The sequence below is a fragment of the Streptococcus suis genome (assembly GCF_002960425.1).
Lineage (GTDB): Bacteria > Bacillota > Bacilli > Lactobacillales > Streptococcaceae > Streptococcus > Streptococcus suis_S.
Genome location: NZ_POIZ01000032.1, coordinates 1 through 57,671 on the forward strand (window position 1 = coordinate 1; position 57,671 = coordinate 57,671).

A 57,671-nucleotide genomic window follows, 5' to 3' on the forward strand; every position below is an offset into this window, starting at 1 on the left:
TGAAAATTTTAAAAAACGCATTTTGATTGCTTTGAACATAAAGAAAGAGAGAACGAATTTCGTCCTCTCTAGGTGTTAGCTTTTCATCTACCCACTACAGTTGACAAAGAGCCAAAAAAAGCCCGATTTGACGGGCTTTTCAAGGTGGTTCTAATCCACCCTGAGGGAATCGAACCCCCATCTCAAGAACCGGAATCTTACGTGATATCCATTACACTAAGGGTGGAAAGGAAAAACTTGCGCAAGGCAAGTTTTTATTGGAATTACAATTCAATGTCACCGAAAAGGTCAGCCATTGAGAAACCAGATTGAGTTTCTGGCAATTCGTAATCACGTTTTTCTTCACGTTTTTGACGACGTGGACGTGGAGCACGTTTTTCAGCTTTTTCTTCGCCTTCAGCAGCTGCTGGACGCTCTTCCAAAGCTTTGATAGAAAGTGATACACGCTCATCAGCTGCGTTCACTTCAAGAACTTTAACAGTTACTTCTTGACCTACTGACAAAGCATCTTTTGGATTTTCAACACGTTTGTGTGAAATTTGTGAGATGTGTACCAAACCATCGATACCTGGCAATACTTCAACGAAAGCACCGAAGTCAGTCAAGCGTTTTACTTTACCTTCAATCACATCGCCAGCTGCCAATTTTTGCTCAACGCCATCCCATGGACCAGGCTGTGTAGCTTTCAATGACAATGATACGCGACCTTCTACTTCGTCGATTGCAAGAACTTTAACTTCAACTTCTTCACCAACTGTTACAGCTGACTTAGGAGATACGTTACGCTCATGTGACAATTCAGTCAAGTGTACCAAACCATCTACACCACCAAGGTCAATGAAGGCACCGAAGCTAGTGATACGTGCAACTTTACCAGTTACAACTTCACCAACTGCCAATTTACCGAATACTTCAGCACGTGCTGCTACAGCTTCTGCTTCAACAACTTCACGACGTGACAAGATGAAACGGTTCTCAGCTGGATCAACTTCTTTGATCTTAGCATCGAATTCTTGACCAACGAAACGCTCAGTGTTGCGAGTGAAACGGCTATCGATCATTGAAGCTGGGATGAAACCACGAATACCTTCAAATTCAACAGCAAGACCACCTTTAACAGCGCGAGTTACTTTAACAGTAACAACTTCTTCTTCACGACCAACAAGTTTGTCCCATGCCTTACGTGCTTCCAAACGTTTTTTAGATACGAGATATGTAACAGTGTCTGTATCTTTACCAACAACTTGGCGAAGTACAAGCAACTCAAGTGTTTCACCAACTTTAACAAGGTCGTTGATGTCAGCATCACGGTCGTTTGTCAACTCACGAAGAGTTAGTACGCCTTCTACACCAGTACCTGAAATAGCTACATTCGCTTGACCAGCATCAACTGTCAATACTTCTGCAGTTACCACATCACCAGGTGTAACTTCACTTACACTGTTCAACAAATCTTCAAATTCGTTCATTATAAAAAAACCTCCGACAATCAGGTCTTTCGACCCAACATAAAATATATTTTATTTAAGGCACACGCAAGGACAACAACAATTAGACATCTTTGACGAACTAGATTAAATCTAGTACCTTTACTGGGGTAGCTGGATTCGAACCAACGCATGAGGGAGTCAAAGTCCCTTGCCTTACCGCTTGGCGATACCCCAAAAAGAGATACAATTCATTTATTTACTAATCACAAGAAATTGAACTCGAGATTAATTTCTTAGGAAAATAGATAGCCTTCCTTGAGTGTAAACACTCAGCGTCAGCCTCCTAATTTTCTACAGAAATTTCTGGTAAACCAGAGCATCTCTCGTATCTTAAATGAACTCAGGCTAAACGCTGTGTAAAAAAGATAAGTCGCCTAGCAAATCAGGATTTGCTGTCAACTTCCTATTTTTACTGTGCGTTTGACGCCCTTAGTATCTTAGACATGGAAAGAGAGGGATTCGAACCCCCGAACCCGAAGGAGCGGATTTACAGTCCGCCGCGTTTAGCCTCTTCGCTATCTTTCCACAGCACCAACAGTCACTATTCTATCATAAAATAGTGACTATTTCAAGCTTTTTAGTGACTTAAATTATAATTTTCTATGATATTTCCGACTGCTTTTTCTAATTTTTTATAAAAGCTTTCGGTGTTTCCATTTTTTACAACCGCAAAATGATTATCAGCCAATTCTGCAATCTCTCCGATGACCTTTTTACCAATCACCAAACGGTAGCCAGGAAATTCTTCCTTGTTTACCAAGACTTTGCTATCTTCAATTTGAATTTCAATTTTTTTATCTTTTTTACTCATTTTCAAACCTCACTTTTATTATTCTACAAAAAAATAGAAGAGCTTGCAAGTGCAAGCCCTTCATGCAGATTGAAATGATACAACATCAATCTCTTCTGAAAATATCCCTAGAATAGACTTTATTTTCAACATCCTGCAAACATTCTTCAAAGCGGTTAGCAATAATGACAGTTGATTGCTGTTTAAAGCTTTCAATGTCATTCACCACTTTCCACCCATCAAAAACAGAGTGTTCAGGAAGAGTTGGCTCATAAATGATTAAATCTACTCCTTTGCTCCGCAAACGCTTCATCACTCCCTGGATGGAACTTTGTCTAAAATTATCCGAGTTTGTTTTCATCGTCAGACGGTAAACACCAATAGTTACTGGTTGGTCACTGTCATTGCCATGAATTTTCTCTGCAAATTTTATAACTTGTTCTGCAATAAAATCTTTTCGGGTCCTATTGGCTTCAACAATAGCTGAAATCATGTTTTGTGGAACTTGCTGATAATTTGCGAGTAACTGTTTGGTATCTTTCGGTAAACAATAGCCACCGTAACCAAAAGATGGATTGTTGTAATGCTCGCCAATCCGAGAATCTAACCCTACGCCTTTAATAATATCTTCTGCCTTTAGGTTATTCAATTCAGCATAGGTATCCAGCTCATTGAAATATGAAACTCGTAAGGCTAAATAGGTATTCGAAAATAGTTTAACCGCTTCTGCTTCTGTAGCCCCCATTATCAGTACTGGGGCCTCTTCTTTCTCAGCAGCCTGACTCAATAAGTTAGCAAATGTTTGCGCAGCTTCCTTATTTTTGTTGGAATCTGTCGTTTCTGTGGAAACAATGATACGTGACGGATAAAGATTATCATAGAGGGCCTTCGATTCTCTTAAAAATTCCGGGCTAAATATGATGTTCTCGGTTTGGTATTTTTGACGCACACTCAATGTAAAACCTACTGGAACAGTTGACTTCACAATCATGAGGGCATTGGGATTTACTGCCAAGACATCTTTGATAACACTTTCAACATAGCTTGTATCGAAATAATTTGTCTTATCGTCATAGTTGGTTGGCGTTGCAATAACTACAAAATCAGCTGCTTTATAGGCAAATTTAGTATCTGTTGTTGCTTCAAGATTTAATTTTTTCTCTTTTAGAAATCGTTCGATGTAATCGTCTTGAATCGGAGATTTTTTTGCACGAATTTGCTCAACTCGTTCTTCTAGGATATCAACAGCGTAAACCTTGTTTTCTTGTGCAAGTAAAACTGCAATGGACATCCCTACATAGCCTAGACCAACAACTGCGATGGTAGGCACTACCTTTATTTGTTCTAATTCATTCTCAATAAGATTATTATCCCCATTAGAAAATTTTTGCATAGTTCTTTCCTCTTTATTAAATTTCTACATAAACTGTTTATCATTGTTACACTTATCAAAAAGCTTAGCTAAGTATTCTAATGGTTTTGGAAAGTTCTTCTATTTTTATTTCCTTAATATTCTCTTTTGATTGCCCTTGGGAACTTGTCTTATCAAGTAAAGTAACAAAAGTTTTTAATAGCAACTTAATATCAAGCAGAATTGAATATTGTTTAATATAAAGCAAATCGAACTTTAATTTACTTTGAAAATCTGACGTGTACTTACCATAGACTTGAGCATATCCTGTAATTCCTGCACGTACATTATGTCGCAATGAATAGTAACCATTTTGTTTTACAAATTGTTCTACAAAGTATGGTCTTTCAGGACGGGGGCCAACCATGGACATATCACCTTTTAAAACGTTAATTAACTGCGGTAACTCATCAATTCGTGTTCTACGAATAAACTCTCCGACTCGAGTCACGCGATTGTCATTGGCTTGGGCTAATACCGGACCAGAACTTCGCTCAGCATCTGCTTTCATTGAACGAAATTTTAAAATCGAAAAGACTCGATTTCCCTTTGTTACCCTATCCTGACGATAAAAGATTGGACCCGGACTTTCTAATTTGATAAGAATAGCAGTTAGGATGAAAATGGGACTTGATAGACACAATAATAAAGTTGCCGTCAGAAAATCTAGAACACGCTTGATAGCTGCTTGACCAACTGACAGATAATAAGGTGTAACTTGAATCATACTCTCGTCAGAAATATTTATCATATGTGAGTTGATAACAATTGAATTTTCAACATTTGTCGTTAGATAGAGAATTTTGTTGTGGGAAATCAAGAATTCATAAATCGCTAATCTTGTTTTACTGTCAATATATCCTGCAATATAGACCACATCAATCTCATCTACTACTTCCTTAATAGATTCCAAATAGTGGTCAAATACCAAATGAGTTACTTTATGCAGGGTTTCACTAGAATCTTGAAAATTTTTCAAGGTTGCTAAAACAGCTGATTTTTGTCCTAGAATGAGAAGTCTTTTTCTTTTAAAAGCAGTCTCGTAAATTCGAAAGATAAAAATATGTATTACGCTAGACAAAAGCGTTCCAAGAACAAGACAAATTAAGAACGTCACTAATGAAAAGCGAAATACATCCAGAAAAAGAAAACCAACTATTGATAAACCTATCAAAAAGAAAGTTTGCACAAAAAAGGAGTTGAGGATATTTCCCTTTATTGTTCGATTATAGTACACATGTGTATCAAAAGACTTATTTAGTACAATATAGAAAATAATTACCCAGGGAAGAGAAAGCAGAAAGTAATTTATATCTGTCTCATTTATTTCCACTGACTGATGCGTAAATGTTGTCATGCAAATAACCATAACAACAAAAATAGATTCAATGATTGTAGCAAATTTTGACCACGCTTCATTTCTTATATACAAAACCACTACCCCCCCCCCTTATTTATTTTGGTATATAATTTACTAGGTGATGTATAGACGTTAATCTATATTCTACACAGTTTTCTTAAAATAAACAAAAATCTGATTCGTGAAAGCGCATTCTGATTTATTCTTTAAATTCCGATTTAGAAAATTCCTCCGCACCTTGAAACATGTAACGAATATTATCAAGCAAAGAAACTTCAGGTAACATTTGCTTCCGCTTGCGAATCGCAAATTGGGCAATCAACAACCAATACCAATAATTAGTCATCCGCTTGTAGATTGCTCCACGCTTCCGACAGTTTTCCGGTGTATGTGATCTATCCCAATGTGACTCTCTTTCGCGTAAAGAAGCAATTTTTACGGGATAACTATAAAGTTTCATTCCTTTTCTCAGTGCGTCAAACAAGAGAATATTCTCTTCACCCGATCCGTATTTCGCTCCTATCCCAAAGCGTTCATCAAATGCAAGTCCTACTCTCTCTAAGCTAGACTTTTTAAAACTGATTTGGACAGATGATGTGCGCATAGCATCGAGATAATGCATTCTACCTTTGGGAATACTAGTCCTTGCAACAGCATGGTTTTCAAGGTCAACATAGAAAACAATGATGTCTGCATCTGGAAACTCCTTGTAAGCATTCTCGACAATTTCCTTATAATCGTCGACGAAAATCATATCATCATCAGCAATCTGACAGATATCCTCACTCTGGGCATAGGAAATCGCTTCATTTCGACTGGCACTCAAACCAAGTCGCTCACTGTGAACAATCGTGGCTTGCTGACTTTGTTCAATGACTGTTCCTTCTCTACCCGTACTTGATTGATTGATAACGATGGTATCAACCGTCATCAAATTCATTTCTTCAATCAATTTAGGTACATTTTCAGTGTTTAATGTCGCAACAAGTACAACCATGATTCTCCTTATATCCTTCTTTTAATCGCGTTAATAGCGTAGCTACAAAATGGTGGAATGGTTTGCCACAAAGACAGACCTTCTACATTTCTAAATAAATTCCAAGTCCGTTTAATAGCCGCCAATTTGTTAGCTGACAGAGATGCAGAAGTCCTTCTGTAAATAGAAAGAGCCTCATCAATACTATAGGCATAGTCCGTCACTTTCAATATTTTCCACCAGGTAGCAGTATCTTGTCCCCTCCGAACATCTGGCATTTCGATAGCTTTCTTATCAAGCTGTTCCAAATCCAACATAACTGTCGATGTAAAAATCGTATGATTGCCCAGAGCTTGTTTGTAAGAAATTTTCCCTGGAACATGGAGAGGCGCCCTTACTGCTATTCCACTCTCATCTGCAAATTGATAGGAAGTGAAGGTAAAGGCATGACCATGATTCAAGGCGAAAGCCACTTGCCTTTCCAGTTTCGTCGGAATCCACAGATCATCGGCATCTAAAAAACAAATAAATCGTCCAGTCGCTGCCGCAACCCCCTTATTCCTTGCAATCGCAACTCCTGAATTAACTTCATTCTCAAGCAAGGAGATGCGCTTATCCTTCGCCATCATTTGTCTAACAATCGATACCGAGGCATCCGTTGAAACATCATCTACAAGGATAATTTCAAAATGTTGATAAGTCTGTTCAAGGACAGATTGAACGGTTTCTTCAATAAACTGTGAGGCATTATAAACTGGAATAATGACACTTACCAGTGGAGTATCATTTACGTGGTTCGTCATAAATCATGTATCCTTTATCAAAAATTAATATCAAATTCAGCATTCAAGCTAGTTATAAAAACATTCACGTGCTTTCTGAAAATCAATCAAACTAATTGACGAGATTTGAAAAAAAGTCTATCCTGTTGTAATATTAAACATAGTAACACAAAAGGAAATTTTTATGAAACCATTTATCTCGGTCGTTGTTCCTAACTTCAATCGCCAACAGTTAATCCAAAGAGCCATCGAAAGCGTCAATCAACAAAATTATTCAAATGTAGAAATCATCGTTGTTGATGACAAATCAACGGACCAGTCCGTTTCGGTCATTCAAGACTTACAAAAACAACAGGACAATCTTACACTCTTTGTCGTAGATAAAAATAGTGGTGCCAATGCTTGTCGAAGCTTAGGGGTAGAACAAGCTAAAGGAGAATACCTCGCCTTCCTTGATTCAGACGACTACTTTCTCCCAACAAAACTTGAAAAACAAGTTAGTATTTTGCAAGAACGACCTGAAGTTGGCTTTGTTGTAACTGGCTTTGGTGCCAAGGGAGTTCACACCCTTCCTGAAGGAATCATTCCACTGAAAGAAACAATTAAGCAAAATAACTTAGGTGGTTTCTCTACCCTAATGGTAAGAAAGGCTCTTTTTCAGCAGGTCGGCGGTTTAGACTCACAACTTCTCAGTTGTCAAGACTGGGATTTATTCCTAAAACTTCTCCAAGTCAGTCAAGGCTACAAATTGGCAGAAGATTTGGTTGCCTATGAGGTGCAAGAAGACAGTATCTCTAAAAACTCTACTAAGGTCATACAGGGTTACCAAATCGTATCCCAAAAAGCACGCGCCATCAACCAAACATTACAGGTACTTCCTGAAAAGGATTTGCTGGCCTATCAAGAGTATTACCTTGCTATGCGCTACTTTAAACTAGGTCAGATTGTCGAAACTAGACACCATTTATGGAAGTCCCTTCAGATCAAACCTAGATTTGTTCCATTTCTGTATTGGTCTTGCTCCCTCTTAGGCTATTCAGCACTCAAAAAACTATTACAAGCGAAACAGAGAGTTATTTCCAAATAATACTAGTCAAAGATATTAGTGAAACTATTCTATCAAAATCCATTTCTTTTATCAAAAAAACGTATTAGAATATTTCTCCTTTGTTAGAAAGCTGCAACCTCTATGAATACAAAATCACTAAAAATAAATGGACTAATATCCCTGCTCAATAAATGTATCTCCATTATCTGCAGTCTTATCTTACCAAGATTATTTATCACTGCTTATGGTTCAGAAATTAACGGGTTGATGTCCAGTATTTCTCAGTACCTAAACCTAATCAGCCTTCTGGATTTAGGAATGGCTACCGTTATTCAAGCAAGTTTATATAAACCGATATTAGACGGTGATTTCAACCAATTATCAACCGTTTACTATAAATCCAGAGTTTTTTTTAATCGGATTGGGTTAGCCTTGTTGGTCTATATTGGTTGCCTGTGCCTGATTCTACCTCATACATTAACCGGCAATGTTTCCAGCATTCAAGTTATCGGGCTAGTTCTCATTTTATCCCTATCCCACCTTCTGCAATTCTTTGTGGGCATTACCAGTCAAATTATATTAGGTTCCGACCAACGAGCTTATATCAAGGAACTGCTACAAGGAACGGCTAACATCATTAACTTAGCCCTATCTGTTTTCTTAATTAGCAGTGGTCACAGTATCTACCTTGTGAAATTTGTTTCTTCTCTCGTGTTCATCCTTCCACCCATCTGCATTAGTTTCTATGTTCATAAACACTACAAAATCTCCAAGAAGAATATTGATAAAGACTACAAAATCCAACAACAGTGGTATGGTATTGGCCAGCATATCGCCTATACCATCCAAGAAAGTACAGATGTGGTCATTCTCTCCCTCTTTGCCAGTCTTTCTCAGGTTTCTGTTTACGCTGTTTATAATACCGTTTTTCAGGGGATAAAGACTTTTCTAAACGCAGCAACCAGCGGTCTACGACCTTTTCTGGGGCGCGCACTGCATCTAGAAGATAAAACTGTTTTACATGATCAGTTTAAGAAAATTGAATGGACAATCCATACCGCTGCCACCATATTGTTAAGCACTACCTTCCAATTGATTACACCATTTGTCATCCTATATACCCAACACATAACGGATACCAATTATAACCAGCCCTTGTTTGGTTATCTGATGACCTTGGCTATCTTTATCTACGCCCTGCGCTTGCCCTATCGTACACTGGTTTTTTCAGCAGGAAGCTTTAAGGAAACACAAGTTGGAACCTATTCGGAAGCCTTCCTTAATCTAGCTATCTCTATTGGTCTAGTCTTTCATTGGCAACTTATTGGAGTAGCTATCGGAACTAGTATATCACTATTATTTAGTTTGTTTTACTATATTTGGTACTGTTATCGTCATATTCTACAGACACAGTCAGAACATCTGAAATGGCAACTATTGGTTGATACGCTAACTGTATTGACTTCCTGTCTGATTTTCCTTCCATTGACGAATTGGATTACTAATTTTATGAGCTGGGGACTGTTTGGTCTATGTAGTGTCCTCGTTACTAGCGGAATTTCCTATCTTCTCAATCGCTTTGTCCTTCAAAAAAATATTCTCTCAATCATCAAGTAATCATAAAAACTCTATTGCTCCCATAGCTACGAATAGCTGCGAACAATAGAGTTTTTGATTATGCAACTTCATTATATCTGCCTTCTAATTTTTCCTGACCATTGATAGCGTAAACAAGAGCTAACAAGATGACAAAACTATCTCCTTCATACATACTTCCAGTTAAAAAATATTTTAAGAAGAAGGCTGAAACTGCAAAAACAATTACTTTTTTATTACTCATATCGGCGGACAAGAATGTTTTTACAACAAAGTATACGAATGCAAATAGAATCATCGTCCCCATAAACCAACCAAACGATAAATAGGTTTCTAATATAAAATTATGAACATAAATATTATTCGGCATGAGAGTACGGTCAAAAAACATGCCGTTTATTTCTCCGCCCATCTGTTTTAAGTAAGCGATGGCAATATCCATCATTTCATTCCTACCTGTGCTCACTCCAATACTCCCTTGCTCCAAACGATTGAGAATATAAGAGTTCTCAATGTTAAGAGCAGGCAAAAATTTTCTCGCCACCGAAAAAATGCCAATAAAAAGCCCCAACCATAGCAAAAAACGTCCTAGCCTTTTCAGCGATAGATTACTGATAATCTTTTTTTCAAAGGCTACAAGGATAAAATAAGCCACAGCTCCGATTACCAGCCAGATCAAAGGACCTCGAGCACCATATATAACCCCTTCTAGTAACATAACCAAGGCAACTCCCGCCTTCAGCAATGTTGGTTGGCGGAGGAAGCTAAAAGTGAATAGCATCCAAATAGGTAAGAGTTGATAAGAAAAGGTCATATAGTTGGTCTGATTCTGAAAGAAATACTTCGCAATAAATGAGCTGACTATGATAAAGTAATTCGTATATTCAATCAATTTACTAGAGAATAGCAAACGAAAATCACTTATTCTAGATAAAATAAGCACTGCATATGGTAAATAGTAGATGTAAATCATCACCATAACTGTACCAGTATAAACTGACTTAACTGATGGAGCACTGGTCAAATACAAAACGAAGTATAAAATATAGATGAAATAGAGTGCCGTTAATCTTTTCAGTGAAAAACCAAATTTAACCAGTAAGATAATTGCAAATAGATAGACTAGACCGTATCCGATATAAATACTTCTTCCTGTCAGGAGGTCGATGTTTAGCCGTTGAAAAATAATATTCATCATCATACTGAGGGGATAAATAGCCATCGAAAAATAGAAAAAATATACTCCCCATTTGTTAAATTGTGTATTATCCATACAAACATACCTTCCCTGACATTCTCGGGAAATATCTATAAAACTCTTTCATTTCATTCCTATCCTTTCTGGAAAAATAGCAATGCTCTGCGCATACTTTTCAAGCTAAAAATTTCTAACACAGTATTATATCATCTGATTCAGAAAAATGAAAATATTGGAAACAGCCATTTAAAAAAGCAAAACTTTTTCTCACGATATGTTATAATGAGAAAAAAAGAGAGGAAGAATGTTTTGCCAAAAGTATCTATTATTATTCCTGTTTATAATACAGAGCAATACATTGGTGAATGTATTGAATCTATTTTAAAACAAACTTTAACTGATATTGAATTGATATTAGTTGACGATTGCTCGACAGATAATTCTTTAACGATGCTCAAAAGCTATGCCAACAATGACCCAAGAATTACCCTTGTTGAATCATCTGTAAATACTGGTGTTGGTGAGGCAAGGAATAAAGGAATCGAGCTAGCCACAGGTGAATACATAGCTTTTGTTGACTCGGACGACTTTGTCAAGGAGGATATGTTTGAAAAACTCTATGCACAGGCAATCAAGGACCAGGCAGACCTAGTTTTATGCGACACTGGCACCTTCTCCTCTGACGGTAGGGAAAAATCTGTTTGGTATAAGGCAATTTATGGCAAAGCAGAACTCAAGGACATCTTCCACAATACCCAACCAACTGCAAGGATAGTTTCTAGGGAATTGATTGAACGAATTCAGTTCCGATTTTTAGATGGGATGGGCGAAGGTATTTACTTCGAGCTGATGGTCCATGCACGCCATATCACTACTGTTCCAGAAAAACTGTATATCTATCGATCTAGAGAAGGCTCTCTTAGCACCACTCCAAATCCGCAAAACAATTGGAAATCCATGGAAAATAATCGCATTATGGGAGAAAGAAACCCTGCCTATAAAGATTATTTTACATTTAAAATGATTGAAGATTTGCTACAAATGATAGCTAATGCAGTAAAAGCTAAAGATAAAACTGCCTATCAAGAAGCTAGATATGAGCTAGCTAAACTTAATTACAGGAAGAATCCTTATTTATCAACTTTTTACAAGTCAGAACTACCACTCCACCGCTATTTTATAAAAGTCTATGTATTACCAACAAGCTATGCCATTGGGCGCTTTCTAACCTCTATTTTAAGTAAATAATTTGTCAAAAGAGCTGAGTTTCACACTCAACTCTTTTTATGTGTAATAAACTGTTATTCAACATCATTGGACTGATTAGAAAAATCAGTTCCGCTACCATAATAATAGTAGGATTCTTTCTGTTCCTTAGGTACATCATTCATCACATAGCCTAGCAATTTTGCTTCAACATTCTTTAAATTTCTTAAACTCTTTTCTAGCTCAGCCTTTAATACATAGCCTTGACGCACAACTAAAATCATTCCATCTACTTTTCTAGAAATAATCTGGGCATCTGTCACACTAGTGACAGGTGGCAAATCGTAGATGATAAAATCAAAATCATTAGCGAATGATATCATCAAGTTAGTCATATTTTCTGATTGCAACAGCTCTGATGGGTTCGGTGGAATGGGACCAGAGGGTAAAACATATAAATCCAAATCTTCAAGATAGTGTAAAAACTTGGTATAGTTTTCATCATGATCAATGACTAAATCAGTCAAACCACGCATATTGGATACATTAAAAGTTCGATGAACAGTAGGTTTCCGCAAATCTGCATCAACAATCAGTACTTTCTTACCGGCCATTGCTAGACTGTGAGCTAAATTGGCAGATACAGTTGATTTCCCTTCGCCAGGTATGGAGGAGGTCACTCCGATAGATTTAATTTTACCGTTCAACTGTGCATACTCTAAGTTGGTCCGAAGAACCCTAATCTGCTCTGCATTCAAACTAGTTGGCTGAGTTGCTGAATAAAGCGGAGACCCTTGCAATTGTTGCTTATTTAATTCTTTTTGTTTCTTTTTTCTTCCAAAAAACATTCGAAGACTCACTTTCTAGTATTACAAATTAGATTGATATTTTGCGTTACTAATCTCTTTTGAAGTCATATCGTATAATTCAGTCAAGAGTGTCAGATTATTATCTTGTAACAAGGCATCATTTTTTACTGTTCGATCGAAAAGATTTCTAGAAAGAATAAATCCAATTGAAAGGAATACACCTGCTAACACACCTGAAATAATATTTTTAACGATATTCGGCGATACCTTATTGCTATTGTAAGAAGCAGGTGAGAGGACAACCACTTTACCAAATCCTTTGCTATAGATTTCTTGTAAGGTTTGACTGAAGACTGTTGTTATTTCTTCAAGAACAACTTGCGCCTCTTTGGCATCATCCATCCGAAGCTTGACAACAAAGGCTTGAGAATTTTCTGATTGTACAAAACTTAAGCGAGCTCTCAAATCCGTAGCCGAATACTTTCCACCAAAAGTTTCCGATACTTTTCCAAGGACGGGAACACCATACAGAATATCGCGATAAGTCGGAATCATTTCCAAATTTGTTCGGATAGAGTTGGCTGCTTGAACATAAGTATTGCCACTGCCAATATCAATTGGATCCTGGGCAACTAACAGTTGAGCACTCGAATCATATTGGGGCTTCACTGCAAAATTCGCATACAGTCCCATAACAAGACCACCCAATGTAGCACAAATTGCTATCAGAATAATATTCTTTTTAAATAGTTTGAGTAGGTCGAAAATATTCATCAAATCATCTGATTTTCTATCCATACTTCTTTTACCTTTCTAAATACAGGAAATAAATCAATATTCATTCCATTATATCAAAATTGTTCGTAATTAGTTGCCTAAAGCTCTCTAATATCAATAATTTTTACCTGCTTACATGATACTATGAAGACTGATTTTATAAAATGGAAAACTCCTATCCAATTCTAACTGGATAGGAGAAAGAATATTTATTCTACTTCGACAATCCATCCTTCTGGCGCTTCAATATCACCAAACTGGATGCCCGTTAATTCTTCGTAAAGTTTTCTGGTCACTGGTCCTACTTCTGTTTCGCTATGGAAAACATGGAGTTTGTCTGCGATTTGGACACCACCGATTGGCGAGATAACGGCTGCCGTTCCGCAGGCACCTGCTTCGACAAACTGGTCTAATTCTTCGACAAGAACTTCACGCTCAACAGCCTTCATCCCCAGACGATGCTCTGCCAAATACAGAAGAGAATACTTGGTAATAGACGGCAAGATGGACGGTGAAATCGGTGTGACAAATTCGTTAGCAGCTGTAATCCCAAAGAAGTTTGCAGACCCTACTTCTTCAATCTTGGTGTGGGTAGCTGGGTCCAGGTAAATCACATCTGAGAAGCCCTGCTTTTTAGCATATTGACCCGGTAAGAGCGAAGCTGCGTAGTTACCACCGACCTTGGCTGCCCCTGTACCATTTGGCGCCGCACGGTCATACTTGTCTTGGATGAGGAAGTTGGTCGGGGCTAGACCGCCCTTGAAATAGTTACCAACTGGCATGGCAAAAACGGTGAAAATGTACTCTTCCGCTGGTTTTACACCGATGATGTCGCCGACACCAATCAGGAGCGGACGGAGATAAAGGGTACCACCAGTTCCATAGGGAGGAACGTAGTCTGCGTTGGCTTTGACCACCTCTTTACAGGCTTTGATGAAAAGGTCCGTCGGTACAGGTTCCATGAGCAAGCGGTCAGCTGTTCGTTGCAGGCGCTCAGCGTTTTGGTCTGGACGGAAAAGTTGAAGTTTACCATCCTTAGTACGATAAGCTTTTAATCCTTCAAAAGCCTGTTGCCCGTAGTGGAGGGCTGGTGAGCTTTCTGAAATGTGCAGGTTCGCATCTTCTGTCAACTGCCCCTCAGACCACTGACCATCTTTGAAATGCGCGATAAAACGGAAAGGTAGCTTCATATAGGCAAAACCAAGGTTTTCCCAGTCAATGTTCACTGTCATAGGTATTCTCCAAATTCATTTTTTACTATTTTACTATTTTTGAGGGTGTTTTTCAATTAAAAATTCAGAAAATTTTGTGAATATAAAAAACCCGCCGGAGCGAGTTCTCTATGCTATTGAATCCAAGCAGCCAACACTTCCTCATCAGAAATGGTATCCGAAATGAAGCTGCCGTTGCTGGTACGTTAGTATTAAATCTTGATTTATAGATTATTATTGCTCAGTATCATCCAATCCATAGGTAATTAGATTAAAATGACTGTCATACAAATAGAGAACCATTCCTTCAGGGAGGGCATCTAAATTGACAAATCTACCTACTACATCTGTATTATTTGCTCCATTTTCCAATTCTTCCGTTGTGAAGTCAGTATCAATCACAAAACCTATTTGATTAAAGATACTGTTTTCTTCGTCTTGTTTTCCAACATACCCCTCTGAAAAAAGGTTTCTAAATAGATTCACCAGCTCTTCTCTGTCATTTTCATCAATTTTATAAGTTAAATAACCTGATTCTTTATCTAGTTCAAGAGTCACTAACTCATGTATTCTAGATACATTTTGATAGGCTGTGTTATCAAAGGAATCCAAATCAAGTGTTACATAGGGCCATAAATTTAAATCCTTTTTCCTTATTGTTTTATTATCTAACGCAATAATCTTATAGGGTTCTTTCACCAAATTAGTCTGGATCCACTCATTATTGAAAACTTCAGCTCCAATACGCCATAAAGGATGTGAAATCACATCATCAAACACAAATTTGCGGGCATTTTCGAAGGCTACTCCATCGTGAGCATATGGGTCTGGTAAATCAATGGTACTTTCCGGCGTCCAAGAAGCCTCTCCAACATCAAAAATAGGATTTTTAGCTAATTCTTCGCCAATGACAACCTCATAGCTGGTCATCGAAGTTCCTTGTAGTAATCCTGCCGGAATATGTTCATATATTTGTAAAGAAGGTTTAGCATGGAAAAACGATTCAAAAGCGTCAATATAGATTCCTTCCTCGGAAACTGAACGCTCTTTTCCAGCTAAAAACTCCAACATACTCTCTGGAGATGCACAAGCAGACAAACTAGGGAGCATACAACAAAAGATAATTATTATCAGGTATTTACGGATTTTTTTCATTCTATTCTTCTCCTCATATATTCCATATCAGTATAACAAAAAAGACTGTCTAAAGACAATCTTTTACCTTATTTATTTTATCCAGGTAGACAACACTTCTTCATCGGAAATGGTATCCGAAATGAAGCTGCCGTTGCTGGTGCGTTCAGACAGGTTAAGCTGCGTCACATCAACCTCATAGAGTTTGCCCGTTTTGGACTGCACATGAAGCACTTGACTGGTCGTTTCATCTTCATTTGTCGTACTAAAGAGGTCAAAATCCCCCTGGTCTGTCAAGACTGGACCAGCCGCAAAGACACGGTGAGGCTTAGCCTTGAGTTCGCGAAGCACCTGCAAACCACGCTTGGCACGGCTGGTCACAGGGATTTCCTCCGCCGCCATCCGCTTCAAACTACCACGCTGGGTCAGGAGATAGACGGAGCTGGTATTGCTGATAAAGGCCGCAGCCACCACATCCCCATCCTTGAGGTTGACCGCCTTGACACCAGCTGCCTTAGCACCGATGATTGGCACTTCTTCGATGTTAAATCGCAGAGCGTAGCCCTTTTCTGTGATGAGCATGATGTCATCCAAGACTACAGGCGATACAGTAATGACCACATCATCCGCATCTTTGAGCTTGGCATACTTGGTTGACTTGGACTTGTAAGTCCGCCATGGTGTAAACTCCTTCCGCTCCACACGTTTGATTTGACCGTATTTAGTCACCGCGAAATACGTTCCCTCGTCAAAATTCTCAACCAGTTCAGCGAAGATAACCTCTTCATTGGTATCAAAGTTCATTAGGGTCTGGCTCAGGTGTTCACCAATATCTTTCCAACGAATATCTGTCAGTTCATGGACAGGTCGGTAGATAACATTTCCAAGATTGGTAAAGAGCAAAAGGTGCTGAGTTGTCTTGGCATTCTGTAAGAAAATCAGCTGGTCATCCTCTCGTTTGCCCATTTCTTCAAGGGTTGAGGCATTGAAAGAACGAGGACTGGTCCGTTTGATGTAACCTGCCTTGGTCACGCTGACAAAGGTTTCTTCTTCAACAATCAAGCTAGCGGTGTCAATCTCAATCGCTTCTGCCTGATCTTGTAATTCACTCAAACGAGGATTGCCAAACTGCTTCTTAACCTCACGCAGTTCCTTCTTCATGAGATTGAACATGGTCCGCTCGTCACCGATAATGGCTGCCAAGGTCTGAATCTGCTCGCGTAGGGCTGCTTCTTCATTTTCCAAGGTTACAATGTCGGTATTGGTCAAGCGGTAGAGTTGCAAGGTCACGATTGCTTCTGCCTGTTCCTCGCTGAAATCATAGCTGACTTTCAAGTTTTCCTTGGCATCAGCCTTGTTTTCAGAGGCACGGATAAGGGCAATAACCTCATCCAAAATAGAAATAACACGGATTAAGCCTTCTACGATATGGAGGCGTTTTTCTGCTTTTTCCTTGTCAAACTTAGACCGAGCAATGATAATCTCACGTCGGTGGGCGATGTAGCTGGATAAAATCTTCTGCAAGCCGACCTGACGCGGTGTGAAGTTATCAATGGCCACCATGTTGAAGTTGTAATTGATTTGCAGGTCGGTGTATTTGTAGAGATAGTTGAGAATGGTTTGCTCATCGCTGTCTTTTTTCAGCTCAATGGCAATCCGCAGACCTGCACGGTCTGACTCATCACGCACCTCAGCAATACCAGGCACCTTGTTGTTGACACGGACATCATCAATCTTCTTGACCAGAACAGCCTTGTTGACCTCGTAAGGAATCTCAGTAATGACAATCTGTTTCTTACCAGCCTTGAGCTGTTCGATTTCACAACGGCTACGAACTACGACACGACCCTTACCAGTTTCATAGGCTTTCTTGATTTCGTCAGCCCCTTGGATAATGGCACCTGTTGGGAAGTCTGGTCCAGGCAAGAACTCCATCAACTTTTCTAATTTAGCTGTCGGATGATCAATCATGTAGACAACGGCATCGATGACCTCCGCCAGATTATGCGGCGGGATGTCAGTCGCGTACCCAGCTGAAATTCCTGTCGCTCCATTGACCAAGAGATTAGGGAAGGCAGCTGGTAGCACAGTGGGTTCTTTTTCCGTATCGTCAAAGTTCCAGGCAAATGGTACCGTCTTTTTCTCGATGTCGGCCAGGAGATAGCCTGCCATTTCCGAGAGTCGTGCCTCGGTGTAACGCATGGCTGCTGGCGGATCACCGTCCATGGAACCGTTGTTCCCGTGCATCTCCACCAAAATCTCGCGGTTCTTCCAGTCCTGACTCATGCGGACCATGGCATCATAAATAGAGTAATCACCGTGCGGGTGGAAATTCCCCATGATATTTCCGACTGACTTAGCAGACTTACGGTAGCCCTTGTCAAAGGTGTTGCCGTCCTTATTCATGGAATAAAGAATCCGACGTTGCACGGGCTTGAGACCGTCACGAATGTCCGGCAAAGCCCGCTCCTGAATAATGTATTTGGAGTAGCGACCAAAACGCTCTCCCATGATGTCCTCAAGGGACATGTTTTGAATGTTAGACATAAATTCTCCTAAGCAGGTTCTCGTTTATTAACAATTTTTATAAATTTCTCTGTACTCAAAATTTTCTCCCTATACTTGCGACCACCGAAATAGTAGCATTTCTTCAATTCCTCATAGCTAACCTGACTTTTTTGTTTTATCAATTGCTCTTCAAATATCCTCTGAGCTTCTGACTGATATTTATCAATAAAGTATTTTGTAAGAAAATCACAAAGAGTGCATAACAACGTAATAGAAAAAAGACTTAAACTAATAATCTTATTATTTGGAATAGGGTCCTCGTCAACAAAGAAAGCAACAATACTTAGAGTAGATAAAATCATAGCAGGGAGAACATTTACTTCTTCCAAAACATACGGAGGAATTGTGACTATACTCAGATAAATAAAAACTAGAGATATAATTAGCATCAATATTATAAATAAAAATGAAAATAAAACATTGTTTGAAAAATCAGCAAAATCAATTCCGAATATTTCCAGTGTAAATATTGATAAAAATATTGGTAAAATAGACAGATGAGGGAGTAAAGAAAATTTCCTAACATAGGTATTTTCTCTAAATAATTTATCTAATAAATTTTGAAATATGAATAAAACAACTCTAAAAAGAAAATGATAACTACCAACAATAATAAAAGTAAATAGAAAAATAATTATTGATATGAAAATAGTAGAAAAGAAGCCTGCAGTAGACGAAAAAGTTATTTTACTAAATAATAATATTAATCCTCCTCCAAAAAAGCAAAGTACAAATGATAATTTTGCATCCAATTTTTGACGTAAATAAAAATCTTTATCATCTGATTTTACTTTTAATTCAGACATACTTTCAAGTTTATTGATTAGGTCGCTCTCATCCCATATATTTAAAAATGTAATTCCACTAAAGTATTTAAAAACTTTTTTTAAAAACGAAAAAATCCACAATTCAAACTTAGTCATGATTCTCCTAATCCTTTGTCTGTTTGTTCAGGTTATTTATCCAATCAAACATACTCTAGGCACACTCTAATAACTCTGTTATATTAAACTTATTGCAATGCGAACTCCATTTTATTTTTATAACATAATTTTGCGGTACATATTGTCATTCTATGAAATTGTCTTATCAGTAATAGCTACTAACATACCGTGGTTCGCTACTGTCTGACAACGTTCTTCCACTTTTCTTAACTTTATTATTAATTTCTGAATAAATTTCTTTTAAGCTGTCCATGCTTTCAGTACTTAGTAACTTATCAAGACAATTTTCGACTTCATGATATAACGTAAAATCACATGCCAATGGATGATATCTTGGAACAACTAGGAAATTGTAATTTTTTAAATAACGAACCCTATATTCCACATCACCACTAATTTCACACAATAAACCACTTTCTAAATATTTTCTTTCATTACCAATGGTATGCTCGTAATAACATCCTTCTGAATATCTAAATTCAAGTGCGATTGTATCAGAACTATGCTTGTCAGAATCACCTGTAATAATTGGCAGAGAGTCACCATCAACCTGTATCAAAAGAAAACGTTGCCAGTACGCAAGTGGATTAAAGGCCACAACTTTATCAATTAGAATCTCAAAAGTGCGACCAGAGTCACTTTTCAGAAGGAGTTTCCCATTATCATCAAATGTCATTTTGAAGATGTCTTCGTAACTAGACCCCCTCACCTTCCTAAGTGGGGAGCACCTGGAATAATTAATATTCTCAAAAAAATGTTCCAGCCGATTTTGGATAATTTTTTTATCCGTATATATTGTAAAGTCTCTCGTTACTTCAAAAAATGTCATATCAAACTTTTCACTAAAGAAACTTGAGGAGGCTAAATGTGTTTTTTTATTAAGTATATTCTCTGTTTCCAAAGATAGAGCATCAATGTCTAATTCACTTTCTCCAACCTTCTCTGCCATACTCTCATTCTCTTTAGCCACAACTTGACCATTAGTCAAATTATTTTGTTTATTACTTCTCAATTCTTCTTCATCTTGTTTTGTAAGTAGCATATCTAATTTAGCATCCATTGATTCCAAAAATATTTTTTGGGCAGAAACCATAGATTTTGTATTTCCAGATAATTCTACAATTGTATTTTTTAGTTGATTTGCGAATTGATCCATCAATGAAAAACAAAGATCACTATTCATTTCATAATCTAATTTTTTTAAGTTAGTCTTAAATTGTGGGTAGTTCTCATAACTACTGGTCCTCAAATAATAAATTTTAAATAATTCCCCTACAACATCCTGATCCTTCCAAAATTTTTCAATTTGCTCAAAGTCAGGATTTTCTTTATGACGCGACAATAGTTCTTTTTTAAAAACTTCAATGAATTTCTCTAATGCTTTTTTTTCTTTTTTATCTTTAATATCAAAATTATCAAGCAAACTACCAATAGAAAAATCAGCAATTTTTCCAAAAAGATAACTTGCAATTCCCAATTCCACCATATCATTTACCCCACAAACTTCCTTTTATACTTGATATGACTAGCAATATTGCCTTCGACATCTTTCTCGTCCCACAGTTGCAATTCCCATGGGTAATAGAAATTATTCTTATTTTTGAAATAGATATGAATGCCGACATAGTCGTCCTTATCTCGCAGGTACCAGTTTTTCAGTCCATATTTTTCCTGCCAGTCATCCAGACGCTCCATGACCTCCGCGATTTCCTCAGAAGTCAAAATCATACGAGCACCGAAAATATCATTGAGAATGGAGTTGACAGGATATCCCTCATTTCTCTCCTTAAAACGATCAATCTTATCCAAAATCGACTCCGATGTTTTAACACGATAAAAATAGGCAATATCCTTGACATCTGCACGCATCAAGTAATCGTTAATGGACTCGTGTAAGTTGAGTCGATAAGTCAGAATAGGTTGAGTTGGCACCTTGGCAAAGGTATGCTTGAGATTGACTTTTTCAACCTTACCTGTTTCAAAATAATCCTTTGAATACTCCAGATGAATACGGTTAATTTCACTTATTAATCGTTCAACTTTCTCTAACATCTTCTTTCTCCTCGTAAAATAGCAGAGCTACTTTTCCACCTTCCACTGACTTGCTTGCCAGTTTCTGAAATCATCCACATCAGACTTAACTAATTTGAGGCAGGCATTAAGGACAAAGGCATCATCCAACAAACCAGGTCCGAATAGGAAATCAGGCAGAGCATCCAGTGGGCTAAAAAAGTAGATTAAGGCACCGATTGTAGCTAAAATAGCTCCTTTTGGTAAGGCTGTATATTCTCGCTTAACATAGCTTCTAACCATGGAAATCATTCCTGGAATGGCTGAAAACTTGTCCCCGCCAAATGGAAGTCGTGCCAATTTCTTCTCTATATTTTGCAGAAAATGTTCCAATTTCCCTTGATCAGACAACAAGGCCTCTGCCCGTTCTCTAGTCTTGGAGGATTTCCAAGTTTCAAGCGCCTGGTCAAACTTTTCTTCTAATTCCTGTTTGTTTTTAAATGGCTTGCGCTTTCGAGCCCATTCAGTCAGCTGTTTTTGAAAACGGTCAGTTAATTTTACTCTTAGTGGCATAAAACACCTCACATAGTTTGCTTGTGCTAGAATTACAAATCCTCTGTCCGATAGAGGTTGTAACCCTCATAGAAATAAGAATGGTCGATACCTTTGAAATAAGTAGCCTGACCAAGATCGTCAGTCAAAGAATGTAGCAAGAGGTATTTGAGTTCACCTGTTGACACATGGCTTCTAATCATGGCATTGAAATACTCGTCTTTATCAATGTTATTCCAATCAATGACCTTGCCCAAACTAGCCCGAAACATACAATCCAACCAGATACGCATACTGCGTCCATTTCCTTCTCGGAATGGATGTGCAATGTTCATATCCGCATATTTTTCAACGATTTCGTCAAAGTTTTCATGAGGTAGCTTGTCAATATAGGCCAAAGACTGCTCCAGAAAAATCCGGGGAGCGAATTGAAAATTATCCTTGGCAATGTTGACATCACGAATTTTCCCTGCAAAGTCGTAAATATCCTCGAATAAAGCCTGATGAATGTGTGCCAAACCTGCAAAAGTCCCAACTTCTATCTGGAATAACTGACCAGTTTCGAAGAGTTGAGCTGCTTTTTTCTTGCTGATTTGCTCTTCAAGACGGGCTAATTCAGCCGAATTTTCAATCCCCAATTTATTTTCTAACACCATACTACACCTCAATTTTTCTTGAAAAGTTTACAATCTCAAATAAATTCCTAATGAAAAACATTTTTGAATATTAATCATTCTAAAATTTACTCTTTATCATGTAAATTCTCAATAGCTGTTCCAAGTATTGTAGAACTAAATGATTCAATAAAATCTTTTAGCCTACTAATAGAAACTTTAAAATCACAAATGTATTGAGGGGACATAATATCCTTATGATAAACTCTTCCATGAGTGATCTCTTTTTCTGTTAGTTCAATTGCTGACTTATAGACCAATTTTATATTAGTTAATTCAAATCGTATATTCTTATTTAGGATGTTATTATATTCTTTTTCTGTTTGTTTTAGTTCACAAAATGCAATTATTGTAGCTAAATCGTTCAAACTCTCATCATTTAAAAAGTCAATTGTCTTATTTTTCCTATCCAATCTATCAAGTGCTACAGTTGCATTATATAAACTTTTTCGATAGTACAAATCAACTCTCACTTGCTGAATAGTCTGATTCGTTTTTTCCTCCATGTTTCTAACTGATGTTAAAAGATTGAAGTTAATCCACAACGACAGAATTGCTATTAATCCAGACAAAATACCAATAAAGTTAGTAATAGACTCAACAGTATTTTTACTATCATTGTTTTGTGAAAGATAAGTCAAAATACCTGATACTAAAACAGCAATAAACAATATTATTGATATAATTTCTTTATTTTTCAAATCTCTCACCTTAAAACACAGTATTCTCTTCCAAGGTAAACTTGACATTGTCCTCAATCCACTTGCGGCGTGGCTCGACCTTGTCGCCCATGAGGACGGATACACGGCGTTCAGCACGGGCTAGATCTTCAATGGTGACACGGATAAGGGTACGGGTTTCGGGGTTCATGGTTGTTTCCCAGAGCTGATCGGCATTCATCTCACCAAGACCCTTGTAGCGTTGGAGGATAAAGCCCTTGCCAAAATCCTTGCGGAGATCTTCTAATTCTCCGTCAGACCAGGCATAAGCAATCTTTTCTGTCTTGCCCTTGCCTTTTGACATCTTGTAGAGGGGTGGAAGGGCGATGTAAATCCGTCCTGCTTCTACCAATGGTCGCATGTAGCGATAGAAGAAAGTCAGCAAGAGGGTCTGAATGTGAGCACCGTCCGTATCCGCATCGGTCATGATAATAATCTTGTCATAGTTGACATCTTCAATAGTAAAATCTGACCCAACACCTGCACCAATGGTGTAAATCATGGTGTTGATTTCTTCGTTTTTGAGGATGTCCGCCATTTTAGCCTTGGCGGTGTTGATCACCTTGCCTCGCAAAGGTAGAATGGCTTGGAACTTGCGGTCACGGCCCTGTTTGGCAGAGCCTCCGGCTGAATCTCCCTCGACCAGATAAAGTTCGTTTTTGGCTGGATTTTTAGACTGGGCTGGGGTTAATTTTCCTGATAGGAGGCCCTTGTCCTTCTTATTTTTCTTACCGTTTCGGGATTCGTCACGCGCCTTACGCGCAGCCTCGCGGGCGTCACGCGCCTTGATGGCTTTACGAACTAGATTTGAAGCTAATTCCCCATTTTCCAAAAGGAAGAAGGTTAGCTTGTCCGACACAATGCCGTCCACCACAGGACGAGCAAGTGGGCTTCCCAGCTTGTCCTTGGTCTGCCCTTCGAACTGCAAATGCTCTTCTGGTACAAGGATAGAAAGAACCGCAGACAGCCCCTCGCGGTAGTCAGAGCCTTCCAAATTCTTGTCCTTTTCCTTGAGCAAGTTGGTCTTACGAGCATAGTCGTTCATGGCCTTGGTAATGGCCAGTTTGAGACCTGTTTCGTGGGTACCGCCGTCCTTGGTCCGAACGTTGTTAACGAAAGACAGGATATTGTCTGAATAGCCGTCGTTGTACTGCATGGCCACTTGGACTTGGAAACCTGCTTCTTCTCCTTCAAAATAGAGGACTGGTGTCAGGGTTTCCTTATCTTCGTTGAGGTAGGATACAAAGTCCTGCACGCCATTTTCATAGTGATACTCTTCCTGCTCACCAGTCCGCTCATCTGTCAAGGTCATGGTGACTTGTTTGAGCAAGAAGGCTGATTCTTTCAGACGTTCGGCAATGGTGTTGAACTTGAAATCGGTCGTTGAGAAGATGCTATCGTCAGGCATAAAGGTAACTTTTGTACCTGTTTTTGATTTTGGAGCGGTACCAATCTTCTCTAAAGTCGTAACTGGTTTTCCGCCCTGCTCAAACCGTTGCTTGTAAACAGCACCGTCACGGGTAATCTCAACTTCCAACCAGCTGGACAGGGCATTGACCACCGAAGAACCAACCCCGTGGAGACCACCTGAAGTTTTGTAGCCACCTTGACCGAACTTACCACCTGCGTGGAGAACGGTGAAGATAACTTCGACTGTTGGCTTGCCTGTTGCGTGCATACCGACAGGCATTCCGCGTCCACGGTCGGAAACAGACAGGCTACCATCCTTGTTAATAGTCACGTCAATCCGATCACCGAAACCAGACAGGGCTTCATCGACAGCGTTGTCAACAATCTCCCAGACCATGTGGTGCAAGCCATTTCCGTCTGTTGAGCCGATGTACATACCAGGGCGTTTGCGAACGGCATCCAGCCCTTCCAGTACCTGAATGGCATCGTCATTATAGTTATTTATGTTAATCTCTTTCTTAGCCAAAACTGACCTCCATACTTGTCATCCTTACTATATTACAAGTTTTTCAGCATTTTTGCAAAATTTTTCTGCTGACTTTCGGCTGGGACAGGTAAGAAAACGCATTTGAGGAGAATTCAAAGGAAATTGTGCTATAATGGAAGCATGATAGTCAATCTTATTTTATTATTTATTGCATATTTATTGGGTTCTATTCCGTCAGGGCTTTGGATTGGTCAAGCTTTTTTCAAGATCAACATTCGTGAACATGGTTCGGGAAATACTGGAACAACCAACACATTCCGTATTTTAGGTCCAAAGGCTGGTACGATTGTATTTGTAATTGATTTTCTAAAAGGAACTGTAGCAGCCTTGCTTCCGGTCATCTTTCATACTCAAGGGATTTCTCCAATTGTCTTTGGCTTAGTAGCCGTATTGGGGCATACATTTCCTATCTTTGCTCAATTCAAAGGTGGAAAGGCTGTTGCCACATCTGCTGGTATGTTGTTAGGTGTCGCACCTGCTTTCTGTCTCTATCTGGTTGTCATCTTTGCTACTTCACTCTTTTTGACATCAATGGTGTCTTGCTCAAGTGTATTAGCATCAGCTTTAGCAATCTTAGGAGCTCTGCTATTTCCAGCAGTGAAATTTATCCTACCTAGCTATGACTGGCTCTTTACCATTATCATCGTCTTTTTGGGGCTCTTTGTCATCGTTCGGCACAAGGAAAATATCCAACGAATTTTGAAAAAAGAAGAAAATCTAGTCCCATTCGGACTCAATCTAACCAAACAGAAAAAGCGAGTTTAACCACTCGCTTTTAATTTGTATTGACTTCTACCACTTCAATCCTTTCCCCACCAAGCAAAATCAAATGGCAGTCTACACGATCTATCTTGTAGGCTTTTTTCAATGCCTCGGCATAGAGTTGCATTTGAGCTTGGTAACGTTGGCTGACTTGGCTTGGTTGGTCATACTTGTCAGTCTTGTAATCAAAGAGGACAATATGATCAGCATATAGTAGGTAGCCATCAATAATCCCACGAAGGACAAATTGTTCCTGAGATACAGGATCAGTCTGCAAACTTGCAAATGGAGCTTCTCGATGAAGTTTGTCCGTATTAGCTAGAATTTCTCTTCCTAAGTCTGTATCAAAGAAATCTAAAATCATCTGAACATTGATTTTGTCTTTAACCGCTTGCTCAGCATGAACAGCTTCTAGGGCTTCTCTTACCGTATCTTCTGTCACCAACCAAGATAGATCCAAACGTTGCATGAGTTCGTGAACAGCAGAACCGACTTGGGCTCCAGTGATTTTTGGTTTCTTGGAGAAATCTGGCAGGTTGAAGGTCCGTGTTGGCTGGTATTTTTCCATAACTTCCATGCCTTCTTGTTCCAAGATTGGTTCATAAAGTTTTTTGATCTGACTTGGAGTGCGTAAACTTGGTAATTCAATAGCAGCCTTATAGCGTTCGTTCAACTCTTGAACAGAAGACAATTGGTCCAAGGCCTGGGCAATATCTTCTGATTGACGAATATCTTTAAGGCTGGCGTCTTCAAGCTTATTCTTCAATGTCAGTTTACCAATCTTCTCCTCTGTCAAATCCTCATCCGTTACAAAGACTTTCTTGAAGTGCAAGTCTTCTCCTGAGAAGGCCTCATCAATGGCTAGAATCCAGTCTTGGAAGGTCGCCATACTTTCACGAGTTGATTGGGCAAGGACGCCATCTTCCTTCTTACCATCGTATTTTTCAGCTAACTTGTCAGCATTGCCCTTTCCAACCAGATACAGCTTCTTCTCTGCACGCGTTAGTGCAACATAAAGCAACCGCATTTGTTCTGAAAGATTTGCGATTTTTAGCTCTTGGAGATTCTTTTGATAAGGCAGGGTGTTCATTAAGACTCGCACCTGAGGCAATGGGCTAGTTACCTTATCTTTCATATCCGCTAAATATTGGATACCCAGACCATTTTTTCGGCTGATAATGACTGACTGGTAATGGTCTTCCAAGTTAAATCGCTTATCGATGTTCATGAGGAAGACATACTTGAACTCCAAACCTTTTGACTTGTGGATAGTCATAAGCTGTACAGCATTTTGCGGTAGAAACTCTTGTACATCTGCCAAATCCTTATCATTTGCTAAGGCACGGTCAATCATGGCGATGAACCGGGACAAGCCCTTGTAACCTGTTTTTTCAAACTGGTTGGCACGCAGACCTAGTGCATAGAGATTGGCCTGACGCTTGCTGCCATTTGGAAGAGCACCAACATAGTCATAGTAGAATTTTTCATTGAAAATCTTCCAAATCAGGTCATAAATAGAATGCAGTTTGGCATAGGCACGCCAGTTTTCCAAAATAGACAAGAAATCCTTGATTTTCTTTTTCAACTCTCCTGACATCAGTTCAGGATGTTGCCCACTTGCTTGCTGGGCTATTTCCATTTTCTGGTAAAAAAAACCTGTCCCATCCTGCAAGGAAATCCGTGTCAGCTCATCCTCATCGAATCGGAACATAGGTGATTTAAGCAAGGCAACGAGGGCATAGTCATTGAGTGGGTTATTGATAACCCGCAAGGTATCCAGCATAATCATGACTTCTAAAGATTGCAGATAGGAGGCTGCTCCGCCATCTGCCACAATTGGAATCCCATGTTTTTCAAAAATGGACATAATGAGGTCATTGTGCGTCCGCTTTTGTACCAAGAGAGTGATGTCCTTGAAGTCTGCTCCTTCTTCATTGTGAAGACGAATAATCTCTTTTGCAACGACCTCAATTTCACCAGCAGTCAGAGGTGTTTCTTCCTCAGCATCCGTTGATGAATGTGCGCTCTCCTGCTGGTCGTAAATCAAGTATTCCATCTCATGCTTGGGCTGGGCAATTTTTTGACCAGGACTACCAGCAACTAAACTGTGGGTGTCGTCATACTTGATTTCTCCTACTTGACGGTCCATCAGGCGCGTGAAAATCGCATTTGTTGCCTCCAAGACCTCAATCTGACTACGGAAGTTTTCCTTGAGCAAAATCAATTTCCCTGCCTGAGGATTTGCCTGATACAGTTCAAATTTCTCTTGGAAAATCATTGGATCCGCCTGACGGAATCGATAGATGGACTGCTTAATGTCGCCTACCATAAAGCGGTTGTGACCGTTAGACAGCAGGTCCAGCATTCGCTCTTGGCTATGGTTGTTATCCTGGTACTCGTCCACCATGACTTCGTGGTATTTTTCTTGGAAAAACTGGCGGATGTCTGCATTTTCTTCTAAAATACGAATAGCGAAATGCCCAATATCGCCAAATTCAAAAGCTGCTTCCTTGATTTTGACATCCAGATAAGCCTGCGAAAAATCCAAGACAAAGTCACGTAATAATATCAGCAAGGGCAAAGCTTGAACCTGATAATCTTTCAGCAGGGTCAATTCATAAACTTCCTGACCCAAATCTCGTAATTCTGAGATAATCTGGTTCTTGCCAGTATTGTATTCTTCTTTAAAGGCCATCAAATGCTCATCTTTTGGTCGATTGGCATTGGTCAGACCCTTGCCTCTGGACTGGTCATTGATGAGAAGGATTCTTTCAACCCGTTCCATCAAGTCCTTCTGGTCCAGACTATCTAAACCTGTCAGCAAATCCAAAACTTCTTCCACATTTGCAAAATACTTGGCGGAACCAAAGTCATTTCTGCCCCATTCCACATGGTAGCGGAAGAAATCTGCAGCTTGATAGAGCTTGTCTAACACTTTTTCCTTAAAGCCTTGCTCTAAGATCAGCTCTATACGCTCTTGACTGTACAAATCAGCTTGAACAGCCTGCTCTTTCAGCCATTTAGTTGGACTGCTGGTCGATTGGCTAAAATCATGCACCTGATAAACAACCTGACGGAAACCACTATTATCCTTGCGGTTGCCTGAAAAATTGCGAACTAATTTTCGGAATGCACCATTTTCATCCTTTTCAAGATAATCTGCAAAGAGCTGGTCAAAGACCTCTTTTTTCAGACTTGCTTTTTCTGTCTCATCCTGTAAGATCCGAAACTGTGGAGAAATACCAAGGCTATAACCATAGGTAGTCACCAATTTCTGCGTAAAGGAGTCCATGGTCCCAATATCCGCCTTGGTCAAATCCGCCAACTGAGCCGACAAATGCCGGCGCAAGTCCATATTCGTCGTCTCCGCAATGGTTTCATTGAGATTTTTCTCGATCCGCTCCTTCAACTCACCAGCTGCTTTGACTGTAAAGGTCGAGATAAAGAGCTGGTCTATTCCCACGCCACGCTTCAACTTATCCAAAATCCGTTGAACCATGACGAAGGTCTTGCCTGACCCAGCCGATGCAGAGACCAGAACATTCTGACCATGCGTATAGATGGCTTCAATCTGCTCAGGTGTGCGTTTTTGTTGCTTATCAGAATTGGCTTCCGCCAGCTGCACAACCTTGATTTCTTCCGCGCTTAAAAATTGTTCAAAAGCCATTAGTCCTGACCTCCTTTCATTCGTTCCATCCAATCTTGACGCTTGGCCTCTTTGACCAACCGCCGCGCCATGCCCATGTGCCGATCCGCCTCAAAACCAGTGATTGCCTTCAGCTGCTCACCAGCCACCGAACGCCCATCTTTGGTATAAGGGTTAATAGCAAAGCGACCATCCAGGATGGCCTTGGCAGCTTGTTTGTAGAGTTCTTGGTTGTGGTTCAATAAAACCGCAAACTCTTCTTCCGTGTAGAGTTGGTTACGAGTCTGATAAAAATGATTGAGCCCCTGACTTTCCTCCTTCAAGAAAAGCCCCTTGTAAACCAAGCTCGTATTGGCAGCTCCTTCTAGCTGTTCTAAATTCTTCGTATCCTTTAACTTGATAATCGGATCCTGCAAATGCAAATACATAGCTCCAAAAACTGGTTTATCCTTGGTTTCATCCAGCTCTTGTAAGGCTGCCAAGTAGGTCACCAACTGAGGTTTGAGACCATTGTAAAAATCCCCAACTGAAAAAGATTGGTCGCTGGACTTGTAATCCACAACACCGACAGCCTGATTGATTTGCAAGGTATCCAAGCGGTCAATTGTACCATTTACATGCACACTCTTGCCATTTTGAAGGTCAAAAACCAGTGCTTTATCCTGACGGAAACTTTTTTCCTGACCATCAATTTCAACCAAATCATTATCCCGCAAAATGGTTGCACTGGAACGAGCAATCTTATCCAGTACCTCCTCCGTATAGCGAGCATCCGCATCTTGGTTATAGAACATAGCAAATTCTGCCTCGTCACGCGTATGCAGGATGGCCTTGTCCACTTTTTGATCAAAATCTAGCTCAGATTGGTCCATGACCACTCGTTCGAAAATCCGATGCAAGAACAAACCATGCTGAAAGGCAGTCGGATGGATGGATTCTTGTTCCCGCAAGCGAAGAACATTACGGACAAAGTAAAGATATTGGTTGTTGTAGAAATTGGTCAAGCTGGATGCAGAAAGATTGAGCGGCTTATCCTCTGGATATAAAGCAGCCAAGGTATCAGCTGCAAGCTGTTTAGAAGCAATATCACCAGTAATGGTCGGAATTTCAATGCCTTGCGACTCCAATTTCTTCTTCAAATGGCGAACCAAGACTGTCCAGAAGGCCGTCTGCCCTTCCCACTCCTCTTTTTCAAGGCTTGGTCTTTCCGACTCAATCAAACGGGATAAGAGACTCTTGTAGTGACCGATATCTTGCGGACTAAGTGATTTCATCCTTCCACGTTCTTCGGATTTCAGCCCCATTTTTTGAAGAGTTTTAATATAAGGGGAGAGACTATCCTCACCTTCGTTATAAATCTGAGGAGTTGAAATGACTAACTGTTCCGTCGCAGCATTCAGCAGAGACATCATGGCTGCATGGTTCTTCTTGATATTCTCTCGACTGACCAAATCAAAACGTGAAGAACTAGCCGAAACAAGATTGACTTTTTCCATCTCTTCTTCTGTCAATAGACTGGTATTCTTGGCAACTTTTGGAAAATTGGACTGGCCCATTCCGATAGCATAAACATACTTAGCAGTGTGTGGCTCGATCAAATCATAGGATTTGACATTGACCACATCAACCGTTGCAGGAACGGTACGATAGTGACTAGCCTGCATGCCGGCCTGTAAAATAGCCAGAAAATCATCCATTTTCAATTTTTCTTTTCCGAAAATCTGATGAAAATTCTCTAGAATATGGGTAAAACTTTTCCAGACCTGCTCTTCTTTTTCTTGCTCTACTTCACTCAAATTTCGAGACATTTTTTCCATATTTTTAGGAAGCTCAATTGCCTCCAAAAATGCCATAAATTTCTCAAGCAAGGCAGTTCCAGATTGTGGTCCAGCCTTAAACAGCTGGTTCAAAGGCTCCATAATCTTAGCACGTAGGGGTTCCAAGACAGTCAAATCATAGACAAGTCGCTTCTCCTTGACAGTTTCAACATCGTAGTCCGCTCTGCCATTGACCGAAAAAGCCCTCGAAAAAGCAGCCTGCCCCCTCATATCCACAAAGAGAACATAAGACTCAAAAAGGTCCAGCTCTTTTTGGGAAATGCTGGCGTACAAACCAGATTTGAGAAGATTGAGCAAGTCTTCCGCTCGGAAACGATAGCGGCGCAAACGTTCCAAGGACTCCACAAAATGAACCAGGGGATGATGACTCATCTCCTCTGCCTTACCAAAATAGTAGGGAATATCATACTTGTCAAAAATCTTACCAATCTGCAACTTGTAGCTATCCACATCACCTAAGAGCAACAAGATGTCTTTATAGCGAGCCCCTTGATGCACATGCTGACGAATCGCAGTCGCAACCTGCTCCACCTCTTCTTTTTGGTTAACAACTTCCCATAGCTGGATTTTTTCTTGGTCTGCTGGAGTCAAGTCTATCATGGTCCCGCTGTAGTCATAATAGGCTTCCATATTCTTTGAAAATTTACCAATACTGTCCAAGACTGGCTCTTGACCAATATAAGTAGCCTTGGTCTGGAACTGTGCTGATAACTGGCGCAAAAAGTCAACGTTAGCTTGATAAACATTACCTTCAATATAGGTGGCTTGTACAGCTTTCTTGCTGGCATAGGCGCCAATCAGAATTTCCGACACCCGTTCATTTAAAGCACTTACTAAAGCTTCTTCTTCTGCCGAAAAACGAGAAAATCCGTCTACCACCAGTACAATGTTCTTCAACTGTTCATCCAACTGACCAGTTTCCACCAAGCTCGTCAGCTGTGCTAACTTAGACTGATGCTCAAAGCCTTCTTTGGACAAAATGTCTGTTACAGCCAGAAAAATCTTCACCAAATCAGCCTGCTTATCTGGTGACTCCATGGCTTCCAAGTCCAAAATAGACATATTTGCCCGTTGCAACTCTTTGTATAAAGCAACTAGCTGGCTAATGAACACAAAATCTGTCTGTAAACGACCATAGACTTTCAAGTCGCCGTCTTCAAATTGCGACAAAACACGAAAGAAAATCATGGCAAGACCAACATCATCCAGCGGTTGACCTGCTTCTTTCCTTTCAATCATCAAATAGCGGGCCAATTGCCCAAAACGGGTCACGATAATATCAAAAGTTGCCTGTTCAGGTAGGTATTCCAAGACCTTTCGCTCCATCTCAAAGGATAGAGAGTTTGGAGCAATGTAAAAAACTCGCTTACCTTCCTTAGCAAATTCTGCAGCACTATCCGTTAAATACTGCGTCAGAGGATTGCGAATATCTGTATAGACTAATTTCATCTTTCGTTCTCATTCTTTCCTGAATATACTATGTCTAGTATATCAAAATCTAACAAAAAAATGGTCCAATGGACCATTTTTCGGAAAGATAAACTTTCTAACTACTCTTTTCTTGCTCTTTAGCCAAACGCTCCCTCTCCAAACGCAATTTTCGATTGGGATTGAGTGTATTGAAGAGTTCTTCTAATTTCTCAGCATTCCAAACATCGGCAGCTGAGACAAAATTTCCATCCTTATCCTTGAAGGATATCGGTTTATCACCCATACAAACCTCCAATTTTTTTGATAATTGTTTACTGGTCCTAGTTCGATTAGACAGCTGAAACAGTTCCCCAAACTGTTTCACTCCACTGGACAAGTTACGACATGGAGTACAGGCAGTCGATACTACTGCCTGTACGAAATTAGGAAGGTTAGTAGGTAGTCCGCCATAGCGGCTACCGTACTACATCAAGTCCTTTAGGACTTGGCGTAGTTTGACTAGCAAGTTAACTTGCCGTCAAACTGCTTACCTCGCTTTCGAATTTTCAGGCTCGAGCTGCGATGGTCGCTTTCTTATTTCTAGGTGACCAGCTGAAAAAGTCCACTGGACTTTTTCACTCCGCCAGACAAGTTGCGACATGGAGTTCAGGCAGCCGATACTACTGTCCGCCTTAGCGGCTACCGTACTACATCAAGTCCTTTAGAACTTAGATGTGATTCTAAAGTTACGACACGGAACCCAAATGGTCGATACTACCATTTGGGTGAAGTTAGTAAGGTAGCTAGCCAAGGTCCCCTAGGACTTGGCGTAGTTTGACTAGCAAGTTAACTTGCAGTCAAACTGCTTACCTCGCTTTCGAATTTTCAGGCTCGGGCTGAAAAAGTCCACTGGACTTTTTCACTAATCAACAAACTCAAATTCGAACTTGCCGATGCGGACGGTGTCGCCGTCTTTGGCTCCACGCGCACGGAGGGCTTCGTCAACACCCATACCACGCAACTGGCGGGCGAATTTCATGACAGATTCGTCACGGTCAAAGTTGGTCATGGTGAAGAGTTTTTCGAGCTTGTCACCTGATAGAACCCAGCTAGCATCATCTGCACGGCTGATGTCAAATTCTGGCTCATCTGGGTTAAAGCCATAGTAAGCTTCTTCCTCTTGGAAATCTGATTCATCATAAAGCAAGAATTCTGGCGTTTTCTCTAGCAATTCTGCTGTTGCTTCCAAGAGATTTTCCAAACCTTGATGGGCAATCCCTGAAATTGGGAAAATCTGTGGCAGTTCGTCGAATTCATCATAGTTTGCTGCCAATTTTTTCTTAAATTCTTTCAGATTTTCTGCTGCATCAGGCATATCCATCTTGTTAGCAACGATAATCTGCGGGCGTTCCATGAGACGAAGATTGTAGGTTTCCAATTCATTGTTGATGGCTACATAGTCCTCATAAGGATCACGACCTTCACTTGCTGACATATCCAAGACATGCAAGATAACACGTGTCCGCTCGATATGGCGAAGGAATTGGGTACCTAGACCGACACCTTGACTAGCCCCTTCAATCAAACCTGGAAGGTCGGCAACAGCAAATGACTCACCAGATTTAGTACGAACCATACCCAAATTTGGCACAATGGTAGTAAAGTGATAGGCACCAATTTTGGGCTTTGCAGCTGTAATGACACTGAGAAGGGTTGATTTTCCAACTGATGGAAAACCAACAAGGCCAACATCAGCTAGCACTTTTAATTCCAATTCCAATTGGCGCTCTTCACCTGGTTCCCCGTTTTCAGAAATCTCTGGAGCAGGATTTTTTGGTGTCGCAAAGCGGATATTTCCACGACCACCTCGACCACCATGGGCAATGATAAATTCTTGGCCATGCTCTACCAAGTCCGTAATCACCTTACCAGTTTCTGCATCGCGGACAGTTGTCCCCTGTGGAACTCGAACAATTAAGTCCTCCGCTCCACGTCCATGCATTCCCTTGGTCATTCCTTTTTCACCATCGTCAGCCTTAAAGCGACGGTTGTAACGGAAGTCCATCAAGGTTCGCAAACCTTCATCCACAACAAAGACCACATTGCCGCCTCTTCCACCGTCACCGCCCCACGGACCGCCGTTTGGAACATATTTTTCGCGGCGAAAGGCTACCATACCATCGCCACCCTTTCCAGCCTTGACTGTAATCTTGGCTGTATCTAAAAACATACTCATAATTTACCTATTCTTTCTGTCAAAAAGACGCTATACAGCGCCTTCTTAATTCATCAAAGCATTGATTGCCGGCAAAATCAAACCAGCTAATGTCACGACAACCATCACGACAACGATTACTAATGTTACTTTCTCAAATGTTGTTTTCTTGTGTTTTTCTTCACCAAAAGCCATCGCTTTCTCCTTATTTCAGTTTAAATCAGTTTATTTTACCACAATTTTGCCCCTTTTTCAATTCTCATCTTTTGGAGCCAAACATTCCTTCACCTTCTCCGCCACCTTATACGGCACACCAGCTTCTGCGATTTCTTGCAAACTGGCTGACTGGATATTGCCAATAGACTTGAAATGCTTCATCAAAGCCTGCTTGCGTTTTGGTCCTAGACCTTCTATGCCGTCCAATTTTGATGAGAAGGAATTTTTTGACCGAACCTGACGGTGAAACTCAATAGCAAAGCGGTGCACTTCATCTTGAATCCGATGCAGGAGGAAAAATTCCTGAGAATTACGGGGCAACTCCACCACTTCCAGCGGATTGCCAAAGAGCAATTCGTGGGTCTGGTGCTTGTCATTCTTCTGCAAACCTGCAATGGGGATGGACATACCCAACTCCTGCTCAATGACCTGCTTGGCGACATTGACCTGACCCTGACCACCGTCAATGATAATCAAATCAGGCGGTGTCAAACCGTCCCGTAGCACCCGACTGTACCTCCGTTGCAACACTTCCCGCATGGAAGCATAGTCATCTGGTCCCTCCACCGTCTTAATCTTGTATTTGCGGTATTCCTTTTTATTAGGCACACCATTTTCAAAGACCACCATAGCCGACACAGGGCTGGTTCCCATGATGTTGGAGTTATCAAAAGCCTCAATCCGCACAGGCGTCGGAATGCCCAAAAGCTGACCGATATTCTCCACAGCACCGTACGTCTTCTCCAGATTTTTCTCCAAGAGATTAAACTTCTGCTCCAGACTGACACGGGCATTCTTGGTTGCCAGATTGATGAGTTGCTTCTTCTCGCCACGCTGAGGCTTGATGACCTTGGTATCCACCAGAGCTTCTACGGCTTCTTGGTCAATATCCTGCGGTATCAAGACCTCAGACGGTATCAAATGTTGCTGGTCCCTGTAAAACTGACCAATATAGGTCAAAAAGTCTTCGTCCGCATCATTATAATATGGAAAAAGATTGACATTCCGCTCAATCAGTTTCCCCTGACGAACAAAGAATACCTGCACGCACATCCAGCCCTTGTCCACATAGTAGCCAAAGACATCCCGATTCTGCAAGTCATGGGCCATCACACGTTGCTTGGTCCGCAGGGTTGAAATGGATTGCAGGACATCTCGGTATTCCGCAGCCTTTTCAAATTCCAGATTAGCAGCTGCCGTTTTCATCTTGTCCTGAACTTCCTTGACAATCTTATCATCATGCCCCGTCAAGAACTGGGCAACCTCCTTACTCATCTTGTCATAGTCAGACAGGCTGGGCAGGTTTTCCCCATGGGCCAGACATTGCCCCAAATGATAATAAAGACAATACTTGTTCTCAGGCAATTTACACTTGCGGAAAGGATAGAGGCGTTCCAATAGTTTGAGGGTCTGGTTGGCCGCACCCACATCTGGATAGGGACCAAAATACTGACCACCGTCCTTTTTTATCTGCCGTGTAATGATCAGCCGTGGGTGACGTTCCTTGGTAATTTTAATAAAAGGATAAGACTTGTCATCCTTGAGCATGATGTTATAGCGAGGCTTGTTTTCCTGAATCAGATTGATTTCCAGCAAGAGCGCCTCGATATTGGAATCCGTCACGATAAATTCAAAGTCGGCAATTTCAGATACCAAGGCCTCTGTCTTGGTATCATGGGCACCACGAAAATAAGACCGGACCCGATTGCGCAGGTTTTTGGCCTTACCCACATAGATAATCTTTCCGTACTTGTTTTTATGGAGGTAGCAACCTGGACTGTCCGGCAGCAACTCCAATTTGTGCTTGATTAAATCGTTCATAAGACTATTGTATCACAAGTTTATTCAATCAGATACTAGACATTTTCTCAAAAAACATTAAATTTTCACACAATTTAATAACCTTGGATGTCATATTTTCTTACATAACTAATTGGTAGTTTTTGCAATATTTTTCAGATTGTGATATACTAGGACAGTTATTTTATAAATAGAAGGAGTATGAAAATGAAGAAAAAATTACTCATTTTATTGACAAGTATCTTGTCAGTATTCTTTATTTTTACAGGTGTCAAGGCTGACGATACCATTGATATTGTCTTCGATAATGCCTACGCACCATTCGAGTTTAAAGACTCAGACCAAGTTTACAAAGGATTAGACGTTGATATCATCAATGAAGTAGCGAAACGCTCTGGCTGGACTATGAATCAGTCATTCCCAGGTTTTGATGCTGCTGTCAACGCAGTTCAAGCTGGATCTGCCGATGCCCTTATGGCTGGTACAACCATTACAGAACCACGTAAGAAGGTCTTTACCTTCTCTGATCCTTACTTCGATACCAAAATCGTTATTGCTACAACCAAGTCAAACACGATTGCTAAGTACGAAGATCTCAAAGGTAAAACAGTTGGGGTAAAAAATGGTACCGCTGCTCAAGCCTTTCTTGAAGAAAACAAGGATAAGTACGGTTACACCATCAAAACCTTTGATACAGGTGATTTGATGTATAACAGTCTTTCTACTGGTGCAGTCGATGCTGTTATGGATGATGAAGCTGTTATCCAGTACGCAATCCAACAAGGCCAAGACCTTAGTATTGATATCGCTGGAGAAGCGATTGGTTCATTTGGTTTCTCTGTTAAAAAGGGCAGCCAGTATGAGTACCTTGTAGAAGACTTCAACAAGGCCCTTGCTGCTATGAAGGAAGACGGTACTTACCAACAAATCATGAACAAGTGGTTGGGCTCAACAACAGCTTCTGCTGAAACCACTGACTACTCTTCTCGTCTCAGCTTGACTGGTAGCGCGACCGCAAAGGCAACACCGGTAAAATCAAGCTACACAATCGTTGCTGATTCATCATTTGCCCCATTTGAATACCAGGATGAAACTGGTCAGTATGTCGGCATTGATATGGAATTGATTAAGGCTATCGCTGAACAACAAGGTTTCACTATTACCATTCAAAACCCTGGCTTTGATGCAGCCTTGAACGCTGTTCAGGCTGGACAAGCTGATGCGGTTATCGCTGGTATGTCTATCACAGACGCTCGCAAGGAAATCTTTGATTTCTCAGATGCTTACTATTCATCCAACATCCTTCTTGCTGTCAAGAACAGTAGTGACATTGCTTCGTACGAAGATTTGAAAGGTAAAACTGTTGGTGCTAAAAACGGTACTGCTTCTTACACTTTCTTGGAAAGCAACAAAGACAAGTACGGTTATACTCTAAAGGCTTTTGACGAAGCATCTGGTATGTATGACAGCTTGAACTCAGGTTCTATTGATGCCCTCATGGATGACGAAGCTGTATTGCTTTACGCTATCCAACAAGGTCGTGACTTTGCAACTCCAATCCCTGGTGAAAAATCTGGTGAGTACGGCTTCGCTGTTAAAAAAGGCACAAACCCTGAGTTGATTGAAATGTTCAACAATGGTATGGCTGCCCTTGTAGAATCTGGCAAATACGACGAAATTCTTAATAAATATTTCAACGCAACAGAAGAAACAAGTGCAACTACTTCAACCGTAGACGAAACAACCATTGTTGGTCTTTTGAAAAACAACTACGGTCAGTTGCTTTCAGGTCTTGGTATCACAATCGGCCTTGCACTTCTTTCATTTGCCATTGCTATTGTTATCGGTATTATCTTCGGTATGTTCGCGGTTAGTCCAATCAAAGCCCTCCGTGTAACTGCATCTGTTTTCGTTGATGTGGTTCGTGGTATTCCTTTGATGATTGTAGCTGCTTTCATCTTCTGGGGAATTCCTAACTTGATTGAATCTATCACAGGTCAACAGTCACCAATCAACGACTTCGTTGCTGGTACTATTGCCCTATCCCTCAACTCTGGTGCCTATATCGCTGAGATTGTTCGTGGTGGTATTCAGGCTGTTCCTGCTGGTCAAATGGAAGCATCACGCAGTTTGGGTATTTCTTACGGAACAACCATGCGTAAGATTATCTTGCCACAGGCTGGTAAAATCATGTTGCCAAACTTCATCAACCAATTCGTTATCACTTTGAAAGATACGACTATCATCTCTGCTATCGGTTTGGTGGAGCTCTTCCAAGCAGGTAAAATTATCATCGCTCGTAACTACCAATCCTTCCGTATGTATGCAATCCTTGCCATTATCTACTTGGTGGTTATCACGCTCTTAACTCGCTTGGCTCGTAATCTTGAAAAAGGAGGCAAATAATGGCTCAATTAAAAATTAACGTCCATGACTTGCACAAGTATTATGGAAAAAACGAAGTATTAAAAGGTATCACTGCTAAGTTCTATGAAGGCGATGTGGTTTGTATCATCGGTCCTTCTGGTTCTGGTAAATCTACCTTCCTTCGTACCATGAACTTGCTTGAAACCATTACAAGTGGTCAAGTAACTGTTGACGGATATGATTTGACAGATCCTAAGACAGATGTCGATGCCTTCCGAGCTAACGTCGGTATGGTATTCCAGCACTTCAACCTTTTCCCACATATGACTGTACTGGACAACATCACGTTTGCTCCTATCGAACATAAGTTGATGGACAAGGCTGAAGCTGAGAAAGTCGGCATGGAATTGTTGGAAAAAGTTGGTTTGGCTGACAAACGCGACGCTATGCCAGATAGCCTTTCAGGTGGTCAGAAGCAACGTGTTGCGATTGCTCGTGCCCTCGCAATGAATCCAGACATCATGCTCTTTGACGAGCCAACTTCTGCCCTTGACCCAGAAATGGTCGGAGACGTTCTTAACGTAATGAAAGACTTGGCTGAACAAGGTATGACCATGTTGATCGTAACACACGAGATGGGCTTCGCCCGCAAGGTTGCCAACCGCGTTATCTTTACGGATGGTGGTGAGTTCCTTGAAGATGGTACACCTGAACAAATCTTCGATAACCCACAACACCCACGTCTCAAAGACTTCCTTGATAAGGTCTTGAACGTGTAAGCTAAACGAAAAGCCTTGACACAAGTCAAGGTTTTTTGAGTTGCTCCAAAAAATCGTTAGCCTCTTTTCTGGATGAAAATATAAAAATTTCCTTGTCCTTATAAACGGACAGCAGATTGAAAATATTTGGGCGAACCTGCGTTCGAAAATTCTTTACAAACTCTAATAATTCTTCATCAACAGTCATCTCAACCCATGGCATATCCACTCTCGGTTTGCCAACACGACTGTATAGCCCCTCCACGCAAACTGCTTCTGGATAATCTAAAAATAGTATCGTATCACAAGCCGCCATTCGAAGTTCATAAGTCCCCCCATAATTATCATCGATAATCCACTCTTCTTGCCTTAATACTTCTTCTTGACGAGCTTGAAAAACTTCCCTAGCAACTGTTGTCTTGTCCGATAACCAGTTTAACTGATCTAAATGATAGAGGGGCAGTCCTGTAATTTCTTTCAATTTCAGTGAAAAGGTCGATTTTCCGGCACCAGGGCAACCAATAATCATTACTTTCTTCATACTGTTAACCTATAGGACCAACCTTTCTTTGTCTTTTCAACAGCTTCAAAGCCACATTTTTCAAATAATTTTCGAGAACCTATATTCCAATCATAGATTTCTTTGACAAGAATTTCTTTGAAGCCTATTTCGTTGGCTCGCTTTATCATGGTGTTTAATACCTTAAAACCAATTCCCTTATGCCAATATCGCTTATCTCCAACCGCAATAGCAAAATCATCAGCAAACAGCGTCACATCACCAATTGGGATAAACTGATCGTCTTCAAAAATTTCAATAAAGTAACATTCGCCATTTTTAGACAAATAATCATACATACGATCGAGCAAGTCAAGACTATAACGTTCTTGATCACCATCAATGAGCCAGACCAATTCTAAATCTTGATGCCATTCAAAAGCAAAATCATGAATCCCATCATATCTACGAAGCCGAATCTGTTTATCTATTTCTAAAATATCTGCTTGCTCAATTCCCGTGATTGCCATTTCGGATCCTCTCTCATTAACATTAAGTTCATTTTAACATACATCTCTATCAATATCAATAAATGTTATAGCACACTGATTGACAAGCTTTTATCGATATGCTATACTAAAACAAATAAAGCATTGTGAGGTAAGGAGAAATGGACAATAACGAGTAAACTTCATCTAAGTTCTATACTTATTTAGTAGTTTTCTTGCGTCCATTTTTCTGTTTTCTCTATTCACAGAATAGAGTCTTTTTGAGCAGATTTCGACACACTACTAAATAGGTAGTGTGTTTTTTCTTGTAAAGGAGGCCTTATGCTACTAACCACTCAGCACCTATCCCTAGACCACCAAAAAGACCTAAGAAATCTGGTTCAGGACCTGAATCTCAATGTCAACCCTGGCGATAAAATAGCCATTATCGGCGAAGAAGGTAATGGCAAATCCAGTCTATTACTCACCTTGATGGATTCAGCTCTTGTCACAGATTACCTACTCCTATCAGGCAGCATTCACCGATATTTTCACTCGCCAGTCTATATTCCCCAAAGTCTTCCACTGGAAATGGCAGAGCTGACCTTGAACGACTACTTCTTTGGAGATATAGAAAAGGACATTGATTATGGTCTACTCTACCTCTACGCTGACCAGCTGCAATTTGCCAGCGAACGATTTGCCAGTCAACAAGTCATTGGAAGCCTATCTGGCGGAGAAAAACTCAAAATCCAGCTAATCAAATCCCTGGCTACTCCTTCTGACATTATCTTCCTAGATGAACCGTCCAATGACTTAGATTTGGATACCTTGCTTTGGCTGGAAAATTATATCATCACTAGCCCTAAAACCATCCTATTTGTTTCACATGATGAAGATTTTCTTAGTAAAACAGCTACAAAAATCATTCACCTAGAATCTGTTAAAAAGAAAACACTTGCTCAAACAAAGGTTGAAGAATTGGACTATCAAGATTACACACAGAAGCGCCTACAAGCCTATCAGAAACAAGTTCAACAAGCTCGGAACGACCAAAAAGAATTTGACAAGGCTATGAACAAGCACCTACGTCAAAAATCACAGGTTCGCCACACCCTGCTCAACACCCATGATGCTACATTGGGACGGCTCATTGCCAAGAAAATGAAGAATGTCCTTTCGCGTGAAAAACGCTATGAAAGGATGAAGGAAAATCTCACACAAGTTCCTTTTCATCCAGATGCCATCTCCCTCTTCTTCTCAGATATTTCCCCACTACCAGCTAGAAAACAAGTGCTTCATTTAGAAAACTTCCAATTAAACGTTGAAGAGCGACAATTAGCTCAAAATATCCATTTCAACTTAAATGGACAAGAGAAAATTGGCATCATTGGACAAAATGGAATTGGTAAATCCAGTTTTCTAAAGCTAATCTATCAAGAACTCAGGCAACGAGCGGATATAAACTTGGGTTACATGCCCCAGCACTATTCAGAAGTCCTTGATGAATCTAAAACTCCACTTGATTTTTTATTAGCAAATGGCAATCGTGAGCAGGAACAACTGATCTTAACGCACCTAGCCAGCTTACAATTTACACGACAAGAAGTTCATCACAAGATTAGCCAACTGTCAGGTGGACAAAAAGCCAAGTTACTCTTGTTAAAAATGGTCCTTGATCAAGCCAATTTTCTCTTACTAGACGAACCTAGTCGAAACTTCTCTCCTACTTCTCAGCCATATATTCGTCAACTGTTTGCCGATTATCCAGGTGGCTTGGTATGCGTATCACACGACAGACACTTTTTGAAAGAAGTTTGTCAAAGAATCTACCGACTAACTGAGAATGGACTGGAAGAACTAGAGCACATATAAAAAGGAAACTAGCACACGCCAAATTTCCTTTTCTAATGATATTTCGAATGTGTTCGCTTTACAGCTTATAGTTTATCAAGAGCAAGCTGTAAGTCCTCAATCAAATCATTGACATTTTCAAGACCGACAGATAGGCGGATTTGATTTGGCGTCACGCCTGCTGCAATCTGGTCTGCCGGCGCTAATTGAGCATGGGTAGTTGTAGCTGGATGAACGACCAGTGACTTAGCATCAGCAACGTTTGCTAAATTAGAAAAAATTTCCAAACTATCAATAACCTTACGTGCTTCTTCTGCTCCGCCTTTTACTTGGAAAGAGAAGATAGAACCAACACCTTTTGGCAGGTATTTATCCGCCAAATGCTTATAAGGACTATCTGGAAGTGATGGATAATTGACCGACTCTACCTGAGGATGACTAAGTAAAAAGTCAACAATTTTTTCAGCATTAGATACATGACGCTCTACACGGAGAGACAAGGTTTCTAACCCTTGCAAAAGCAAGAAGGCGTTGAATGGAGAAAGGGCAGCACCTGTATCACGAAGTAATTGTACACGAACTGCTACAATAAATGCAGCAGCACCAATATCACGAGTATAACTAATGTTATGATAGCTTGGATCTTCCTCAACAAATTGCGGGAACTTACCAGATGCCGCCCAGTCAAACTTGCCACTATCGACAATCACACCGCCAATTGTCGTACCATGCCCACCGATAAACTTTGTTGCAGAATGAACTGCGATATCAACACCATGAGAAAATACATTAATCAAATATGGAGTTGCGAAGGTATTATCTGAAACAAGCGGGATGTGGTGGTTGTGTGCAATTTCTGCCAATTTTTCAAGATCAGGAATATTGATAACAGGATTTCCCAGGGTTTCAATAAATACAAGTTTTGTATTATCTTGAATGGCAGCTTCTACTGCTTCAAAGTCATCAATATCGACAAAGCTTGTTGTAATACCATAGCGAGGAAGGGTTTCTTTGAATAGGTTAAAAGTCCCGCCATAGAGTGTCGTTGCCGCCACAATGTGATCTCCAGCATGTGCTAATGCTAGAATAGTGTATGTGATGGCTGCCATTCCTGAAGAAGTGGCCAAGGCTCCAATCCCTCCTTCTAAAGCCGCTACGCGATTTTCAAAAGTAGAGACCGTGGGATTCGTGATTCGAGTATAGATATTCCCTGATTTACGCAAAGCGAATAAATCTTCTGCTTCTTGAGCGTTTTCAAAAACATAGGAAGTGGTTTGATAGATCGGTACAGCACGTGATTTTGACGCGGGATCAACATCCTGTCCAGCATGGAGTTGAAGGGTTTCAAATGAAAATTCTCTAGTCATAAAGGTACTCCTTTGGTCTTTTTCTGTATTCTACCCTATTTTTTCCATCTTGACTAATACTTTTTCTATGCAAAAAGGTATAGTTATCAGCTATATCTGCTACCACTTATGAATAACTTTCGTCTGATAAACAGAAATAACACTCTACATTACCACCGACTGCTTAAGATGATAGATACCGACCGTTAAGAAACTTACATTCGTTCACGCAACTTTTCAACGAAGAGATAGGCTGCTGGGCAGATTAAAGTATTCTTTATCGTTAAATTGTTGATTTGGTAAATCTTCTTTCTATCTGTATGCGGAAATTCTCGACAGGCTTTAGGACGAGCATCATAGATACTACAGAGATTGTCGCCTCCCAGGAAGGGACAAGGCATGGATTGGAAAACCTTATCGCCATCTTCATCCACACGCAAGTACATGTCTTCAAAGACTGGTAATTTCATGCGCAAATGCTTGGCAATCCGAGTTATATCAGCTTCTGTAAAAAGCGGCCCGAGCGTTTTACAGCAGTTGGCACATTCCGTACAGTCGATTTCAGAAAAGACTTCTGCATGAATTTCTTGAACTATTCTATCCAGATTTTTTGGTGCTTTTTTTCTTGAGATTGGCTAGAAATTTTCGGTGTTCTCCTTGCTTCTGCTGGGCTAGTTGCTTGTATTTTTCGATGTCTACGCACATAAACTCTCCTTTTCGACCTCTATTATACCACAAACAAACTTTTCAGCTCTGCTATTTTTCAAAAGACTGATGGGCGAAAATCCTGCGGGAAACTTCGGCTACAGGCAGACCGATGATGGTGTGAATATCCCCTGAAATGCCTGCCACAAAGCGCGGATCTAGCTCTTGAATACCATAGGCTCCTGCCTTGTCGAGTGGCTGTTTTTCGTGAATGTAGGACTGAATGACCTCCTCTAATGCTGGATAGTAGTCCACAAAATCAATCTGTGCCAGTGTGTAAAATACATCCAGTGAATGAGCTGTTCGCAGGCAGACAGAGGTCACAACCTGATGGCTCTTACCAAAATAGGAACGTAGCATGGTTTCAGCTTCTTCCAAATCTTGAGGCTTGTTAAAAATCTGTCCATCTGACACGACGATGGTATCTGCAGAAATATAGAGATGACCAGGCAATAAGTCAATATCCGACTTAGCCTTGGAAATCTCACAACAGGTTTTTGCAGCTCGAGTTAAAAAATCATCGCTAGCAAATTCTTTCATAAAGTGCTCTTCAATCCCTCGTTCATCCACTTCAACGGATGCGATTTGTGGTTGCAAGAATTCTAATAACTGTTTACGACGTGGTGAATTACTGAGTAGAACATAGGAAGTAAGAGCAGGTTGGCTTCCTACTTTTTGATAGTCAAATACGGTTTTCATATTTCCTCCATTCAAAAACAGAGCCCGAAGACCCTGTTTCTGTCATATGATTAGTTTGTTTTGCGACGACGAACGGTCACTGCAAGACCAGCAAGACCAAGCCCAATCAAGCTAAGAGCCAGACTTGATTGATCACCGGTATTTGGCAGGCTCGCTGCTGAGCTAGTAGCTGTTTTTTCCTTAGCAGCTGGGGTCGGAGTTGCCAAGACAGGTTTGACAACTGGTGTGGAATCCGATGCAGAATTTACAACCGCTATCTCTACAGTCTGTCCCAATCCTGGCTGGGGTTGCTCCAAGATAGCAGTTGTATCCTGGCTTTGATTAGTAGAAGGAATAACCAGCTGAGGCACCTCCACCTGGTTAACCGAGGTAGCTACATCCGCTCCTTGTTGACCTGTTTGGGCTGCATTTGGTAAATCTTTAATTGTAACAGAAATCGGATTTTCTGAAATAAATGGCCAATCTGATACGAGCACTTTCCCAGGATAGGATAAGGAATCATTAGGGTTTGTTGAATGATACACTTCAACAAAATCCAAATATTTATCTTTATCTGTATCCAAGGTTGAGTCCACAGAAACCAAACGTGAATTTGGATTTACCTCTTCATAAACCGATAAATTAGTAACCTTCAAATAATCTGCAAATACGCTATCCATTGAAGGCCCCTCTTCACGGGCACCACCAAGCATAGTATAGCCATCACCGCCTGCTGCCAAGAAGTCATTAGTAGCTAAATAATAAGTTTTCGTTGAATCCAAGTCTTCATATAGACCTGTTTCAGGATTGAAAATTCCAATTAAGAGAACACGCTTTTCAGCTGGCAAACTAGTATCATAAAATACTTTAGCACCAGAAATGTGTAGGAAGCCACCACTTGCCTCCAAAAGCGGACGTCCATTTTCATCCAATACTGGAGCGCCTGTTTCCTTATCTGCTTGCAAGGTGGCAGATAAAGACTTGGCAAACATATCAGCAATCTGCTGACCAGTCACAGTGATTTGAGAAACAATATTACCAAATGGCAAGACAGCAATAATGTCGCCTTTTGTAACAGGCTGGTCTTTAGCGATAGTGGCGCGAAGACCTCCTCCATTGGTCACAGCAAGGCTTGTTTTGTTTGAGAAACCTGTTTGACCATAGGCATAAATCGCATCTGTCACCGCATTACCCAAGTTGGTTTCGCGAACACGTACATTTGAACGTTCACCATTCAATTCAACTGGATTGTTGGCAATAACAACTTGAGCATTTTCAGCTTCGTACTTGGCTTTGATTTCAGCAACAAGTGCTTCGATTTTGGCATTTGGAGTAACAGTTTTGGCATCCGCAGCAGAAATAAGGCCTGCTTCAGCTAGCAACTGGTTAGATTTCAAGGTGACCTTACCAATGTTGTTCAAGTATGAACCGGTTTGGTTGTAGGTAACGTTGTTGCCATAGGTTGTTGACTCAACTGTATGAGAATGCCCGTCAATCACAATGACACGTTTACCAGCCAATTTGCTGTTTTCAGAAAGAGCCTGTGCCAAGGTAGACCCTCTCCATTCGACAGGAGTTGTTGTATCAACACCCAAGTGAGCAAGGATGATGTAGTTGTTGTACACACGGTTGTCAGCCAAGGCACGCGCTTCTACCTCGTCAACAACTTTATTGACTTCAGTGATTGGGTCAGCAAAAGTAACGCCTTCAACGTTTTTAGGGTGGGTTTTGGTGGCTGTTTCAGGCGTTGTAACACCGATAACAACGAACTCATCACCAACCACAGTTGGAGTTTTATCTACGATTGTTGATGCCTCAAAGACACGAGCACCGTCAACATAAGTATTGGCACTCAAAAGAGGAAAATTCAAGGTTTCTTTATACTTAATCGCCTGGTCCATGCCAAAGTCAAATTCATGGTTACCAACTGCCATGGCATCATAACCAACTTGGTTCATGATATTGGCACGATCTTCACCCTTAGTAGAGTTTGAAATTGGCAACCCTTGGAAGGCATCACCAGCATCTACAACGATGGTATTTTCAACCTTTGCACGCTCTTCTTCAATAATAGCGGCAGCCTTGGCATCACCGATAACGCCAGAACGTGTATCTTCAAGAATACGACCATGCACATCATTGGTGTGGATGATGACTGCTTCAACTGTTTCAACTGGCTCAGTTACTGCAGTTGTTTCAGCAGTTGCAGTGTCTGTTGCTGTTTCTACAGCCCCTGTAGCAGGTGTGCTAGCCTGTTCTGCAGTCGCTTGAGTACTTGGAGCTACTTCTTGACTGGTAGCTGCGGTACCTGCCGTCGTGCTTGATGGTGTCGTTTCAGCAGCCTGTACCTGTTGTGCCAATACGAATGGAGACAACAAGAGAGTAGACAACACTGGTAATAAGAAATCTTTCTTTTTCATAAACAAACCTTTCTTGTGCGTAATTCACAAGACTATTATACACTTTTTTCAAATAAATAAGAATATTGAAATCGTTTTTACAGGAAAAAGGTTCGATAAAAGCGAATTAGTTCCCTAACCCGCTCACATTTTATTGATTAAAAACAATCTGTCCATCTGAGATTGTGTAATAAACCTTCCCTTTCAAGCTATCTCCGATAAATGGTGAATTAGCTGATTTAGAAGCAAAATCGGCAGTGACCGTACGGTCTGCAGTCGGATCAAAAATGACCAAATCTGCAGGTCCATTTTCGGCAAGATAACCAGCATCAAGTCCGTAGAGCTTGGCAGGGTTAATGGTCATCTTCTCCAGCAGTTGCAAGAGGCTTAGGTGCCTATCTTCTACCAAGTGAGTCAGACCCAGTGAAAGCGATGTTTCTAAACCTGTCATTCCTGACGGTGCTTGAGTGACGTCCTCTACATTTTTCTCATCGGCATGGTGAGGGGCATGATCCGTCGCTATAACAGAGATTATGCCAGATTTCAATCCGTCAATCACTGCTAAGCGATCACTTTCCAAGCGTAACGGCGGATTCATCTTGGCATCGGCACCTTTTGTTAGCAGTAAATCTTCTGTCCGTGAAAAATGTTGCGGTGCTACTTCTGCTGAGACATTTGCTCCTAGATCTTGAGCAAATTCAACGACCTTTACAGATTCAGCCTTGGATAAATGCTGGATATGAACACGCGCACCCGTTTCATAGGCAATCATGACATCACGGGCCACCATGCTGTATTCTGCTACGCCAGTCGCACCACAGACATGGAAATGTTTTGCTGCCACTTGCTCGTTGAGCCCCAAAATACCATTCAAATCAGGGTCTTCTTCATGCAGACTGATGAGACAGTCATGTTCCTTGGCTAATTTCATAGCCTGTCTAACCACGCCAGCATTTGTCAAAGGAATACCGTCGTCCGAAAAGGCCACCGCTCCAGCTTCTAGCAAGGCTGGGAAATCGGTCAGGTTTTGCCCGTCGAATTGATTGGTAATAGTTGCCACGCTGTAAATGTGAATGGCTTCTTTTTGGGCAGATTCCAAGACTTCCTTCAGGGTTTCGACAGTCGAAATGGTCGGAGCGGTATTGGCCATCATGACCACAGAAGTAAAGCCACCAGCTGCTGCCGAAAGAGCTCCAGTATGGATATCTTCCTTGTGGGTCTGACCAGGTTCGCGGAAATGCACATGAACATCGACCAAGCCTGGGGCAACCACCAAGCCTGTCGCATCAATGACCTGCTCCACATCTTCCGTAATTGAGTCAGCAATTTTGACGATTTTTTTCTCATCAATCAAGACATCGCAGACTCTATCTAGTCCAGATTGCGGATCAAGGACACGACCATTTTTAACTAATAACATTCAAATTCTCCTTTATCAGACACCTCAACTAACGGAGCCAATCAATTTCCGTGCATCCTTTTGAAGTCAAATAAGCATTTGCTTGTGAGAAAGGTTTACTTCCAAAAAATCCTCGGTAGGCTGAAAGCGGGCTTGGATGAGCTGATTCGATAACCAGATGGTTTGGATTGGTAATCAAGGCTTTTTTCTTGCGGGCATAAGCACCCCAAAGAATAAAGACCACAGGCTGCTCCAAGTCATTGACCACCTTGATGATAGCATCGGTAAACGGCTCCCAGATTTGCCCCGCATGACCATTGGCCTGTCCGGCTGGCACCGTCAAGCAGGCGTTGAGTAGAAGTACCCCTTGCTCTGCCCAGGCTGTCAAATCGTGGTCCTGTTTGACCCCGATATCATCCGACAATTCCTTTAGGATATTTTGGAGAGATGGCGGAGCGGGCACCGAATTGGGTACAGAGAAGGACAAGCCCTGGGCCTGACCAGGTCCGTGATAGGGATCTTGCCCCAAAATAACCACCTTGACATTTTCTAATGCCGTTGTCTGAATGGCAGCAAATACCTTCTCCCGAGGTGGATAAACTGTTCCACCAGCATAAACATGGTCCAAAAATTGATTGATCTTACCAAAATAATGTTCTGGCAACTGAGCCTTAATCAATTCATGCCAGGCTGAATGTTCCATACACAACTCCTAGTTTGAACTTTTTTCTTTGACAATATAAACAGGGCGTTTCTTGGTTTCCAAGAAGACTTTTGCCAAATATTTACCTAGAATACCAATGGTCATCAACTGCAAGCCACCCAAAAACAGGATGATACAGATAGTTGATGGCCAGCCGATTGTTGGATCACCAAATACCAAAGTTTTAAATACAACGAACACCATCAAGACCAAAGACAGTAAGAAAGTGAAAAATCCTGTATAGGAGGCAATATTGAGCGGTGTATCAGAAAAATTGATAATCCCTTCAATAGAATAAGATAGCAACTTCCAGAATGACCAACTGGTTTCACCAGCCACTCGCTCCACATTTTTGTAGGGCAGGTATTCCGTTTCAAAACCTACCCAGGCAAAAATACCTTTTGAAAAACGATTGTATTCTGAAACAGACAAAATAGCATCCACCATGTGACGTCGCATGAGACGAAAATCACGGGCACCGTCTACCACCTCGACTTGACTGATTTTATTCATCAATTTATAGAATAATTTTGCAAAAAAGCTTCGGATTGGAGGTTCACCATCACGGCTGACACGACGGGTTCCAACACAGTCTAAATCTGCATTGGCATCCAACATTGCCTTCATTTCTATCAGCATTTCAGGTGGGTCTTGTAAGTCAACGTCCATAACAGTAACCAAGTCGCCTGTAGCGGCCTGCAAACCAGCATAAAGGGCTGCTTCCTTTCCAAAATTTCTTGAAAATGATAGGTAGCGAACGGCTTGGTCTTGACCAGCCAACTGACGCAGGACCTTTAAGGTTCCATCCTTGGAGCCATCATTAACAAAAATATATTCAAATGGTTCCCCCATTTTCTTACGGACTTTTTCCATCGCCTCGTAAAAATAGGGAATTGCCTCTTCTTCATTATAACAAGGCACGATAACTGAAATCATATTCATTCTCCTCATACAGTCAATTATTGTAAGCTACAAACTTATGAACACCATTATACCATTTTACAGGATAAGTTCCCAGAAATCGTGCACTGAACATTATTTCCTAGTCTTCCTGCCAGGTTTCTTGGTTTTGACGGAATTTTTTCAGCAAGGTCAAGCCATCAGCATTTATATAGCCTTGAACTTTGGCTACTTTGATGAGTTCGGAATAATTGCTGAGCGTTACCAATTTGACACCAGCATTATCAAAATTACGTTCTGCTTTTGGTAATTCGTAAGTGAAAATAGCCACCACACCGATCACATCTGCGCCTTCACGCTCAGCAGCTGCAACCGCATCCAAGACCGAACCACCTGTAGAAATCAAGTCTTCAATGACCACCATTTTTTGTCCTTTGACAATGCGGCCTTCCAACTGATTGCCAACACCATGTTCTTTTGGTTTGCTACGGATATAGGCAAATGGCAAGTTCATTCGGTCTGCAATGATGGCACCGTGAGGAATACCCGCAGTCGCAGTCCCTGCAATGACTTCTACTTCTGGAAATTCTTCTTCAATACGCTGAACAAAGCCGTCTTCAATCAGGTTCCGAGTTTCTGGATATGACAAGGTAATTCGGTTGTCTGTATAAATAGGTGATTTGATGCCTGATGCCCATGTAAATGGCTTTTCTGGACGCAGATGAACTGCCTTAATATCCAATAAGTGTGATGCGATTTCTGTTGCTAATGTCATAATAGACCTCCTTTTAAATGCGTGCCTTCTCTACATGACCATCCCGCCGGATAGCCAAGCTATTCCTAAAGTGTTGTTTTAATGTTCAAATTTCTAGTCCACCATTTCAATCCATGAATCAAAATACTGTTCAATAAAATTGGTTTTCTCTTTTATTTCTGTCACGTTCAGTTTTTCATCCAGACCTGTCAGTACCCATTTATCCTCGACATCGTCTCTTCGATGGACAATTGCGACCAATTTTCCCTCGAAAGATGTCAAAGGTTGCTGAACATCTTTGGAAATGATGTAAACATCCTGTTCTTCATCATCTCCAGCCAATAGATTTGGAACATAGCCGTAATTGATGGGGTACTGGTTGCCAAATTTATCAATAAACCCTATAGGTCTATCAATTAGAACCTGATAAACCTTATTCACAATTCCATTCCTCCTTAATAGCCAGATAGGCCTGGTAAGGATTTTCTGCTCTAGTAATTGGACGACCGACCACGATATAGTCACTACCGATAAGGGCTGCCTCAGCTGGTGTCATCACCCGTTTTTGATCGCCGACCTCGCCACCTGCTGGACGAATTCCTGGTGTCAGACAAACAAAGTCAGAACTGGTCGTACCTTTAATGAGTGAGACTTCATGGGCAGAGCAGACGACACCATCCAGACCTGCTTGGGCAGCCTTTTGGGCATAGTGGACAACCGCATCCTGCAAGCTAGTCTGGATATTTTGGTCACTGCGCATTTCCTCTTCGGAAGTTGACGTCAACTGTGTAACAGCAATCAAGATAGCATCCGACCCCAATCCTCTGCGAGCAGCCTGCATCATTTCCACTCCGCCTGCTGCGTGGACGTTGGTCATATCCACACCCAGCTTGGCCAAGACCCTCATAGCAGACTCAACGGTATTTGGAATGTCGTGCAATTTTAAATCTAGGAAAATGCTGTGTCCGCAATCTTTCAGATAAGAAATAATGCTTGGACCTTCCGCATAGTAGAGTTCCATTCCTACCTTCAAATAGAGCTTTTCCTGAGCTGGAAACTCGTATAGGAAAGCTTCAACTTCTTCTCTTCCTGCAAAATCTAAGGCAATAATTGGACGATTCTCTTTCATAGCTTCCTTTCCAAATCGACACAAAAACCCTGCCAGATTGGACAGGGAGGTAGACGAAATCAGCCTGACCAGTAAATTGTCAAGCTAGTTTATGCTACCTTTCCAGCCTCTCTGGACTTGGTTAAAGGACGATGTTACTTCAATAATACTCTTTTATTTTATTTTTGTCAACGCTTACCCAAGTTCTCTCGAACTTCTTGGCGTAGGTTTTCTAAGGTGTCAATACCATAGACATCCATGCGTTTTGGTAAGTCTTCAATAATCTTTGGACAGGCAAAGGGGTCTGTAAAATTGGCAGTACCAACACCAATTGCTGAGGCCCCTGCAATCATCATTTCAAGAGCCTTGTCAGCCGAATCCACACCTCCCATTCCGATAATCGGTAGATTAGTCGACTGCGCAACCTGACGGATGAGCTTGAGTGCAACTGGAAAGACCGCTGGACCTGACATACCGCCTGTGCCATTTGCTAAGATTGGCTGGCGTGTTTTGAGATTGAATCGCATTCCAACCAAGGTGTTTATCATAGTCAAACCAGAGGCTCCTGCATCCTCTGCAGCCTTGGCCAAGAGGGTGATGTCTGCCACACTTGGTGTCAGCTTAACATAAACAGGTACAGATGAAGCTGCGACTGCTGCTTTTACAGCCTGGTAAGCCAATTCCGGTACCTGCCCAATTAAAAGACCATTATTGCCATGGTCCACATTGGGACAGGAAATGTTCAGCTCAATAGCTTTTACGTTTGGCGCCTTTGAAATTTTCCCTGACACATAGGCATATTCTTCATTGGAAAAGCCTGCTACATTGGCAATGATTGGCAGGTCTGGAAAATGCTGCGCTAGCCAGGGTAATTTTTCGGATAAGACGGCATCAACACCTGGATTTTGAAGTCCAATGGCATTGAGCATACCTGCTGGCGTTTCGGCCACACGGGGAGTCGCATTGCCATAACGGGGATGCCGAGTAGTCGCCTTAATCATAATGGAACCAAGTTGGTTAAGGTCATAGTAGTCCGCATACTCCTGACCAAAACCGAAGCAGCCAGAGGCTGGAATGATGGGATTTTTCAAGTCCAAACCAGGCAGGGAAATCGCTAATCGTTTTGTCATATCAACCTCCTACAAAATCAAGCTACCTGTCGCAAAGACTGGTCCTTCTTTACAGACACGCTTGTTTTCATGCTCCTGGCCCTCTTTAGGTTTGACCACACAGGCGTAGCATGCTCCCGTGCCACAAGCCATGCGAGCTTCAAGGGAGATGTAGGCGTGAGGATGGTCCTGAAAGCGTTGGTCAACATAGTCCATCATAGCAGGTGCCCCACATGAGTAGATAGCCGCAAACTCATCTGTCAGCTCTTCCACCACACGTGCGACCGTGCCTTTCTGCCCATAGGAGCCATCATCCGTTGTGACATGGACTTGGCCGTAGAGTGCCAATTCTTCTTCCAAAATGACAGCCTCCTTGGTGGCAAAGCCAATGACTGACGTGACCTTGACACCACGTTCCGCAGCCTGTTTTGCAACCTCAACTAAAGGAGGAACTCCGATACCTCCACCAATGATGAGAATGTGGTCTCCTTCCTTGAGAAAGCCTACTTCAAACCCTTTCCCAAGCGGTCCCATGACATCCAAATAGTGACCATTTGGCATTTTTGAAAAGACTTCTGTCCCCTGACCTTCCACTCGGTAAATAATCCGACAGTGCGATTTAGCTTTATCAATCTCCGAAATGGAAATCGGTCTTCGCAGGAGCATGGAATCATCAGGAACACGAATATGGATAAACTGACCCATTTTCATATCCTGAACCATCTCACCCTGCAAAGTCATGGCAAAAATACCTGGAGCAAGCTGGACTTGGTCAACAAGCAACATCTGTTCTTTTAAAATCATCTTTTCTCCTATTCTATGAAACACAGAAAACAAGAAAGTCGATATAGAGAAAAAACCTTGCTGGCTAGCAAGGTTACACGAAAAGAAGGCAGTATCTGCCCTATTTATCACGTTCCCTTCTTCGCCTCTCTGGACTCAGTTAAAGGATATATTTTCAGCATTATACATTTTTTAGAATAATTTGTCAAATCATGATACAATAGAAATATGAGAATTCAACAATTATACTATATTATCAAAATCGCAGAAACTGGTAGCATGAACGAAGCTGCCAAGCAACTCTTCATCACCCAACCCAGCCTTTCCAACGCTGTACGTGACTTGGAAAAAGAGATGGATATCAAGATTTTTCTACGCAATTCCAAAGGAATTACTTTGACAAAAGATGGTATGGAATTTCTTTCTTATGCTCGTCAGATTGTAGAACAAACTGAACTGTTGGAAGATCGCTATAAAAACCCGAATGCCAAGCGACAGCTGTTTAGTGTATCATCACAACACTATGCCTTTGTGGTCAACGCCTTCGTATCCCTTTTGAAAGAAACAGACCTAGAAGATTACGAACTATTTTTACGGGAAACACGGACATGGGAAATCATCGATGACGTAAAAAATTTCCGTTCAGAAATCGGTGTCCTCTTCCTCAACCATTTCAACCGTGATGTTTTGCTAAAACTCTTGGACGATAATCGTCTATCTTATACCCATCTATTTACTGCCAAACCACACGTATTCGTCAGCAAGACCAATCCACTTGCCAAAAAAGACTCCATTACTCTTGATGATTTAGTAGAATTTCCTTATCTTAGCTATGAGCAAGGTATCCACAACTCCTTCTACTTTGCTGAGGAAATTTTAGCTCAGGAGCACCATAAGAAATCCATTGTCGTATCCGACCGTGCCACCCTCTTCAATCTCTTGATTGGTCTGGATGGCTATACTATTGCTACAGGTATTCTGAATTCCAATCTCAATGGTGATAACATCGTATCTATTCCCCTAGAATTTGATGACGAGATTGAATTGGTCTATATCCAACACGAAAAATCCATGCTCTCAGATATGGGAGAAAAATTTATCAATTACTTATTAGAAGAAGTTAAATTTGGTAAAAAATAAATCTATTCTTATATAGACATACACAAAACGATATGTTATACTATATTTATGAAAGCACTTGAAAGAAAAAATGAAATAATTCTATTTTCTTTAAGGAAACGCTTTCATTTTTTTTATTTATGTGATATAATCCATGTATAATATATTTTAAGGAGTGGTTAGATGGCTCAAAATAAAATGTTAGCTATGATTCTTGCTGGTGGACGTGGAACACGTCTAGAAGGTTTGACAAAGAAAGTCGCCAAACCAGCAGTCGCATTTGGAGGAAAATATCGTATTATCGATTTCCCTCTCAGTAACTGTGCCAACTCAGGTATCGACATTGTCGGCGTTTTGACCCAGTATGAACCTGTACTGTTGAACTCTTACGTTGCCCAATCACAACGTTGGGGCTTGGATGTTCAAGGTTCTGGTGTCTTTGTCCTTCCTCCAAGTGAGAAGATTGAAGGCTTTGGTCTGTACAAAGGTACTGCTGATGCTATTACACAAAACATCGATTTCATTGATTTGAACGATCCTGAATATGTCTTGATCTTGTCAGGTGACCACATCTACAAGATGAACTATGACAAACTCCTTGATACCCATATCCAGAAGAAAGCAGACGCTACTATTGCCGTTATTGAAGTGCCAATCAAAGAGGCATCACGCTTTGGTATCATGAATACCGATGAAGATTACCGTATCGAAGAATTTGAAGAAAAACCAGCAAATCCTAAGAGCAACTTGGCATCCATGGGTATTTATATCTTCACTTGGAAGACCTTGAAAAAATATCTCCAAGAAGATGATAAATCTGAAACTTCTTCACATGATTTCGGTCATGATATCATTCCGAAATACTTGGAAGATGGTCGTACTCTTATCGCTCATCCATTCCGTGGCTACTGGAAGGACGTTGGTACTGTTAACAGCCTTTGGGAATCAAACATGGACTTGATTGACCATGCTGGTGACTTGGACCTTTCTGACCGTTCGTGGAGAATTTACTCAGAGGACAAGGGCTCTCCAGCTCAAGTGATTGGCTCAACTGCAACTGTTAAATCAGCTTATATCGACAAAGGAGCTGTCATTGATGGCTACGTAGAACACTCTGTCATTTCAACTGATGTACAAGTGAACAAGGATGCTGTGGTTAAAAATTCTGTCCTTCTTCCTGGTGCCATCATCGGTGAGGGAGTTGAGCTAGACTATGTCATCGTTGCTGAAAATGTTAAGATTGCGGATGGAACCAAACTCTCTGGTGACGCTGATAATATCCTCTTGATTGATAAGAATGTAACCAAGTAAGAAAGGACTGCTATGCTAAGAAATACTCTAGGAATTGTAAATATTGAAGGAAACAATGTACATTTTGGTGATGTCATGGAACATCGTGGCGTACAAGCCTTTGGTTTTTTGGGACGCTACAGACTGATTGACTTCGTTCTATCAAATATGTCAAACTCAGGGATTACAGAGTTCCAAGTCTACATGCCTGTTCATATGCGTTCAACCATCCAACACGTTGGTACTGGTAAACACTACAATATCAACAGTAAACGCGGTTCTCTTCGCCTGCTCAATAGTGTAACAGACCCGA

Annotated in this window: 48 protein-coding genes, 3 tRNA genes and 1 pseudogene (1 of these 52 running past the window's edge); 10 read left to right on the forward strand and 42 right to left on the reverse strand. The window is 40.9% G+C overall.

Annotation, left to right across the window (positions count from 1 at the left end; all coding sequences use genetic code 11):
* Positions 1–154: 154 nt before the first annotated feature.
* The 9 genes from C1G57_RS03530 to C1G57_RS03570 all read right to left on the reverse strand — a co-directional run bounded on the left by C1G57_RS03530 (position 155) and on the right by C1G57_RS03570 (position 6,830).
* A tRNA-Arg gene (locus tag C1G57_RS03530) sits at positions 155–226 on the reverse strand.
* 37 nt (positions 227–263) lie between these two features.
* Positions 264–1,469 (reverse strand): 30S ribosomal protein S1, encoded by a 1,206-nt coding sequence (gene rpsA / locus C1G57_RS03535; RefSeq protein ID WP_105113761.1) that lies wholly within the window; start codon positions 1,467–1,469, stop codon positions 264–266.
* Positions 1,470–1,592: 123 nt separating this feature from the next.
* Positions 1,593–1,664, reverse strand: a tRNA-Gln gene (locus C1G57_RS03540).
* Positions 1,665–1,934: 270 nt separating this feature from the next.
* Positions 1,935–2,015: transfer RNA gene (locus C1G57_RS03545), tRNA-Tyr, on the reverse strand.
* Positions 2,016–2,067: 52 nt separating this feature from the next.
* A complete protein-coding gene (locus tag C1G57_RS03550) occupies positions 2,068–2,301 on the reverse strand; it encodes a DUF2969 domain-containing protein (RefSeq protein ID WP_105113762.1) in 234 nt (77 codons plus the stop codon).
* Positions 2,302–2,386: 85 nt separating this feature from the next.
* On the reverse strand, positions 2,387–3,673 hold the full coding sequence (locus C1G57_RS03555) for a nucleotide sugar dehydrogenase (RefSeq protein WP_105113763.1): 1,287 nt from the start codon (positions 3,671–3,673) through the stop codon (positions 2,387–2,389).
* Between the two features lie 64 nt (positions 3,674–3,737).
* Complete coding sequence (locus C1G57_RS03560) at positions 3,738–5,129, reverse strand: sugar transferase (protein ID WP_105113764.1); 1,392 nt, start codon at positions 5,127–5,129, stop codon at positions 3,738–3,740.
* 121 nt (positions 5,130–5,250) lie between these two features.
* Entirely contained in the window at positions 5,251–6,048 is a 798-nt protein-coding gene (locus C1G57_RS03565) for a glycosyltransferase family A protein (protein WP_105113765.1), read from the reverse strand.
* An 8-nt stretch (positions 6,049–6,056) separates the two neighbouring features.
* The gene (locus tag C1G57_RS03570; protein ID WP_105113766.1) at positions 6,057–6,830 is read right to left on the reverse strand and encodes a glycosyltransferase family 2 protein; all 774 of its coding nucleotides are present in this window, start codon (positions 6,828–6,830) and stop codon (positions 6,057–6,059) included.
* A 163-nt stretch (positions 6,831–6,993) separates the two neighbouring features.
* Between C1G57_RS03570 and C1G57_RS03575 the strand changes: the two genes are divergently transcribed.
* Both C1G57_RS03575 and C1G57_RS03580 read left to right on the forward strand, forming a co-directional pair.
* On the forward strand, positions 6,994–7,896 hold the full coding sequence (locus C1G57_RS03575) for a glycosyltransferase family 2 protein (protein WP_105113767.1): 903 nt from the start codon (positions 6,994–6,996) through the stop codon (positions 7,894–7,896).
* Positions 7,897–7,998: 102 nt separating this feature from the next.
* Entirely contained in the window at positions 7,999–9,474 is a 1,476-nt protein-coding gene (locus C1G57_RS03580) for a lipopolysaccharide biosynthesis protein (protein ID WP_105113768.1), read from the forward strand.
* 58 nt (positions 9,475–9,532) lie between these two features.
* Here the strand turns inward: C1G57_RS03580 and C1G57_RS03585 are convergent, their stop codons facing one another.
* Positions 9,533–10,726 (reverse strand): hypothetical protein, encoded by a 1,194-nt coding sequence (locus tag C1G57_RS03585; protein WP_105113769.1) that lies wholly within the window; start codon positions 10,724–10,726, stop codon positions 9,533–9,535.
* A 207-nt stretch (positions 10,727–10,933) separates the two neighbouring features.
* On the opposite strand from C1G57_RS03585, the gene C1G57_RS03590 reads away from it, so the two are divergent.
* Positions 10,934–11,899 (forward strand): glycosyltransferase family 2 protein, encoded by a 966-nt coding sequence (locus C1G57_RS03590; protein WP_105113770.1) that lies wholly within the window; start codon positions 10,934–10,936, stop codon positions 11,897–11,899.
* A gap of 53 nt (positions 11,900–11,952) precedes the next feature.
* Here C1G57_RS03590 and C1G57_RS03595 read toward each other — a convergent pair whose 3' ends face one another.
* From C1G57_RS03595 to parE, 12 genes are all read right to left on the reverse strand, one after another.
* Positions 11,953–12,705, reverse strand: a complete 753-nt coding sequence (locus C1G57_RS03595; RefSeq protein WP_105113771.1) for a CpsD/CapB family tyrosine-protein kinase — start codon at positions 12,703–12,705, stop codon at positions 11,953–11,955.
* A 21-nt stretch (positions 12,706–12,726) separates the two neighbouring features.
* Positions 12,727–13,464 (reverse strand): YveK family protein, encoded by a 738-nt coding sequence (locus C1G57_RS03600; protein WP_105113772.1) that lies wholly within the window; start codon positions 13,462–13,464, stop codon positions 12,727–12,729.
* A gap of 188 nt (positions 13,465–13,652) precedes the next feature.
* Positions 13,653–14,675: a branched-chain amino acid aminotransferase gene (locus tag C1G57_RS03605; RefSeq protein ID WP_105113773.1), complete on the reverse strand. Its 1,023-nt coding sequence runs from the start codon at positions 14,673–14,675 to the stop codon at positions 13,653–13,655.
* Positions 14,676–14,888: 213 nt separating this feature from the next.
* Positions 14,889–15,809, reverse strand: coding sequence for a hypothetical protein (locus C1G57_RS03610; RefSeq protein WP_153045605.1), 921 nt, complete (start codon positions 15,807–15,809; stop codon positions 14,889–14,891).
* Between the two features lie 72 nt (positions 15,810–15,881).
* Entirely contained in the window at positions 15,882–18,335 is a 2,454-nt protein-coding gene (gene parC, locus C1G57_RS03615) for a DNA topoisomerase IV subunit A (RefSeq protein ID WP_105113775.1), read from the reverse strand.
* An 8-nt stretch (positions 18,336–18,343) separates the two neighbouring features.
* A complete protein-coding gene (locus C1G57_RS03620; RefSeq protein WP_105113776.1) occupies positions 18,344–19,279 on the reverse strand; it encodes a hypothetical protein in 936 nt (311 codons plus the stop codon).
* A gap of 166 nt (positions 19,280–19,445) precedes the next feature.
* A complete protein-coding gene (locus C1G57_RS03625) occupies positions 19,446–20,786 on the reverse strand; it encodes a hypothetical protein (protein WP_105113777.1) in 1,341 nt (446 codons plus the stop codon).
* A 5-nt stretch (positions 20,787–20,791) separates the two neighbouring features.
* Complete coding sequence (locus C1G57_RS03630; protein WP_105113778.1) at positions 20,792–21,352, reverse strand: GTP pyrophosphokinase; 561 nt, start codon at positions 21,350–21,352, stop codon at positions 20,792–20,794.
* A 27-nt stretch (positions 21,353–21,379) separates the two neighbouring features.
* Entirely contained in the window at positions 21,380–21,883 is a 504-nt protein-coding gene (locus tag C1G57_RS03635; RefSeq protein ID WP_105113779.1) for a YkvA family protein, read from the reverse strand.
* Positions 21,884–21,915: 32 nt separating this feature from the next.
* Positions 21,916–22,518 carry a protein adenylyltransferase Fic gene (gene fic, locus C1G57_RS03640; RefSeq protein ID WP_105113780.1) on the reverse strand — a complete coding sequence of 201 codons (603 nt, stop codon included), beginning with the start codon at positions 22,516–22,518 and terminating at the stop codon, positions 21,916–21,918.
* Positions 22,519–22,604: 86 nt separating this feature from the next.
* Positions 22,605–23,237, reverse strand: coding sequence for a hypothetical protein (locus C1G57_RS03645; protein ID WP_105113781.1), 633 nt, complete (start codon positions 23,235–23,237; stop codon positions 22,605–22,607).
* A gap of 10 nt (positions 23,238–23,247) precedes the next feature.
* Positions 23,248–25,191 (reverse strand): DNA topoisomerase IV subunit B, encoded by a 1,944-nt coding sequence (gene parE / locus C1G57_RS03650; protein ID WP_105113782.1) that lies wholly within the window; start codon positions 25,189–25,191, stop codon positions 23,248–23,250.
* Positions 25,192–25,335: 144 nt separating this feature from the next.
* On the opposite strand from parE, the gene plsY reads away from it, so the two are divergent.
* The gene (gene plsY, locus C1G57_RS03655; protein ID WP_330846771.1) at positions 25,336–25,977 is read left to right on the forward strand and encodes a glycerol-3-phosphate 1-O-acyltransferase PlsY; all 642 of its coding nucleotides are present in this window, start codon (positions 25,336–25,338) and stop codon (positions 25,975–25,977) included.
* A gap of 10 nt (positions 25,978–25,987) precedes the next feature.
* Here plsY and addA read toward each other — a convergent pair whose 3' ends face one another.
* The 6 genes from addA to uvrC form a co-directional block, all read right to left on the reverse strand.
* Positions 25,988–29,641 carry a helicase-exonuclease AddAB subunit AddA gene (gene addA / locus C1G57_RS03660; protein ID WP_161941099.1) on the reverse strand — a complete coding sequence of 1,218 codons (3,654 nt, stop codon included), beginning with the start codon at positions 29,639–29,641 and terminating at the stop codon, positions 25,988–25,990.
* Positions 29,641–32,907 (reverse strand): ATP-dependent nuclease subunit B, encoded by a 3,267-nt coding sequence (gene rexB, locus C1G57_RS03665; protein WP_105113785.1) that lies wholly within the window; start codon positions 32,905–32,907, stop codon positions 29,641–29,643. The genes addA and rexB overlap by 1 nt, the downstream gene beginning before the upstream one ends.
* Before the next feature lie 97 nt (positions 32,908–33,004).
* A complete protein-coding gene (locus C1G57_RS11230; RefSeq protein WP_105113786.1) occupies positions 33,005–33,172 on the reverse strand; it encodes a hypothetical protein in 168 nt (55 codons plus the stop codon).
* A gap of 618 nt (positions 33,173–33,790) precedes the next feature.
* The gene (obgE, locus tag C1G57_RS03675; RefSeq protein ID WP_105113787.1) at positions 33,791–35,104 is read right to left on the reverse strand and encodes a GTPase ObgE; all 1,314 of its coding nucleotides are present in this window, start codon (positions 35,102–35,104) and stop codon (positions 33,791–33,793) included.
* Positions 35,105–35,149: 45 nt separating this feature from the next.
* Entirely contained in the window at positions 35,150–35,278 is a 129-nt protein-coding gene (locus C1G57_RS03680) for a DUF4044 domain-containing protein (protein WP_002943675.1), read from the reverse strand.
* Positions 35,279–35,335: 57 nt separating this feature from the next.
* Complete coding sequence (gene uvrC, locus C1G57_RS03685; protein WP_105113788.1) at positions 35,336–37,120, reverse strand: excinuclease ABC subunit UvrC; 1,785 nt, start codon at positions 37,118–37,120, stop codon at positions 35,336–35,338.
* A 186-nt stretch (positions 37,121–37,306) separates the two neighbouring features.
* On the opposite strand from uvrC, the gene C1G57_RS03690 reads away from it, so the two are divergent.
* Together C1G57_RS03690 and C1G57_RS03695 are read left to right on the forward strand one after the other, a co-directional pair.
* On the forward strand, positions 37,307–39,505 hold the full coding sequence (locus C1G57_RS03690) for an ABC transporter substrate-binding protein/permease (protein ID WP_105113789.1): 2,199 nt from the start codon (positions 37,307–37,309) through the stop codon (positions 39,503–39,505).
* Positions 39,505–40,245 (forward strand): amino acid ABC transporter ATP-binding protein, encoded by a 741-nt coding sequence (locus C1G57_RS03695; RefSeq protein WP_105113790.1) that lies wholly within the window; start codon positions 39,505–39,507, stop codon positions 40,243–40,245. Before C1G57_RS03690 ends, C1G57_RS03695 begins: the two co-directional genes overlap by 1 nt.
* A 25-nt stretch (positions 40,246–40,270) precedes the next feature.
* Here the strand turns inward: C1G57_RS03695 and C1G57_RS03700 are convergent, their stop codons facing one another.
* Positions 40,271–40,765: an adenylate kinase gene (locus tag C1G57_RS03700; protein ID WP_105113791.1), complete on the reverse strand. Its 495-nt coding sequence runs from the start codon at positions 40,763–40,765 to the stop codon at positions 40,271–40,273.
* Positions 40,762–41,253, reverse strand: coding sequence for a GNAT family N-acetyltransferase (locus tag C1G57_RS03705; RefSeq protein WP_105113792.1), 492 nt, complete (start codon positions 41,251–41,253; stop codon positions 40,762–40,764). The genes C1G57_RS03700 and C1G57_RS03705 overlap by 4 nt, the downstream gene beginning before the upstream one ends.
* Positions 41,254–41,553: 300 nt before the next feature.
* On the opposite strand from C1G57_RS03705, the gene C1G57_RS03710 reads away from it, so the two are divergent.
* Positions 41,554–43,086, forward strand: a complete 1,533-nt coding sequence (locus C1G57_RS03710) for an ATP-binding cassette domain-containing protein (RefSeq protein ID WP_105113793.1) — start codon at positions 41,554–41,556, stop codon at positions 43,084–43,086.
* Positions 43,087–43,151: 65 nt separating this feature from the next.
* Here C1G57_RS03710 and C1G57_RS03715 read toward each other — a convergent pair whose 3' ends face one another.
* The 12 genes and pseudogenes from C1G57_RS03715 to C1G57_RS03770 all read right to left on the reverse strand — a co-directional run bounded on the left by C1G57_RS03715 (position 43,152) and on the right by C1G57_RS03770 (position 54,994).
* Positions 43,152–44,432 (reverse strand): O-acetylhomoserine aminocarboxypropyltransferase/cysteine synthase family protein, encoded by a 1,281-nt coding sequence (locus C1G57_RS03715; RefSeq protein WP_105113794.1) that lies wholly within the window; start codon positions 44,430–44,432, stop codon positions 43,152–43,154.
* 194 nt (positions 44,433–44,626) lie between these two features.
* A pseudogene (locus tag C1G57_RS03720) lies at positions 44,627–45,116 on the reverse strand (YkgJ family cysteine cluster protein).
* A gap of 51 nt (positions 45,117–45,167) precedes the next feature.
* Positions 45,168–45,815: a Maf family protein gene (locus tag C1G57_RS03725; protein ID WP_105113795.1), complete on the reverse strand. Its 648-nt coding sequence runs from the start codon at positions 45,813–45,815 to the stop codon at positions 45,168–45,170.
* 50 nt (positions 45,816–45,865) lie between these two features.
* The gene (nt5e, locus tag C1G57_RS03730; RefSeq protein WP_105113796.1) at positions 45,866–48,214 is read right to left on the reverse strand and encodes a cell surface ecto-5'-nucleotidase Nt5e; all 2,349 of its coding nucleotides are present in this window, start codon (positions 48,212–48,214) and stop codon (positions 45,866–45,868) included.
* Positions 48,215–48,344: 130 nt separating this feature from the next.
* A complete protein-coding gene (locus C1G57_RS03735; protein WP_105113797.1) occupies positions 48,345–49,613 on the reverse strand; it encodes a dihydroorotase in 1,269 nt (422 codons plus the stop codon).
* Positions 49,614–49,641: 28 nt separating this feature from the next.
* Positions 49,642–50,295, reverse strand: a complete 654-nt coding sequence (locus C1G57_RS03740; RefSeq protein ID WP_105113798.1) for a uracil-DNA glycosylase — start codon at positions 50,293–50,295, stop codon at positions 49,642–49,644.
* Positions 50,296–50,304: 9 nt separating this feature from the next.
* A complete protein-coding gene (locus C1G57_RS03745) occupies positions 50,305–51,231 on the reverse strand; it encodes a glycosyltransferase family 2 protein (RefSeq protein WP_105113799.1) in 927 nt (308 codons plus the stop codon).
* A 106-nt stretch (positions 51,232–51,337) separates the two neighbouring features.
* On the reverse strand, positions 51,338–51,970 hold the full coding sequence (gene pyrE, locus C1G57_RS03750) for an orotate phosphoribosyltransferase (protein WP_105113800.1): 633 nt from the start codon (positions 51,968–51,970) through the stop codon (positions 51,338–51,340).
* Positions 51,971–52,063: 93 nt separating this feature from the next.
* Positions 52,064–52,390 carry an inorganic diphosphatase gene (locus C1G57_RS03755; protein WP_105113801.1) on the reverse strand — a complete coding sequence of 109 codons (327 nt, stop codon included), beginning with the start codon at positions 52,388–52,390 and terminating at the stop codon, positions 52,064–52,066.
* A complete protein-coding gene (gene pyrF / locus C1G57_RS03760) occupies positions 52,383–53,078 on the reverse strand; it encodes an orotidine-5'-phosphate decarboxylase (RefSeq protein ID WP_105113802.1) in 696 nt (231 codons plus the stop codon). The genes C1G57_RS03755 and pyrF overlap by 8 nt, the downstream gene beginning before the upstream one ends.
* 167 nt (positions 53,079–53,245) lie before the next feature.
* Positions 53,246–54,187 carry a dihydroorotate dehydrogenase gene (locus C1G57_RS03765; protein ID WP_105113803.1) on the reverse strand — a complete coding sequence of 314 codons (942 nt, stop codon included), beginning with the start codon at positions 54,185–54,187 and terminating at the stop codon, positions 53,246–53,248.
* 9 nt (positions 54,188–54,196) lie between these two features.
* Positions 54,197–54,994 (reverse strand): dihydroorotate dehydrogenase electron transfer subunit, encoded by a 798-nt coding sequence (locus C1G57_RS03770; RefSeq protein ID WP_269088238.1) that lies wholly within the window; start codon positions 54,992–54,994, stop codon positions 54,197–54,199.
* 183 nt (positions 54,995–55,177) lie between these two features.
* Between C1G57_RS03770 and C1G57_RS03775 the strand changes: the two genes are divergently transcribed.
* The 3 genes from C1G57_RS03775 to glgD form a co-directional block, all read left to right on the forward strand.
* The gene (locus C1G57_RS03775) at positions 55,178–56,089 is read left to right on the forward strand and encodes a LysR family transcriptional regulator (RefSeq protein ID WP_105113805.1); all 912 of its coding nucleotides are present in this window, start codon (positions 55,178–55,180) and stop codon (positions 56,087–56,089) included.
* Between the two features lie 162 nt (positions 56,090–56,251).
* Entirely contained in the window at positions 56,252–57,379 is a 1,128-nt protein-coding gene (locus C1G57_RS03780) for a glucose-1-phosphate adenylyltransferase (RefSeq protein WP_105113806.1), read from the forward strand.
* 12 nt (positions 57,380–57,391) lie between these two features.
* On the forward strand, positions 57,392–57,671 hold the start of the coding sequence (gene glgD / locus C1G57_RS03785) for a glucose-1-phosphate adenylyltransferase subunit GlgD (RefSeq protein WP_105113807.1). The gene runs 836 nt beyond the window's last position; only the first 280 of its 1,116 coding nucleotides appear in the window; it begins with the start codon at positions 57,392–57,394; its stop codon lies beyond the right edge, outside the window.

Excerpts from the sequence above, each read along its gene's own strand:
- C1G57_RS03580 (WP_105113768.1), top strand. The coding sequence starts at position 7,999 with ATGAATACAAAATCACTAAAAATAAATGGACTAATATCCCTGCTCAAT.
- C1G57_RS03740 (WP_105113798.1), bottom strand. The coding sequence starts at position 50,295 with ATGGAACATTCAGCCTGGCATGAATTGATTAAGGCTCAGTTGCCAGAA.
- rexB (WP_105113785.1), bottom strand. The coding sequence starts at position 32,907 with ATGAAATTAGTCTATACAGATATTCGCAATCCTCTGACGCAGTATTTA.
- C1G57_RS03550 (WP_105113762.1), bottom strand. The coding sequence starts at position 2,301 with ATGAGTAAAAAAGATAAAAAAATTGAAATTCAAATTGAAGATAGCAAA.
- C1G57_RS03765 (WP_105113803.1), bottom strand. The coding sequence starts at position 54,187 with ATGACAAAACGATTAGCGATTTCCCTGCCTGGTTTGGACTTGAAAAAT.
- C1G57_RS03775 (WP_105113805.1), top strand. The coding sequence starts at position 55,178 with ATGAGAATTCAACAATTATACTATATTATCAAAATCGCAGAAACTGGT.
- addA (WP_161941099.1), bottom strand. The coding sequence starts at position 29,641 with ATGGCTTTTGAACAATTTTTAAGCGCGGAAGAAATCAAGGTTGTGCAG.
- C1G57_RS03605 (WP_105113773.1), bottom strand. The coding sequence starts at position 14,675 with ATGACAGTGAACATTGACTGGGAAAACCTTGGTTTTGCCTATATGAAG.
- C1G57_RS11230 (WP_105113786.1), bottom strand. The coding sequence starts at position 33,172 with ATGGGTGATAAACCGATATCCTTCAAGGATAAGGATGGAAATTTTGTC.
- C1G57_RS03595 (WP_105113771.1), bottom strand. The coding sequence starts at position 12,705 with ATGTTTTTTGGAAGAAAAAAGAAACAAAAAGAATTAAATAAGCAACAA.
- C1G57_RS03565 (WP_105113765.1), bottom strand. The coding sequence starts at position 6,048 with ATGGTTGTACTTGTTGCGACATTAAACACTGAAAATGTACCTAAATTG.
- C1G57_RS03585 (WP_105113769.1), bottom strand. The coding sequence starts at position 10,726 with ATGGATAATACACAATTTAACAAATGGGGAGTATATTTTTTCTATTTT.
- C1G57_RS03725 (WP_105113795.1), bottom strand. The coding sequence starts at position 45,815 with ATGAAAACCGTATTTGACTATCAAAAAGTAGGAAGCCAACCTGCTCTT.
- pyrF (WP_105113802.1), bottom strand. The coding sequence starts at position 53,078 with ATGAAAGAGAATCGTCCAATTATTGCCTTAGATTTTGCAGGAAGAGAA.
- C1G57_RS03695 (WP_105113790.1), top strand. The coding sequence starts at position 39,505 with ATGGCTCAATTAAAAATTAACGTCCATGACTTGCACAAGTATTATGGA.
- C1G57_RS03715 (WP_105113794.1), bottom strand. The coding sequence starts at position 44,432 with ATGACTAGAGAATTTTCATTTGAAACCCTTCAACTCCATGCTGGACAG.
- nt5e (WP_105113796.1), bottom strand. The coding sequence starts at position 48,214 with ATGAAAAAGAAAGATTTCTTATTACCAGTGTTGTCTACTCTCTTGTTG.
- rpsA (WP_105113761.1), bottom strand. The coding sequence starts at position 1,469 with ATGAACGAATTTGAAGATTTGTTGAACAGTGTAAGTGAAGTTACACCT.
- uvrC (WP_105113788.1), bottom strand. The coding sequence starts at position 37,120 with ATGAACGATTTAATCAAGCACAAATTGGAGTTGCTGCCGGACAGTCCA.
- C1G57_RS03610 (WP_153045605.1), bottom strand. The coding sequence starts at position 15,809 with ATGAAAAAAATCCGTAAATACCTGATAATAATTATCTTTTGTTGTATG.
- C1G57_RS03635 (WP_105113779.1), bottom strand. The coding sequence starts at position 21,883 with ATGCCACTAAGAGTAAAATTAACTGACCGTTTTCAAAAACAGCTGACT.
- C1G57_RS03780 (WP_105113806.1), top strand. The coding sequence starts at position 56,252 with ATGGCTCAAAATAAAATGTTAGCTATGATTCTTGCTGGTGGACGTGGA.
- fic (WP_105113780.1), bottom strand. The coding sequence starts at position 22,518 with ATGGTGTTAGAAAATAAATTGGGGATTGAAAATTCGGCTGAATTAGCC.
- C1G57_RS03620 (WP_105113776.1), bottom strand. The coding sequence starts at position 19,279 with ATGACTAAGTTTGAATTGTGGATTTTTTCGTTTTTAAAAAAAGTTTTT.
- C1G57_RS03700 (WP_105113791.1), bottom strand. The coding sequence starts at position 40,765 with ATGAAGAAAGTAATGATTATTGGTTGCCCTGGTGCCGGAAAATCGACC.
- C1G57_RS03575 (WP_105113767.1), top strand. The coding sequence starts at position 6,994 with ATGAAACCATTTATCTCGGTCGTTGTTCCTAACTTCAATCGCCAACAG.
- C1G57_RS03555 (WP_105113763.1), bottom strand. The coding sequence starts at position 3,673 with ATGCAAAAATTTTCTAATGGGGATAATAATCTTATTGAGAATGAATTA.
- C1G57_RS03600 (WP_105113772.1), bottom strand. The coding sequence starts at position 13,464 with ATGGATAGAAAATCAGATGATTTGATGAATATTTTCGACCTACTCAAA.
- C1G57_RS03710 (WP_105113793.1), top strand. The coding sequence starts at position 41,554 with ATGCTACTAACCACTCAGCACCTATCCCTAGACCACCAAAAAGACCTA.
- C1G57_RS03590 (WP_105113770.1), top strand. The coding sequence starts at position 10,934 with ATGAGAAAAAAAGAGAGGAAGAATGTTTTGCCAAAAGTATCTATTATT.
- C1G57_RS03630 (WP_105113778.1), bottom strand. The coding sequence starts at position 21,352 with ATGTTAGAGAAAGTTGAACGATTAATAAGTGAAATTAACCGTATTCAT.
- C1G57_RS03745 (WP_105113799.1), bottom strand. The coding sequence starts at position 51,231 with ATGATTTCAGTTATCGTGCCTTGTTATAATGAAGAAGAGGCAATTCCC.
- C1G57_RS03705 (WP_105113792.1), bottom strand. The coding sequence starts at position 41,253 with ATGGCAATCACGGGAATTGAGCAAGCAGATATTTTAGAAATAGATAAA.
- parC (WP_105113775.1), bottom strand. The coding sequence starts at position 18,335 with ATGTCTAACATTCAAAACATGTCCCTTGAGGACATCATGGGAGAGCGT.
- C1G57_RS03570 (WP_105113766.1), bottom strand. The coding sequence starts at position 6,830 with ATGACGAACCACGTAAATGATACTCCACTGGTAAGTGTCATTATTCCA.
- C1G57_RS03680 (WP_002943675.1), bottom strand. The coding sequence starts at position 35,278 with ATGGCTTTTGGTGAAGAAAAACACAAGAAAACAACATTTGAGAAAGTA.
- obgE (WP_105113787.1), bottom strand. The coding sequence starts at position 35,104 with ATGAGTATGTTTTTAGATACAGCCAAGATTACAGTCAAGGCTGGAAAG.
- C1G57_RS03690 (WP_105113789.1), top strand. The coding sequence starts at position 37,307 with ATGAAGAAAAAATTACTCATTTTATTGACAAGTATCTTGTCAGTATTC.
- C1G57_RS03735 (WP_105113797.1), bottom strand. The coding sequence starts at position 49,613 with ATGTTATTAGTTAAAAATGGTCGTGTCCTTGATCCGCAATCTGGACTA.
- pyrE (WP_105113800.1), bottom strand. The coding sequence starts at position 51,970 with ATGACATTAGCAACAGAAATCGCATCACACTTATTGGATATTAAGGCA.
- C1G57_RS03625 (WP_105113777.1), bottom strand. The coding sequence starts at position 20,786 with ATGGTGGAATTGGGAATTGCAAGTTATCTTTTTGGAAAAATTGCTGAT.